48 protein-coding genes (1 of these 48 only partly in view) are annotated in these 57,132 nt (G+C 64.5%); 21 read left to right on the forward strand and 27 right to left on the reverse strand.

The features are described from left to right. From AC1DTQ_RS05395 to arfB, 4 genes are all read right to left on the reverse strand, one after another. A protein-coding gene (locus tag AC1DTQ_RS05395; RefSeq protein WP_477848508.1) for a hypothetical protein crosses the window boundary here: on the reverse strand, positions 1-207 show its 5' portion. The gene continues 171 nt to the left of window position 1, outside the view; the window shows 207 of its 378 coding nt (coding positions 1-207); the start codon lies at positions 205-207; its stop codon lies off the left edge, out of view. Between the two features lie 219 nt (positions 208-426). Next, positions 427-2,589 (reverse strand): peptidyl-dipeptidase Dcp, encoded by a 2,163-nt coding sequence (gene dcp, locus AC1DTQ_RS05400; protein WP_477848509.1) that lies wholly within the window; start codon positions 2,587-2,589, stop codon positions 427-429. Positions 2,590-2,828: 239 nt separating this feature from the next. After that, the gene (locus AC1DTQ_RS05405; protein ID WP_477848510.1) at positions 2,829-3,431 is read right to left on the reverse strand and encodes a lysophospholipid acyltransferase family protein; all 603 of its coding nucleotides are present in this window, start codon (positions 3,429-3,431) and stop codon (positions 2,829-2,831) included. Then, positions 3,428-3,862: an alternative ribosome rescue aminoacyl-tRNA hydrolase ArfB gene (arfB, locus tag AC1DTQ_RS05410; RefSeq protein ID WP_310093328.1), complete on the reverse strand. Its 435-nt coding sequence runs from the start codon at positions 3,860-3,862 to the stop codon at positions 3,428-3,430. Before arfB ends, AC1DTQ_RS05405 begins: the two co-directional genes overlap by 4 nt. Positions 3,863-3,986: 124 nt before the next feature. Here arfB and AC1DTQ_RS05415 point away from each other — a divergent pair, with 124 nt between their 5' ends. Next, complete coding sequence (locus AC1DTQ_RS05415) at positions 3,987-4,562, forward strand: DUF2059 domain-containing protein (protein ID WP_477848511.1); 576 nt, start codon at positions 3,987-3,989, stop codon at positions 4,560-4,562. A 6-nt stretch (positions 4,563-4,568) separates the two neighbouring features. On the opposite strand, the gene ung is transcribed toward AC1DTQ_RS05415, so the two are convergent. From ung to rhlB, 5 genes are all read right to left on the reverse strand, one after another. Continuing rightward, on the reverse strand, positions 4,569-5,279 hold the full coding sequence (gene ung / locus AC1DTQ_RS05420) for a uracil-DNA glycosylase (RefSeq protein ID WP_477848512.1): 711 nt from the start codon (positions 5,277-5,279) through the stop codon (positions 4,569-4,571). 38 nt (positions 5,280-5,317) lie between these two features. Beyond that, a complete protein-coding gene (locus AC1DTQ_RS05425) occupies positions 5,318-6,160 on the reverse strand; it encodes a response regulator (RefSeq protein WP_477848513.1) in 843 nt (280 codons plus the stop codon). A gap of 7 nt (positions 6,161-6,167) precedes the next feature. Continuing rightward, positions 6,168-7,118, reverse strand: a complete 951-nt coding sequence (gene ftsX, locus AC1DTQ_RS05430) for a permease-like cell division protein FtsX (protein ID WP_477848514.1) — start codon at positions 7,116-7,118, stop codon at positions 6,168-6,170. Beyond that, positions 7,115-7,801 (reverse strand): cell division ATP-binding protein FtsE, encoded by a 687-nt coding sequence (gene ftsE / locus AC1DTQ_RS05435; RefSeq protein ID WP_310093316.1) that lies wholly within the window; start codon positions 7,799-7,801, stop codon positions 7,115-7,117. The genes ftsX and ftsE overlap by 4 nt, the downstream gene beginning before the upstream one ends. Positions 7,802-7,964: 163 nt before the next feature. Next, positions 7,965-9,656, reverse strand: coding sequence for an ATP-dependent RNA helicase RhlB (gene rhlB / locus AC1DTQ_RS05440; RefSeq protein ID WP_477848515.1), 1,692 nt, complete (start codon positions 9,654-9,656; stop codon positions 7,965-7,967). 217 nt (positions 9,657-9,873) lie between these two features. Here rhlB and trxA point away from each other — a divergent pair, with 217 nt between their 5' ends. Together trxA and rho are read left to right on the forward strand one after the other, a co-directional pair. Beyond that, complete coding sequence (trxA, locus tag AC1DTQ_RS05445; protein WP_093288782.1) at positions 9,874-10,221, forward strand: thioredoxin TrxA; 348 nt, start codon at positions 9,874-9,876, stop codon at positions 10,219-10,221. 272 nt (positions 10,222-10,493) lie between these two features. After that, entirely contained in the window at positions 10,494-12,272 is a 1,779-nt protein-coding gene (gene rho / locus AC1DTQ_RS05450; protein ID WP_477848516.1) for a transcription termination factor Rho, read from the forward strand. Positions 12,273-12,334: 62 nt separating this feature from the next. Here the strand turns inward: rho and AC1DTQ_RS05455 are convergent, their stop codons facing one another. Then, the gene (locus AC1DTQ_RS05455) at positions 12,335-13,198 is read right to left on the reverse strand and encodes an energy transducer TonB (RefSeq protein WP_477848517.1); all 864 of its coding nucleotides are present in this window, start codon (positions 13,196-13,198) and stop codon (positions 12,335-12,337) included. A gap of 78 nt (positions 13,199-13,276) precedes the next feature. Further along, complete coding sequence (locus tag AC1DTQ_RS05460) at positions 13,277-14,131, reverse strand: hypothetical protein (protein WP_477848518.1); 855 nt, start codon at positions 14,129-14,131, stop codon at positions 13,277-13,279. A 97-nt stretch (positions 14,132-14,228) separates the two neighbouring features. Between AC1DTQ_RS05460 and AC1DTQ_RS05465 the strand changes: the two genes are divergently transcribed. Beyond that, entirely contained in the window at positions 14,229-16,034 is a 1,806-nt protein-coding gene (locus AC1DTQ_RS05465) for a monovalent cation:proton antiporter-2 (CPA2) family protein (protein WP_477848519.1), read from the forward strand. 49 nt (positions 16,035-16,083) lie between these two features. Here the strand turns inward: AC1DTQ_RS05465 and AC1DTQ_RS05470 are convergent, their stop codons facing one another. Beyond that, positions 16,084-19,380, reverse strand: coding sequence for an ankyrin repeat domain-containing protein (locus AC1DTQ_RS05470; RefSeq protein ID WP_477848520.1), 3,297 nt, complete (start codon positions 19,378-19,380; stop codon positions 16,084-16,086). Next, positions 19,373-19,645, reverse strand: coding sequence for a YcgL domain-containing protein (locus AC1DTQ_RS05475; protein WP_477848521.1), 273 nt, complete (start codon positions 19,643-19,645; stop codon positions 19,373-19,375). Before AC1DTQ_RS05475 ends, AC1DTQ_RS05470 begins: the two co-directional genes overlap by 8 nt. A 269-nt stretch (positions 19,646-19,914) precedes the next feature. On the opposite strand from AC1DTQ_RS05475, the gene AC1DTQ_RS05480 reads away from it, so the two are divergent. The 5 genes from AC1DTQ_RS05480 to AC1DTQ_RS05500 are packed head-to-tail and all read left to right on the forward strand — an operon-like array spanning position 19,915 to position 24,698. Beyond that, positions 19,915-21,105: a beta-ketoacyl-[acyl-carrier-protein] synthase family protein gene (locus AC1DTQ_RS05480; protein WP_477849129.1), complete on the forward strand. Its 1,191-nt coding sequence runs from the start codon at positions 19,915-19,917 to the stop codon at positions 21,103-21,105. After that, on the forward strand, positions 21,102-21,914 hold the full coding sequence (locus AC1DTQ_RS05485; RefSeq protein ID WP_477848522.1) for a beta-ketoacyl synthase chain length factor: 813 nt from the start codon (positions 21,102-21,104) through the stop codon (positions 21,912-21,914). Before AC1DTQ_RS05480 ends, AC1DTQ_RS05485 begins: the two co-directional genes overlap by 4 nt. Then, positions 21,907-22,734 carry a glycosyltransferase family 2 protein gene (locus AC1DTQ_RS05490; RefSeq protein WP_477848523.1) on the forward strand — a complete coding sequence of 276 codons (828 nt, stop codon included), beginning with the start codon at positions 21,907-21,909 and terminating at the stop codon, positions 22,732-22,734. Before AC1DTQ_RS05485 ends, AC1DTQ_RS05490 begins: the two co-directional genes overlap by 8 nt. After that, positions 22,731-24,353 carry an NAD(P)/FAD-dependent oxidoreductase gene (locus AC1DTQ_RS05495; protein ID WP_477848524.1) on the forward strand — a complete coding sequence of 541 codons (1,623 nt, stop codon included), beginning with the start codon at positions 22,731-22,733 and terminating at the stop codon, positions 24,351-24,353. Before AC1DTQ_RS05490 ends, AC1DTQ_RS05495 begins: the two co-directional genes overlap by 4 nt. Before the next feature lie 57 nt (positions 24,354-24,410). Then, positions 24,411-24,698: a GIY-YIG nuclease family protein gene (locus AC1DTQ_RS05500; protein ID WP_477848525.1), complete on the forward strand. Its 288-nt coding sequence runs from the start codon at positions 24,411-24,413 to the stop codon at positions 24,696-24,698. 56 nt (positions 24,699-24,754) lie between these two features. On the opposite strand, the gene fabG is transcribed toward AC1DTQ_RS05500, so the two are convergent. The 8 genes from fabG to AC1DTQ_RS05540 all read right to left on the reverse strand — a co-directional run bounded on the left by fabG (position 24,755) and on the right by AC1DTQ_RS05540 (position 31,784). Then, on the reverse strand, positions 24,755-25,486 hold the full coding sequence (gene fabG, locus AC1DTQ_RS05505) for a 3-oxoacyl-ACP reductase FabG (protein ID WP_477848526.1): 732 nt from the start codon (positions 25,484-25,486) through the stop codon (positions 24,755-24,757). 69 nt (positions 25,487-25,555) lie between these two features. Continuing rightward, positions 25,556-25,987 (reverse strand): hotdog family protein, encoded by a 432-nt coding sequence (locus AC1DTQ_RS05510; RefSeq protein ID WP_477848527.1) that lies wholly within the window; start codon positions 25,985-25,987, stop codon positions 25,556-25,558. Continuing rightward, positions 25,974-28,328 carry an MMPL family transporter gene (locus tag AC1DTQ_RS05515; protein WP_477848528.1) on the reverse strand — a complete coding sequence of 785 codons (2,355 nt, stop codon included), beginning with the start codon at positions 28,326-28,328 and terminating at the stop codon, positions 25,974-25,976. The genes AC1DTQ_RS05510 and AC1DTQ_RS05515 overlap by 14 nt, the downstream gene beginning before the upstream one ends. Continuing rightward, positions 28,328-28,966, reverse strand: coding sequence for a LolA-related protein (locus tag AC1DTQ_RS05520; RefSeq protein ID WP_477848529.1), 639 nt, complete (start codon positions 28,964-28,966; stop codon positions 28,328-28,330). Before AC1DTQ_RS05520 ends, AC1DTQ_RS05515 begins: the two co-directional genes overlap by 1 nt. Continuing rightward, on the reverse strand, positions 28,917-29,924 hold the full coding sequence (locus tag AC1DTQ_RS05525) for an LpxL/LpxP family acyltransferase (RefSeq protein WP_477848530.1): 1,008 nt from the start codon (positions 29,922-29,924) through the stop codon (positions 28,917-28,919). Before AC1DTQ_RS05525 ends, AC1DTQ_RS05520 begins: the two co-directional genes overlap by 50 nt. Next, a complete protein-coding gene (locus tag AC1DTQ_RS05530; RefSeq protein ID WP_477848531.1) occupies positions 29,921-30,262 on the reverse strand; it encodes an ApeI family dehydratase in 342 nt (113 codons plus the stop codon). The genes AC1DTQ_RS05525 and AC1DTQ_RS05530 overlap by 4 nt, the downstream gene beginning before the upstream one ends. A 531-nt stretch (positions 30,263-30,793) precedes the next feature. Beyond that, entirely contained in the window at positions 30,794-31,477 is a 684-nt protein-coding gene (locus AC1DTQ_RS05535) for a COG4648 family protein (RefSeq protein ID WP_477849130.1), read from the reverse strand. A gap of 37 nt (positions 31,478-31,514) precedes the next feature. After that, on the reverse strand, positions 31,515-31,784 hold the full coding sequence (locus AC1DTQ_RS05540; RefSeq protein WP_477848532.1) for a phosphopantetheine-binding protein: 270 nt from the start codon (positions 31,782-31,784) through the stop codon (positions 31,515-31,517). Positions 31,785-31,926: 142 nt separating this feature from the next. On the opposite strand from AC1DTQ_RS05540, the gene AC1DTQ_RS05545 reads away from it, so the two are divergent. Together AC1DTQ_RS05545 and AC1DTQ_RS05550 are read left to right on the forward strand one after the other, a co-directional pair. Then, entirely contained in the window at positions 31,927-33,318 is a 1,392-nt protein-coding gene (locus tag AC1DTQ_RS05545) for an NAD(P)/FAD-dependent oxidoreductase (protein ID WP_477848533.1), read from the forward strand. Between the two features lie 8 nt (positions 33,319-33,326). Beyond that, positions 33,327-34,325 (forward strand): chorismate transformation FkbO/Hyg5 family protein, encoded by a 999-nt coding sequence (locus AC1DTQ_RS05550; RefSeq protein WP_477849131.1) that lies wholly within the window; start codon positions 33,327-33,329, stop codon positions 34,323-34,325. Positions 34,326-34,382: 57 nt separating this feature from the next. On the opposite strand, the gene AC1DTQ_RS05555 is transcribed toward AC1DTQ_RS05550, so the two are convergent. Further along, on the reverse strand, positions 34,383-35,735 hold the full coding sequence (locus AC1DTQ_RS05555) for an AMP-binding protein (protein ID WP_477848534.1): 1,353 nt from the start codon (positions 35,733-35,735) through the stop codon (positions 34,383-34,385). Between the two features lie 204 nt (positions 35,736-35,939). Between AC1DTQ_RS05555 and AC1DTQ_RS05560 the strand changes: the two genes are divergently transcribed. From AC1DTQ_RS05560 to hemF, 5 genes are all read left to right on the forward strand, one after another. Further along, the gene (locus tag AC1DTQ_RS05560) at positions 35,940-38,312 is read left to right on the forward strand and encodes a S9 family peptidase (protein WP_477848535.1); all 2,373 of its coding nucleotides are present in this window, start codon (positions 35,940-35,942) and stop codon (positions 38,310-38,312) included. Positions 38,313-38,338: 26 nt separating this feature from the next. Next, positions 38,339-38,917, forward strand: a complete 579-nt coding sequence (locus tag AC1DTQ_RS05565) for a hypothetical protein (protein ID WP_477848536.1) — start codon at positions 38,339-38,341, stop codon at positions 38,915-38,917. Positions 38,918-38,948: 31 nt separating this feature from the next. Then, positions 38,949-39,257: a putative quinol monooxygenase gene (locus tag AC1DTQ_RS05570; RefSeq protein ID WP_477848537.1), complete on the forward strand. Its 309-nt coding sequence runs from the start codon at positions 38,949-38,951 to the stop codon at positions 39,255-39,257. A gap of 92 nt (positions 39,258-39,349) precedes the next feature. Next, complete coding sequence (locus AC1DTQ_RS05575) at positions 39,350-40,915, forward strand: hypothetical protein (protein WP_477848538.1); 1,566 nt, start codon at positions 39,350-39,352, stop codon at positions 40,913-40,915. Positions 40,916-41,199: 284 nt separating this feature from the next. Next, positions 41,200-42,111, forward strand: coding sequence for an oxygen-dependent coproporphyrinogen oxidase (hemF, locus tag AC1DTQ_RS05580; protein ID WP_477848539.1), 912 nt, complete (start codon positions 41,200-41,202; stop codon positions 42,109-42,111). Position 42,112: 1 nt separating this feature from the next. Here hemF and AC1DTQ_RS05585 read toward each other — a convergent pair whose 3' ends face one another. Together AC1DTQ_RS05585 and polA are read right to left on the reverse strand one after the other, a co-directional pair. Beyond that, on the reverse strand, positions 42,113-42,598 hold the full coding sequence (locus AC1DTQ_RS05585) for a DUF421 domain-containing protein (protein WP_477849132.1): 486 nt from the start codon (positions 42,596-42,598) through the stop codon (positions 42,113-42,115). Between the two features lie 390 nt (positions 42,599-42,988). Continuing rightward, the gene (gene polA, locus AC1DTQ_RS05590) at positions 42,989-45,748 is read right to left on the reverse strand and encodes a DNA polymerase I (protein ID WP_477848540.1); all 2,760 of its coding nucleotides are present in this window, start codon (positions 45,746-45,748) and stop codon (positions 42,989-42,991) included. Positions 45,749-45,867: 119 nt separating this feature from the next. On the opposite strand from polA, the gene AC1DTQ_RS05595 reads away from it, so the two are divergent. Then, positions 45,868-46,164 (forward strand): DUF2782 domain-containing protein, encoded by a 297-nt coding sequence (locus AC1DTQ_RS05595; protein ID WP_477849134.1) that lies wholly within the window; start codon positions 45,868-45,870, stop codon positions 46,162-46,164. Positions 46,165-46,296: 132 nt separating this feature from the next. Here AC1DTQ_RS05595 and AC1DTQ_RS05600 read toward each other — a convergent pair whose 3' ends face one another. Continuing rightward, the gene (locus AC1DTQ_RS05600; protein WP_477848541.1) at positions 46,297-47,922 is read right to left on the reverse strand and encodes a hypothetical protein; all 1,626 of its coding nucleotides are present in this window, start codon (positions 47,920-47,922) and stop codon (positions 46,297-46,299) included. 156 nt (positions 47,923-48,078) lie between these two features. On the opposite strand from AC1DTQ_RS05600, the gene AC1DTQ_RS05605 reads away from it, so the two are divergent. Genes AC1DTQ_RS05605 through AC1DTQ_RS05620 form a run of 4 tightly spaced genes read left to right on the forward strand, consistent with a single transcriptional unit; the run spans position 48,079 to position 53,308 of the window. Beyond that, on the forward strand, positions 48,079-49,569 hold the full coding sequence (locus AC1DTQ_RS05605) for a trypsin-like serine peptidase (protein WP_477848542.1): 1,491 nt from the start codon (positions 48,079-48,081) through the stop codon (positions 49,567-49,569). A gap of 10 nt (positions 49,570-49,579) precedes the next feature. Further along, the gene (locus AC1DTQ_RS05610; protein ID WP_477848543.1) at positions 49,580-51,277 is read left to right on the forward strand and encodes a S8 family peptidase; all 1,698 of its coding nucleotides are present in this window, start codon (positions 49,580-49,582) and stop codon (positions 51,275-51,277) included. Between the two features lie 5 nt (positions 51,278-51,282). Beyond that, complete coding sequence (locus AC1DTQ_RS05615) at positions 51,283-51,924, forward strand: hypothetical protein (RefSeq protein WP_477848544.1); 642 nt, start codon at positions 51,283-51,285, stop codon at positions 51,922-51,924. A gap of 4 nt (positions 51,925-51,928) precedes the next feature. Further along, positions 51,929-53,308 (forward strand): matrixin family metalloprotease, encoded by a 1,380-nt coding sequence (locus AC1DTQ_RS05620; protein ID WP_477848545.1) that lies wholly within the window; start codon positions 51,929-51,931, stop codon positions 53,306-53,308. Between the two features lie 71 nt (positions 53,309-53,379). Here the strand turns inward: AC1DTQ_RS05620 and lepB are convergent, their stop codons facing one another. Both lepB and AC1DTQ_RS05630 read right to left on the reverse strand, forming a co-directional pair. Beyond that, complete coding sequence (gene lepB / locus AC1DTQ_RS05625) at positions 53,380-54,009, reverse strand: signal peptidase I (protein WP_477848546.1); 630 nt, start codon at positions 54,007-54,009, stop codon at positions 53,380-53,382. 282 nt (positions 54,010-54,291) lie between these two features. Further along, entirely contained in the window at positions 54,292-57,066 is a 2,775-nt protein-coding gene (locus AC1DTQ_RS05630) for a M16 family metallopeptidase (RefSeq protein WP_477848547.1), read from the reverse strand. Between the last annotated feature and the right edge of the window lie 66 nt (positions 57,067-57,132).

The raw sequence follows: 57,132 nt of genomic DNA on the forward strand, positions 1-57,132 counted from the left end.
CAAGTCGCCGCCTTCTTCCCGCAAGCCCGCGTTGTCGGCTTGGTCGTGGGAGTCCCCCAGCTGCGCATGCTCGACTCTGCCGTGACTGGATTCGTGCAAATCCCCGACCGCGGCGAATACGGGATTGACCAGCACCGCAAACACGAGCAATGCCAGCGCGGGAAGGCGCAGCAGTCGGACAATGCGGTAGTGAGGAATGCGAAGCATCGAGTCCGCATGCTACGGGACGCCTAGCCTGTTAAGCAATTACAGCGTTAGATTTAGACCAAAAATTCAAGGTGGGAGCGGCGTCCCGCCGCGAGCTCTTGATCCATCCGCAAGTCTCAAAACTCGCGGCGGGACGCCGCTCCCAGTGATTCGGGCATAAAAAACGGGATGGCTGCAAAGCCACCCCGCTTCCGAATAACGAGTTTCTTCCGCTGACGCTTACTTCAGCCCGCGATTCTCCAGCAACGGTTCCACACTGGGATCCTTGCCGCGGAAATCGCGGTACAACGTGGCCAGGTCGACCGTGTTGCCGCGGGAAAGGATCTTGTCGCGGAAAATCTGGCCGTTCTCCGCGGTCATGCCGCCGTGCTCCTTGAACCACTCGAACGCGTCGTCGTCCAGCACTTCCGACCAGAAGTAGGCGTAGTAACCGGCCGAATAGCCGCCGCCCCAGATGTGGTCGAAATAGCTGGTGCGGTAGCGCGGTGGCACTTCGGCCAGGTCCACCTTGAACTTCTTCAACGCGTCGACTTCGAACTTGTCCACGTCCTGCAACGGCGCATCCGCCGGTAGCGTGTGCCAAGCCAGATCGAGTAACGCGGCCGACAGGTATTCGGTGGTGCCGTAGCCGCTGTTGAACTTGGAGGCCTTCTTGATCTTGTCGACCAAGGCCTGCGGCATCGGTTCACCAGTTTTGTAATGCTTGGCGTAATTGGCGAACACCTTCGGATCCGAAGCCCAGTGCTCGTTGAACTGCGACGGGAACTCAACGAAATCGCGCGAGGTGCTGGTGCCGGCGATGGACGGATACTTCACTTTCGAGAACATGCCGTGCAGCGCATGGCCGAACTCGTGGAACATGGTGGTGACGTCGTCGAAGCTCAGCAGCGCCGGCTGGCCGGCGGCGGGCTTGGTGAAGTTGCAGACGTTGAAGACCACTGGCTTGGCCCCGGTCAGGCCATCCTGCTCGACGAACACGTCCATCCACGCGCCGCCGGACTTGCTGTCGCGCTTGAAGTAGTCGGTGTAGAACAGCGCCAGCGAACTGCCGTCCTTATCGAAGACTTCGTACACCTTCATGTCCGGGTTGTAGACCGGAAGGTCCTTGCGTTCCTTGAAGGTGATGCCGTACATCTGCGTGGCGGCGTAGAACACGCCGTTGTGCAGCACATTGTCCATTTCGAAGTACGGCTTGATCTGCGATTCGTCCAGGTCGAACTCGGCCTTGCGCACCTGTTCGGCGTAGAAGTCCCAGTCGGATGCGGTCAGCTTGAAGTCTCCGGTCTTTGCATCGGCATGCTGCTGGTCGATCACCGCTTGCATCTTGACGATTTCGCTACGCGCCTTGGCGGTGGCAGCAGGCACGGTATCGGTCAGCAGCTTCAGCGCCTTGTCCGGCGTGATGGCCATCTGGTCGGCCAGGCTGTAGGCGGCGTAGGTATCGAAACCGAGAAGCTTGGCCTTCTGCGCGCGCAGTTGGGCCAGACGCTGGATGATCTTGCGAGTGTCGTTGGCATCGCCGTGCTCAGTGCGCGTTTCCGACGCTTCCAGCACCTTGGCGCGCAGTTCGCGATCCTTCAACGACGCCAGCACCGGCTGCTGGGTGGTGTTCTGCAGGGCCAGCAACCACTTGCCGTCCAGCTTGCGTTCCTTAGCCGCGTCGGCCGCCGAAGCGATGTCGCCTTCGGACAGACCATCCAGCTTGGCCTTGTCGTCCACTTGCACCGCGCCGGCGGCCGCGGCCGCGACCAGCTTGTTGTGGAAGTCGGTGGACAGCGTGGTCTCTTCCACGTTGAGCTTGCGCATGACCACCTTGTCGGCTTCGGACAGCTGTGCACCGGCGCGGACCATTTCCTGGTAATCGCGTTCGACCAGGCGCAGTTGCACGGGGTCGAGCTTGAGCGTGGCACGCGCGTCGTAGACCGCCTTCACGCGCGCGAACAGTTTCGGATCCAGCGCGATTTCATCCTGGTGCGCGGCCAGCTTGGGCGCGATCTCTTCCTGGATCTTCTGCCGCACCGGATTGGTATCGGCCTGGACCAGGCTGAAGAAGATGCGGGCGACGCGGTTGAGCGTCTCGCCAGTGCGCTCCTGTGCCTCGATGGTGTTCTCGAAAGTGGCCGGCTCGGAGTTGTCAGCGATCTTGCGCATCTCGGCCAAGTGCTGCTTCATGCCTTCCTCGAACGCCGGCAGGTAATCGGCATCCTTGATCTTGTCGAACATCGGCGCGCCGAACGGCAGCGTGCTGGCGACCAGCAGCGGATTCTCGGCGGCGGCGGCGGCGGGGGCTGAGGGTTTTTCGGTCACGGCTTCAGGGGTGTTTCCGGTGCAGGCCGCAAGGGCCAGGCTGATGGCGGCGGCAAGAACGAAGTTGCGCGACATGGAACGCTTCCAGGGTCAGGGAACAAGTCGGCTACCCTAGCGCGCCGGCCCTTCCGGCGCATGTGTCGAAAGTGCCGCGCAAAGCCCCGGTTCAGTGGGAGCGGCGACGCGGGAGCGGGTTTGTGGGAGTGTTGTGCGAGCGGCGTCCCGCCGCGAGCTTTTGATTCTTCACTCTGCAAAGCKAAAAAGCTCGCGGCGGGACGCCGCTCCCACAACACCGCTCCCATGGTCATTTAGCGTCAGACGGTGCTTCGGTTCTTGCCTTGCCACGGCCGGTAATACTCGCGGATAAGCGCCATGTCCTGCTGCAGGTTATCGGTGGTCTGGAAGACCCGGTCGATGCCGATGATCTTCTCCGGATAATGGAAATACGCCATGACGATGGGGACATCGGCCGCGCGTGCGATCTTCCAGAAGCCCGTCTTCCACTTCTCCACCCGCTTGCGCGTCCCCTCCGGGGTCAGCGTGAACCAGATGCGGTCGAAGTCGCGGATGATCGCGATCGCCTGCTCCACCGTTCCCTGCGGCGAACTGCGGTTCACCGGTATCGCTCCCAGTCGCCGCAGTAGCGGGCCCAGCGGCCACCAGAACAGCTGCGCCTTGCCCAGCACCCGCACTTCCAGGCCCAGCGCGATTTTCGCCGCCATTCCCCAGTACCCGTCCCAGTTGGACGAATGCGGGGCGACGATCAACACCGCCTTGGCCAAATTAGGAATCGGACCGACGATGCGCCACCCGCCCAGCCTCAGGGCGGTGCGGCCGAGCCAGCGAGTGAACCGATTGGGTTTCACCTGCGGCATCAGCGGCGGGATGGGGGGAATCAGATCCGTCGCATCGCTCAATCGATCACTCCCTTACTCGAACGCCCGCGCTTGATTTCGCCGCGACCGCGCTTGGCGTCCAGGCGACGCGCCTTGGCCGCACGCGAAGGCTTGGTGGCGATGCGCTTCTTCGGTGCGGTCAGGCCGGTGGCGATGAAGGCCGCCAGACGCTCGCGCGCATCCTGGCGGTTGCGGTCCTGGGTGCGGAAACGCTGCGCGTCGATCACCAGCACGCCCTCATCGGTGATGCGGCGGTCGCGTTTGGCCAGCAGCCGTTCGCGCACCGGTTCCGGCAGGGAGGGAGAACCGGCTAAATCGAAGCGCAGTTCCACCGCAGTCGAAACCTTGTTGACGTTCTGCCCGCCCGCGCCGCTGGCGCGCACGAAGCGTTCGACCAGTTCGGTCTCGGGTATCGCCAGCGTGGGCGTGATTTCGAGTGCGTCGCTCCCCATGCGCTAATTGTAGGCATGATGCGGCGCCCTGGCATCCGCAATCGGACGCGTCGGCGTTTAACCGCCCATTTACTTTCCGCTGGGCACTATGTGCGTTCATCCATTCGCCCCAGGAATTCCCGGCATGTCGACCTCACGCTCGCTTTTGGGTCTGCTTTCGCGCCCGCTTCCGCGCCTGATCGTCGTCGCTGCCTGCCTCGCGTTGAGCGCTGCCACTGCGCTGGCCGCTCCGCCGAGCGATGCCGATATCGAGCGCCTGCTCAAAGCTTCGCGCGCGCAAAGCATGCTCAACGCGATCCTGCCGCAAATGGAAGAGATGCAGCGCCAGCAGTTCGAGCAGATCACCAGCGGCAAGGATCTGAGCGCCGAGCAGAAAGCCGAGGTCCAGCGCATCCAGTCGCGCACCAACGAGATAGTGCGCAAGGCCCTGGCCTGGGAGGAGATGCGTCCCCTCTATATCGACGTCTACAAACAGACCTTCAGCGCCGAGGACGTCAGGGCCATGGCCAAGTTCTACGAGAGTCCGGCCGGGAAAAACCTGCTGGACAAGACGCCGTTGCTGATGCAGAACCTGATGGGCGCGATCCAGAAGAAGATCATTCCGATGATGGAGGAGCTACAGACCGAGCTGAAGGAATCGACCAAGGAAACGCCGGCGCCCGAAGTCACTCCGCCCGCGAAGAAGAAGAAAAAGCGGTAGCCGTTCCTATAGTTTCAATTCGGCCTTAGGCGGCAGGCGCCAGTCGATCGCTGTTTTGCCTTTCTGCGCCAGGAATTGGTTAGTGGCCGAGAAGTGCTTGCAGCCCAGGAATCCGCGGTGCGCCGAGAGGGGCGAAGGATGCGGCGCACGCAGCACACGATGGCGCCGCGCATCGATCACCTTGCCCTTGGCCTGCGCATAGCTTCCCCACAACAGGAACACCAGGTCTTCGCGTTCGCTAGCCAGCACTTCGATCGCGCGGTCGGTGAATCCTTCCCAGCCCTTGCCCTGATGCGCGCCGGCGCGTCCTTCTTCGACGGTTAACACCGAATTCAACAGCAGCACGCCCTGCCGCGCCCACGGCAACAGGCAACCGTGGTCCGGCCGCGCAATGCCCAGGTCGCTGTTTATTTCCTTGAAGATGTTGTCCAGCGACGGCGGCACCGGCACGCCAGGCAGCACCGAAAAGCACAGCCCGTGCGCCTGCCCCGCCCCGTGGTAAGGGTCCTGCCCGAGGATCACCACCTTCACTTCCTCGAAGGGCGTGGCGTCGAAAGCCGCGAAGATCTGCGGACCGGGAGGGAAGATGGTCGCGCCCGCCTGTTTCCGCTGGCGGAGAAACTGGGAAAGTTCGCGCATTTCCGGACGCAGCAGCCAGTCGCCGACTTTCGCTTTCCAGGAGGGTTCGAGTTTGATGCGTTCTTCTTCGGTGGTCATGGCGGCTGTGAAGCGATTGAAAAGCGCGTCGCGCGCGATCAGACCAGCGAGCGCGTTTCGTCCATGCCGGCCACGCGCAGTTGGAACAGCACTTTGGTGATCAGCAGGCGTTCTTCGATTGGCTTGAGCACCAGGTCGTTGGCGCCGGCCTGCAGCAGTTCGGACTGGTTGTTGCGGTTGTCGTCGCCGGTCATCACCAGGATGGGCAGGCGACGCTTGCCGTAAGCGAAATCGACGCGAACGCGCTGCACCACGTCGCGGCCGCTGAGTTCGCCCTTCAGGGTCACGTCGGTCAGCACGAGGTCGAAGCGGTGGGTGGAAAGGCCCAGCGATTCGGCAGTGAGCAGGGCGAAGGCGTCTTCGGCCTTGAGCACGTGGACGACTTTGAGATCGTGCCGCTCCAGCATGCGTTTGGTGGTTTCGGCCACCACCCGGCTGTCTTCCACGTACAGCACCGTAGCGCCCACTACCGCCTGCGGTTGCACGTAGCCACGGATGAAAGCGGCGAGCGCCTCATGACCCAGCGCTTTATCGAAGTAGTCGGTGACGTACTCGGTGAAGCGGCGCTCGACCAGGTGCTGTTGGGCGTCGCCGGACACCACGATCACCGGCACGTAAGCCTGGCCGGCAGCTTCGCGCACGGCGCGCGCGATCTCGAGCCCGTCGCCGTCCTTCAGCGCGAGCGAGGTGGTGACCAGATGTACCGCGCCTTCCTCCAATGCCTTGCGCGCTTCGGCGATGCTGGCGCAGCCGATCACTTCCACACCCGGCAGCTCGCGCTTCAGCACGTCGGCGATCATCTTGCGCACCATCTTCGAACCATCGACCACCATCACCCGCGGGGTGTCGCTGATCAGATGTCGAAGCTCCTGCGAATGCATAAAGGGCCTAGGTTTCCGTCGGTCTGGTCTGTCGCAGGAAATGTCCGGTCACCAGCCACGCGCCCAGCCAGCCGATCGCCGTCGCCGCCAGCAGAAAACCCGCCGCGCGCAGGGGATCAAGACCAGTGAGTGCGAAACCGCTCCCGTAACTCTGCGCCAGTGCGTGCAGCGGCGCGCGCAGAGCATACGCTGCCGCGGCCAACAGACCCAAGGCCAGCGCGCCAGCGGACAGGCCGTACCACGCACCGAGGTAGATGAAGGGACGGCGGATGAAGCCGTCGGTGGCCCCCAGCAACTGCAACACGCCGATTTCCTCCCGCCGCGACTGGATGTCCAGACGCACGGTATTGCCCACGACCAGCAGCGCGCCCAGGCCGAACAGCGCCGCCAGCACCCAGGCCAGACGTTCGCCGAAGCCGAGCCAGCCCTGCAGGCGTTGCCGCCAGGCCGCATCGTGCTGCAACAGGCCGGTTTCCGGCAGGTGCTCCAGCGCTGCCACCAGGCTGGCGTCGTCCTCACCGGGCGTCACGATCAGCAGGCTGGGCAGCGGGTTTTCTTCCAGCGCGCCGATCGCATCGCCCAGGCCGCTGCGGGCGCGGAACTCGGCCAGGCCCTGCTCCGGCGTGCGCACTTCCACCTTGGCCACGTCGCCGCGTCCGCGCAATTCCGCCGCTAGCGCTTGCGCACGCGCGACCTCGATCTCGGGCTTGAGGAACAGGTCGATTTCGCGCGACTGTTCCACGCTGCCGGCGAAGTGCCGCAGGTTTTCCAGCGCCAGGCCCAGACCCAGCGGCAAGGCCAGCGCCACCGCCATCACGCCGATGGTCAGCAGCGTGGTCCATGGCCGGCGCAGCACGCGGCCCAGGCTGGCGACGAAACTGTAGAGATGCTGGTCCAGCCAGATCCCGAAGCCCGAACGCGGCCCGGCGGCCATGAGGTTGTCCTTGCCGGCCGTCATTCGGCCAGATCCGCCGGGGAGATGTCGTCCATCAGCTTGCCGTGGTCCAGGATCAGCACGCGCTTCTTCATGCGTTTGATCAACGCCAGGTCGTGGCTGACCACCAGCACGCTGGTGCCGCGTTCGGGCATGGAGGCGAACAAGGACATGATTTCGGCGGCAAGCGTGGGATCGAGGTTGCCGGTGGGCTCGTCGGCGACCAGCAGTCGCGGTTCGGCCACGATGGCGCGCGCGATGCCTACGCGCTGCTGCTCGCCTGCCGAGAGCTGCGAAGGCAAGGCCTTTTCGCGATGGCCCAGACCCATCCGCGCCAGCACCTCACGCACGCGCTTGCCGATGTCGGCGCGGCGGTCGCCGCGCAGGATCAGCGGCAGGGCGACGTTCTCCGCTACGGTACGTTCGGCCAGCAGGCGATGATCCTGATGGACCGCGCCGACTTCGCGACGATGCAACGGAATGCGGCCGCCGCGGACTTTCAGCAGATTGCGCCCGCCGAACACCACGGCCCCACGGCTGGGACGTTCGCTGAGATGGATGAGCTTGAGCAGGGTGCTCTTGCCGGCGCCGGAATGGCCGGTGACGAACAGCATTTCGCCTTGCGCGACTTCGAAGCTGACGTCGGCTAGCGCCTCATGGCCGCCCGGGTATTGCTTGCTGACGTTTTCGAATCGCAGGACGCTCATGCGGGGATTATGCCCTGTTCCCTTCTCACGCCGTAGGTCGGGGTTACATCCCCGACGCGCGTGTTGGTTGGCGTCATGAAGTCTCGCCGCGGACCGGTATTACATCGCTCATACGCGCGTTGGTTGGCGCAATGAAGTCGGGGGTGTAACCCCGACCTACTCATCAGGAGCCGGAAACCAGCGACTTGAGCTTGCGACCCAGCTTGGTCAGGAACGAAGAGTTGTCGACGGACGTTGCGGCCTTGGCTGCCAATGCAGGCTGCGACTGCTGCGTTGCCGAGTTTGCGACCGCTCCTTCGAGGGGTACGCCGTGACGACGACGACGACGCTTGCGCGGCGGACGCGTGGCGTCGGTCGCGCCGGCGGGTCCAGTGCCTGCGGCGACGGCCGGAGTCGAAGCCGCGGCAACAGGTGCCGAAGCGGCGAGATTCTCGCTGCGCGGGAGACGCGGCGGACGCGGACCGCGGTCGGAAGTAGCGCCGGTCGAACCGCTGCGCGGACGCGAAGGACCGCTGCCGCTGCGGCTCGAACCGCCGCCGCCAGTGCGACCGCCGCCACGGCGCTGCTCATCGGCGATGCGTTGTTCGCGCGCTTCCTTGAAGATCGTGCCGATGCTTTCGCCGGCGTCCTCATCCACTTCGTCGCCCGGTTGCGGCGCCGCCCGCGGCGCGCGTGGGATGGCGGTCAGCAGTTCGGCGGTCACCGCCTCGACCGGCAGTTTCTGTTCGATGTAGGCCTCGATGTCCGGCAGGCTCTGCGCGTAGATCTCGCAAGCGAAGCTGATCGCGTCGCCTTCGGCACCTAAGCGCGCGGTGCGGCCGATGCGGTGCACGTAGTCTTCCGCATCGAACGGCAGATCGTAGTTGTAGACGTGCGACACGCCGTCGATATGCAAACCGCGCGCGGCTACGTCGGTGGCCACCAGGATCTCGAGCTGGCCCTTCTGGAAGCGGTTGAGCAACGACTCGCGCTTCTTCTGGGGCACATCGCCCGACAGCACGCCCACGCGGTAGCCTGCTTTTTCCAGCGAACGCGCTACGCGCTCCACCCACACCTTGGTGTTGACGAAGATCATCGTGCGCGCGCCTTCGCTGCGCGACAGCAGGCCGATCAGCAACGGGACCTTTTCTTCGTTGGCCGGGAAATAGACTTTCTGGCGAACCTTGGCGGCGGTGATGAATTCGGTTTCCACCACTAGCTTCTGCGGCTCGTTCATATGTTCGTACGCAAGCTCCAGCACTCGGTGGCTGAGCGTGGCCGAGAACAGCAGCGTCTGCCGCGTGGTGCGCTCGGGCATCTTGCGCAGCAGGAAGCGGATGTCCTTGATGAAGCCCAGGTCGAACATGCGGTCGGCTTCGTCCAGCACGCAAATCTCGCAGGCATGCAGCGAAACCACTTTGCTTTGCTTCACGTAATCGATCAGGCGACCCGGCGTGGCGATGATGACGTCCACGCCCTGGGTCAGCAGTTCGCGCTGCTTGTCGTAATCCACGCCGCCGTAGATCAGGGCGAAACGCAGGCCCAGGTCGGCACCGAACTTCACCGCGTCCTTGTGGATCTGGATGGCCAGTTCGCGGGTCGGCGCGAGGATCAGCGCGCGCGGATCTTCCAGCTTGCGGTCGGCCAGCGCCGGACGCGTGAGCAGACGGTTCATGACCGTGACCAGAAAGGCCAAGGTCTTGCCGGTACCGGTCTGGGCCTGGCCGGCGACGTCGCCGCCCGGCAACGCCACGGGAAGCGTCATCGCCTGGATCGGCGTGGTGCGCGAGAATCCGGCGGCTTCCAGCCCGGCGAGCAAGGCCGGATGCAGGTCGAACGAGGAAAAGGTGATGTCGGTTAACGGCTTGTCGCTCATACTTTCTTCTTTGGATGTTTCACGCGCATTGCGCAGGTCGATGCGCTTGCATCGTCGTCACCGGCGTCGCACACTGCGTTCCATGCCGGTGTACGCGAATCCAGGCCTAAGCCCTTGAACGGAATCGCGGAACGCCCCAGTTTACAGCAATGCGGAGGCCGGCATTTCGGCCCACAACCGGGCCCCGCCCTCCGCGGACCCCGCAGGAGACCCCAAAGTGAGCGATAAGGTGACACACGTCGGCGATGCCGATTTCGAGACGGCCGTGCTGCAGTCCGACGAACCGGTACTGGTGGATTTCTGGGCCGAGTGGTGTGGCCCCTGCAAGATGATCGCTCCGGTGCTGGACGAACTGGCCCAGACCTACGAGGGCAAGCTGAAGGTGGTCAAGCTCAACGTGGACGAAAACCGTGCCACCGCCATCAAGTACCACGTGCGCAACATCCCGCTGCTGCTGCTGTTCAAGGACGGCCAGGTCCAGGCCACCCAGGTCGGCGCCGTGGGCAAGGGCCAGCTGACCCAGATGATAGAAAAGGGTATCGGTTCGACCGCTTCGGCGGCCTGATCCCCAGTAGTTCTTGTAGAGCCGAGCTTGCTCGGCTCGACTTGGAGCCGGAGAGAGCCATTAAGCAGGCTCAGTTCTACAGGCGGAACCTCGTAACTGAACGGCTTTCCGGCGCAGCGCTTGCCGCCGTCGCTTCCCGGTGCTAGTTTCAGCACTATCCGGCGCGGGGTCTGCGCCGCACCCTTCTGACGCACTCGTCCCAGGGCATCCACTCTCCCACCCATCCCGCCCGCATTCGCTGGCGCTCGCAACCATAGCGAGGAATCGCACCTTTGTCCGATAACACCCCTGAAGCCGGCGATGCCGGCGCTCCTGCCGAGAAGCGTGCGCGCAAGCCACGTGTCGTCAAGGCCGCTCCCCAATCCGAAGCGCCTGCAGCCCCGGCTCCCCTCTCCGCACCAACCCCCAGCGCTCCGCCGCCGGCTCCGGCCGCGCCCGCCGCGCCCGCCGCGCCGCGACACGAATCCCAGCAGCAACCCGCTGTCGCCCCTAATCCTCCTGCCGCTGCGCAGCCCCAATCCTATGGCGGCGAATCGCAGGACGGCGGCCAGTCCGGTCAGCAAGGCAACCCGCAAGGTGGCCAGCAGCAGGACGGCGAGCCGCGCGACAACAACCGCTTCCAGAACAACAATGGCGGCGGTGGCGGCGGTAACAACCGTCGCGACCGTTTCCGCAACCGTCGCGACCGCGACCAGCGTCCGCGCAACGACGGCATGCCTGCCGACAACGGCGCCAACGAGGCCTTCGTGCCGCGCGGCCCCGCCCCGGGCGTCCCCGAAGGCTTCCCGCAGTATTCGCTGAGCGACCTTAAGCGCATGCCGGCGCAGAAGCTGCTGGACATCGCCGAACAGCTGAGCATCCACGAAGGCGTGGCCCGCGCGCGCAAGCAGGACGTGATCTTCGCGTTGCTGAAAGTGCTGACCCGCCATGGCGAAGGCGTCGCCGCCGACGGCGTGCTGGAAATCCTGCCGGACGGCTTCGGTTTCCTGCGTGCGGCCGAGGCCAGCTACCTGGCCGGCCCGGACGACACCTATATCTCGCCCAGCCAGATCCGCCGCTTCAACTTGCGCACCGGCGACCATCTCAGCGGCCGCATCCGTTTCCCCAAAGACGGCGAACGCTATTTCGCGCTGTCGGTGGTGGACACCATCAACGGCGAACCGATCGAGGCCAGCAAGGGCAAGGTGCTGTTCGAGAACCTGACCGCGCTGTTCCCGCGCCGCCGCTTCACCCTGGAACGCGGCAACGGTTCCAGCGAAGACATCTCCGGCCGCATCATGGATCTGATGGCGCCGCAGGGCAAAGGCCAGCGCGCGCTGATCGTGTCGCCGCCCAAGGCCGGTAAGACCATCTTGATGCAGCAGATCGCCACCGCGATCACCACCAACCATCCCGACGTGCACATGATCGTGCTGCTGATCGACGAGCGTCCGGAAGAAGTCACCGAGATGCAGCGCACGGTGCGCGGCGAAGTGATCAGCTCGACCTTCGACGAACCGGCCGCGCGCCACGTGCAGGTCGCCGAAATGGTGATCGAACGGGCCAAGCGCCTGGTCGAGCACAAGAAGGACGTGGTGATTTTGCTCGACTCCATCACCCGCCTGGCCCGCGCCTACAACAACGTGGTGCCCAGCTCCGGCAAGGTGCTCAGCGGCGGCGTGGACGCTAACGCCCTGCACCGCCCGAAGCGTTTCTTCGGCGCGGCGCGTAATGTGGAAGAAGGCGGTTCGCTGACGATCATCGCGACGGCTCTGGTAGAGACGGGCAGCAAGATGGACGAGGTGATCTACGAAGAGTTCAAGGGTACTGGCAACAGCGAAGTGCATCTGAACCGCCGTATCGCCGAGAAGCGCGTGTACCCGGCCATCGACATCAACCGTTCCGGCACCCGCCGCGAGGATCTGTTGATCGAACCGGAACTGCTGCAGAAGATCTGGATCCTGCGCAAGCTGCTGCACCCGATGGACGAGATCACGGCGATGGAATTCCTGCTGGACAAGATGAAGAACACCAAGTCCAACGACGAGTTCTTCAGTTCGATGAAGCGCTGAGCCTGCGCTTCATGCATCAAGAAAAAGCCCCGCGACGCGGGGCTTTTTCGTACCGCCGTCACTCAACCCGGTTGCAAAGGCGTCAGCAGCCGCAGGCTGTTGCGTGCGTCGTACAAACCGCCCGCGATCATCGCATCGGGGCTCTGGGTAGTATCCGATCCCGTATCCCAAGGCGCACGCAGGGTTGGGCCAGGCACATAGGAATCCCATTGGCCGTAGCCGGGCCGCTGGTAGCCGTAGAACTGGAAGTCGACCGGCACGCGCACCACCCAGAGGTCTTGTTTGGCGTTCTCGCCCGTGGCAGGAAGCTGGAACGTCCACTTCTTGGCCGCGTTCAATGCGGACTTGGCCAGTATGCCGCGCATCTGCTTCATCTGATTGTCGCTGCCGACAATCTGCAGATTGACCTGCTCGGCAAACAACTCCTGCACCGAGCCCTCGCGCCCGATCTTCAGCACCACATAGACGGTTCCGCGCGCGCCCATGCGCGCTGCGTTCTCTGGATAGACTGGTGGTTTCATCGCGATCGGTTTGATCGAATCGGGCTGCTGCACGTACTCTTCCGGAGTGGTGGCTTCTGCGCCGAAATAGCTGCTGCGGATGCTGATCTCGTAGCGCTCGGCGTCGATCTTCTTGGCGACGATGCGCAGGCTCATGCGCGCCTTGGCCTTTCGCGCCACGCCGTCGACCAACACCGGCGCGAAACGCCACGACGCACCGCCCTGCTCTATCAGCGAGACCACGCCTTCGGGAAGCTTGTCCTTCTCGTCTAGCTCGAGCTTGGTCGTGCTGCCGTCGGCTGCAATCGACACCCAGCCGGTCACCAGCATGCTGGACTCGATCGTCTTGCGCACGGCGCCCGGGCCGGCCGCATGGCTGGCAAATGTGACCAGAAGTCCCAACAGCAATGCCATTGTCCGATTCATTACGCCTTTCCTTGCGAAGTTGTCCGGTGAGCAGCGTATCTGCTTGGAAGGCAGTTTCCAATCCGTGACAGCGCCGGGTCAATCCACCGCATCCAGCTCAGCTTCCTCGAACCGCCATCCCGAATCGGTGCGCTTCATCAACACCCTGCCCGTCCGCATGATGTCGTCGCGATCTTCGCCCTTCACCCACAGCACCGCCTGATCGCCATTCAGCCGGCCGCGAGCGATTGCCGCGACCACGGGTTGCTCGTCGCGCAGGGACTTGAGGGTTTCCTTCGCCGAAGTCGGATCGTCTTGCGGGAACCGATAAGCGCCCGATTCACCGGCAAGCTCGCGCAGGACGTCGAAATCGCCCTGCGCCAAAGCGGTTAGGTAGACCTGATAAGCCTTGCCAGGTTCGTCGCCACCTACGGGCAATGCGGTGCCGGGTGGTGGAGTGATGCCGACATCGAAGGTCAGGTCGAACTGGTAGGTCTCCTCAAAAAACTCCTCAGCCTCCGGCAGCTTGAAGTTGCCGGCGATACGCTGAGGGGTTTGCGCGACGAGCACGAGTTCGCCATGGCCGCCGCTGCTGAAGTTGCGGGTGGGGCCGCGATGAGCGAAATCGATTCCGCACTCCTTGCCATCGGCGGTTACGCATAATTTCACGTAGCTGCCGGACGCTTCGTCCGAGGCCTGCTCGCGCACGCCGTCGTCGGGATCGAACGCTGCGGCGACCGGCAAGGCATCGAATGGCGAGGCGCTGAGGTAGATCCAAGTTTCGGTTTCAGCCGGCGAAGCCTCGCTGTCGGCCCGTACCGCGACGGCATGGCGCGGTTCTATGCGTTGTTCGCCCAGCCGGAAGTAGCCGGAGGCAGTATCGGCCGCCATGGCCGCATGCGGCATCCACGACACGGACGCGAATAGGGAGGTCGTCAGGAAAATCCGCTTCATCGTCATCGCGTCGACCCGGTCGTTCGTTATCCAAAGCGTACGCGGATCGGACCGGCGAACGGTCAACGACGCATAATGCCGGCACGGAGGTGCGCGCATGCATGGTGGTGGTCTAGAACTGGCGTTGGTTTTCCTGCTGGCCGCGGTGCTGGCGGTGCCCCTATTCAAGAAATTCGGGCTGGGCGCGGTGCTGGCCTACCTGGTGACCGGCGTGGTGCTGGGGCCGGACGGCTTCAGCGTGGTGGACGACACCGAACGCATCCTCAGCGCGGCCGAGATCGGCGTGGTGATGCTGCTGTTCGTCATCGGCCTTGAATTGTCGCCATCGCGGTTGCGGGTGATGCGCAAGCCGGTGTTCGGCGCCGGCAGCCTGCAAGTCACGCTCACCGCGCTGGCGCTGGGCGGCGTGGTCCTGGCGACGAATCTGCACTGGAAGGCCGCACTGGTGATCGGCCTGGGTCTGGCCTTGTCGTCCACCGCGGTGGGTCTGCAATTGCTGGGCGAGCGCAAGGAACTGGCCAGCGAATACGGTCGCCTGGGCTTTGCCATTCTGTTGTTTCAGGACTTGGTGGCGATTCCGCTGCTAGCAATGATTCCCCTGCTGGGCAGCACTGAGCACGCCAGCGTCAACTGGCTGAGTGTGGCCAAAGCGGTGGGCGCGATCGCGCTGGTGGTGTTGGGCGGACGGGTGCTGTTGCGGAATGTGTTCCGGGTGGTGGCACGCACGCGCATGCCAGAGGTGTTTACCGCTAGCGCGCTGCTGGTGGTGCTGGGTATTGCTTGGTTCATGCAACTGGCCGGATTGAGCGCGGGCTTGGGTGCGTTCTTGGCCGGCGTGCTGCTGGCCGATTCGGAATTCCGTCATGAACTGGAGGCGCAGATCCGTCCCTTCCAGGGCCTGCTGTTGGGCCTGTTCTTCATTGCCGTGGGCATGGGCATCGACCTGGACCGGGTGATCGCCGAACCGCAGGTGATCGCCGGTGGGGTGGTGGTGCTGTTGTTGGTGAAGTTCGCGATCTTGTTCCTGGTCGGCTTGCACCCGGGTGGGTTGATCAAACGCGATGCGCTGATGTTGGGCAGCGTGTTGTGGTTGGGCGGTGAATTCGCCTTCGTCGTATTCAGCGACGCCGCCCGGGTGGGACTGCTCAGCGCAGCCGACCACGACCGTCTGGTCGCGATCGTGGGCGTATCGATGGCGTTGACGCCGTTGCTGCTGATCGGCATGACGCGGCTGCTGGCCAGCTTTCCGGAGCGGCCGGCGGCGCGGGAGTTCGATGCGATTCCCGACGACCATCCCGAGGTGCTGATTGCCGGCATGGGCCGCTTCGGCCAGATCGTGGCGCGGTTGCTGGTGGCCCAACGCATTCCGTTCGTGGCGTTGGAACATAGCGCCGAGCAGGTCGACACCTTGCGCCGCTTCGGCAACCGCCTGTACTACGGCGACCCGACCCGGCCCGAACTGCTGCGGTCGGCCGGAGCGCAACAGGTCAAGATATTTGTAATCGCGGTGGACGATCCCGACACCAGCGTGCGCGTCACCCGCCTGATCCGGCGCATGTATCCGCAGGCGAAAGTGTTCGCGCGCGCGCGCGATCGACTGCACGCATGGCGATTGATGGACCTGGGCGCGGAAGTGTTCCGCGAGACCTTCAGCTCCAGCCTGGAAATGGGCGAACAGGTGTTGGTGTCCTTGGGCTTATCGGCGAAAGTGGCCAACGACCACACCCGCCGCTTCCGCGAGCACGACGAAAAGCTGCTGCGCGAACAGCACCTGGTGTACGACGATGAAACGGCGCTGTTGCAAACCGCACGTGGGGCGCGCGCCGATCTGGAAAAACTGTTCGAGGCCGATCAGAGCGATAGCGATTCGATGGAGGGGATCAAGGCGCCGAAACAGATTTGATACGAAGGTAGTTGCCTGCTTCCCTTCTCCCGGTGGGAGAAGGAAGCCATTAGCGCGGTTCGCGCAGGAAACGCGCCATCGATGCCCCGGAAACCGCGGGCGAGAATTCGGCGGCCACATCGACGAAACCGCGCATCACTGCGATCTCGCGCGGCGTGCGGTTCAGCGAATCGCGCAAGTCGGGATCGGCGCCGGTGCGCAGCAGGCGCTGGACCACGCGCAGCAGCCCGTGCAGGGCCGCCAGATGAAGCGGGCCGAAGCCGCGTGGATCCTGCACGTCAAGCGAGACTTCTTCATCCAGCAAGCGTTCCAGCGCGGCCAGCACTACTTCCTCGTCGCAGGCGGTGCCGGGCTCGGCGCGCGCGCCCAGCAACAGCAGCAGCGGCGTGACCGCACCGGCGGCGATCTGTTCCGGCTCCGCACCGGCCAGCAGCAAGGTATCGAACAACGCGACCAGACGCGGCTTGTCGCGCGCGATGAACCCGAACAGGGCAGCGCAATGCAGTGGCGCTAGCCCCTGCGCGTCGCTGGCATGCACGTTGGCGCCAGCGGTGAGCAGTCGCGCGGCGATATCCGGCAGGCCGAGCGCAGAAGCGAGCATCAGCACGGTGACTCCGCCCGGCAGGCGGTGTTCGATCTGGGCACCGGCAGCGAGCAGGTCGTTGACGATATCGGCCTGCCGCATGCTCACCGCGGCCGATAGCGGAGTGGCGCCAGTGTTGGCCGCATGCTGCGGATCGGCGCCGTGGCCGATCAGCAAATCGACGGTGGCGCGATGACCGCCGCCCGCCGCGCGCAACAGAGCGGTACAGCCCTGCGCGTCGGGCGAATCGACCGCGAAACCCAGATCCAGCAGGCGGCGTACCGCATCCGCATCGCCCGCCATCGCCGCGGCGGGAAGGTCCGAGGCACGCAGTGCGCGCTTGGGCAGGGACCAGCCGCGCCAGTCCAGCCAATCGGCCAAGTCGCGACGGCCGCTGGCGAGCGCCACCCCGAGAGGAGTCTGGCCATCGGCGGCGCGCGCTTCGGGCGAGGCGCCCTTGGCGATCAGTTGCTTCAACACCGCTTCCCGACCCAGCGCGGTGGCCAGATGCAGGGCGGACATGCCATGGCCGTCGCGCGCTTCTCGGTCCAGCCCCAGGTCGAGCAGGCGATCGAGCAGACGCGTCCAACCCAGGCGTACCGCCAGCGACAGCGGCGGATCGCCGTTGCGCGAGGGAGCGAACGGATCGGCGCCGCGTTCCAGCAATTCCAGCGCGAACGCTTCGGCGCCGCGCATCGAAGGATTCCCCTGCAGGCAAGCCGATAGGAATCGCGACAAGCCGCCAGTGCCGGCGGGCGACAGACCGCGCTGCAGCAGTAGCCGCAGCAGCGGCAGCGCTTCGGGCCCGCGGCCCAGCAGCGCGAATACCGGCACATCGCCCTGGCTGTCGCGCGCTTCGCCATCGGCGCCCTGCCGCAGCAACCAGCCGACGCGCGCGGGCGAGGCGACGATGCCCGGATCGTGCAGCAGCGTGCCCAGTTCCTGCGCGGAGCAGAGCTTGGCTAGCGCTTCCAGGCCGTCGTGCCGGTCGGCCTGCAGGCCATCACGAACCAAGCCCAAGGGCGCTCGATCGGGAGGCGCCTGGTCTTCCTCGCTCTCGGCCACCGCAGAGGGCAAGGCATAGGCGGGATCCAGCGCGGACACGATAGCCCAACGCCCGGCCTCGGCTGCCAGATCGACCGCACGCCTGCCGTGTTGGTCGGCATGGTCCGGATCGACGCCCAGCTCGAGCAAACGCCGCACCAGCCCGGCGGGCACGGATTCGCCGGTGCAGGCCAGCATCAAGGCGTTGCGGCCTTCGCCGTCGTCGTCGCTGGCAAGCGCACCCGCTTCGGCCAACGCGTCCAGCGCGGACAGATGACCGCCGCGCGCCGCCTCCAGCCACGGCGTACGGCCGGCTTCGTCGCGACCCTGCACATCCGCGCCTGCACCGAGCAATGCGGCGACGATCTCGATGTGGCCGGCGAAGGCCGCTTCATGCAGCGCACTGCGGCCGCGGCCATCGCGCGTGTCTACCTTGGCTTTGTGCTTGAGCAGCAGCAGCACGCCGGCCGGATCGTCTTCTTCGGTGGCTGCAGCGGCCAGCAAGACCGGCTGTCCCCCCTGCGGTTCGGGTTTGGCGCCGCGTTCGAGCAGGAATTTGGCCAGGCGCCAATTGCCGGAAACGCAGGCCACCGCCAGCGGGGTCAAGCCTTCGTCGTTCAGCGCATCGATTTCCGCCGCCGCGTCGCGGAGCAAGGCAGCCACGCCGGGATCGGAACTGCGCGCAGCGTGGTGCAGCGGCGTGTTGCCTTCGCTGTCGGCCGCGCGCGGATCCGCGCCGTTGGCTAGCAGGGTCGTCACCGCATCGGGTCTGCCGTGCCAGCTGTCGCGCGTGGCGGCCAGCAAGGGCGTCATCCCTGCCTGCGCCTGATTCAGGTCGATGCCGCGACCGATCAGCGCGCGCAACAGACGCAGGTCGGGCAGCACCGCCGCCAGGGTCGCGAGGCTGCGCTGGTCGCGCGGATCGGAAGACGCGGCGCGCGGATTGGCTCCGGCATCCAGTAGCTCCAGCGCGCGTTCCACCCGCCCCGCGCGCGCGGCGGCGAACAGCGCCACATCCAGGTCTTCTTCCATCACCACCGGTACGGCGGCAGGCGCGGTGCTTGCATTGGCCGCAACCGACGTCATCACCAGCACCGGCAGGGTCCTGGCTGCGGCGGCGCGTTGCAAGGCCCAATGCAGAACCGGCAGCAACAGCGCGTAGGCTGCGGCAAGACTCACGCGCAATTGCGGCGGCACCAGCCCCGGCCAGGCCAGCGCTCCACCAAAGCCGATGGCCACGGCAACCAGGGCCGCTACGCCCAGCCCATGCCAAGCATGGATATCCCGCTCCGACAGGCCGCGCCAATGGTCGGCAAGCGAACCTCCCTCGCGTTCCAGCAGGTGCCACATCGGCCAGGTCCGCCACAGTCCGATCAGCAACGCGCCCACCACGGCACTCAAGCCCAGCGCGGCAGGCAGGCTGCCACTCTGCCGCAACGCGCTCAGCGGCCATGCCACCAGCAACGCGGACGCGATGAAACCCACTGCCCACAAAGACAGCAGCGCTAGCGCCTCGCCACGCCAGGCCGCGCCGGAGGGGCGGGCGCGGGTTTGCCGCTGCCACGACACCGCCAGCGCCAGCACCGGCTGCGCCAACAACGCGCCCAGTGCGGCGAAGGCGCCGCCAGCACCGGTAAGCCCGGTGAGCGCGGCCAGCAGCATGCCTAGCGCCAGGGCGATTCCGGGCGCGGCACGGACCAGGGATACTTTCCTAACCATCCGAGCGACCGGTATTGCCGTTCTGCAGATCGAATATCTGCGGCGGGAACTGGATATGGAAGCCGCGCGAGGCCAGATTCTGGCGAACGGTCTCGGTGTTTTCCCGCGCCAGCTTGCGCTCTGGCGTCAGCGCCACTTCCAGCACGAACGCCAGCTCGCCCAACGGCGCACGCAGGGAATCCGGTATGCGTTCGAAATCGTCGCGTGCGGCAAGGTAAACAAAAGTGTCTGCCTTGCGCTGGCTCTTGTAGACGTAGGCTTGCATCCGCGCGTGACGCGTCCTGCGTTTGGGGGTGGATGGATTGTGGAGGAAACGCAGGCATAGCGAAACCCGCAGCGCCGCGCGCGCAAGCGCTGGACGAGCTAAAACTAGGGCAATCCAAGCCGTGGATGAACGCCCGGCGCGATGGGTCTCACAACACTGAATCCGCTGCGCGCCATTAAGGCAGCGCAAATTTCCCGCTCGGCCCACTGGCTATACTTCCGCCACGCCAGTCTACGGAATACCGCGTGCAGCCATCGTCGTCGTCACTCATGCCCGCCCTGGCGATCCGCGCCTACACCGCCACTACTGCCTTGGGCCGCGGCCGCGACGCACTGACCGAAGCATTGCGCAGCCGCCGCAGCGGACTGCGCCGCAACGATTTCGGCAACGAAGAACGCTTGGATTGCTGGATCGGCCGCGTGGACGGACTGGAACAGTCGTCGCTGCCGTCCGCCCTGTCGGGTTGGGAGTGCCGCAATAACCGGCTGGCCTGGATGTCGCTGCAGCAGGACGGGCTGCAAGAAGCCGTCGCCGGTGCGATCGCACGCCACGGCGCCGACCGCGTGGCGGTGGTGATGGGAACCTCTACCTCCAGCATCGGCGCTACCGAAGAGGCCTATACGCGGCTGTCGGGCGAGGCCCACCGCTTTCCAGCCGACCTGGCCCGGCCGATAGTGCACACACCGCATTCGCTCGGCGATTTCGTGCGCCATGCCACCGGCTTGCAGGGTCCGTGCGTCACCGTCGCCACCGCCTGTTCGTCGAGCGCCAAAGTGTTTGCCCAGGCCGCGCGCCTGATTCAGGCGGGCTTGGCCGATGCGGCACTGGTCGGCGGCGTGGATACCTTGTGCGGCAGCGTTCTGTTCGGCTTCAACGCCTTGCAACTGGTCTCGCCGGAGCCGTGCCGGCCTTTCGATGCGAACCGCGTCGGCCTCTCGCTGGGCGAAGCGGGCGGTTTCGCGGTGCTGGAACGCTTGGCCGATGGCGAAACCGGAGGCCTGCAACTGCGCGGCTACGGCGAATCCAGCGACGCCCACCACATGTCCGCGCCGCATCCCGAAGGACTGGGCGCGCGACTGGCGATGCGCGATGCGCTGGCGCGCGCCGGCATCGACGCCAGCGAGGTGGGTTATCTCAACCTGCACGGTACCGCCACGCCGGCGAACGATTCGATCGAGGCGCAAGCGGTCGCCAGCATGTTCCCGGACAGCCTGCATGCTGGTTCGACCAAGGGCTGGACCGGACACACACTGGGCGCAGCCGGCATCGTCGAGTCGGTGATCGCGCTGCTGGCGCTGGAAAACGGGTTGCTGCCCGGCACGCTCAATAGCGCCACGCCCGATCCGGCTTGCGGCCCGCAGATCCGCTTCGACAACGCCCAGCGCGACATCGGCTTCGCCATGAACAATTCGTTCGGCTTCGGCGGCAACAACGCCTCCTTGGTGTTCGGTCGCGCATGACGTCGCCTGTTCTTTCGGCCGGCATCGCCGGCGTCGGTTTCTGGACCCGCGGCCTGCCGTCGTGGGCGGCAGCGTGCGTCTATCTGGCCGACGGCCCACCCTCCAACGGCATGCCGCCCGCCGATGCGCCGGCCAAACCCTCGGCCCAGTTGCTGGCGCCCAACGAGCGACGGCGCGCGCCCGACACCGTCGCTGTGGCGTTGGAAGTCGCGTTGGCCGCCTGCACCGCTGCCGGCCGCGATCCCGCCTCGCTGTCCTCGGTGTTCGCCTCCACCCATGGCGACCTGGCGATTACCGACTACATGTGCGAAACCCTGGCCAGCGAACCGCGCACCATCTCGCCCACCCGCTTCCACAACTCGGTGCACAACGCGGCGGCCGGCTATTGGACCATCGGCGCCGGCGCCATGGCCCCGGCCACCGCCATCAGCGCTTACGACGCCAGCTTCGCCCAGGGACTACTGGAGGCGCTGGCGCAACTGGCTACCGGTACCGATGCGGTACTGCTGATCGGATACGACGGCGCCGCGACGGGTCCGTTGAGCCTGATCTCCCGCAGCGAGGGTTTGCTGGGCGGCGCTCTGCTGCTGGTCGCCGATCCGCAGCCGGGCATGCCGCGTTTGCGCGCAAGCATTCAGGAAGCGGCGGACAGTGCAGTCGACAACGACGGTGCGCTTTCGCGCTTGGCCGCCGGCAATGCCATGCAGCCGATGCTGCCTCTGTTCGAGGCGCTGGGCCTGTTGCGTCCACACGCGGCGATAACGGCCGGATCGGGGAAGATTCTAGGGATGGAGATCGCTTATGACTGAGTCGAAACGACTCGAACGCAACCAGGTAGCGGTGCTGATCCCGGCGTTGAACGAATCGCTGCGTATCCGCGAAGTGGTGGAAGGCGCGCTGGCGCAGTGCCCGCATGTGATCGTGGTCGACGACGGTTCCACCGACGGCACCGGCGACTGCATCGCGGATCTGCCGGTGATCGTGCTGCGTCACGACGAACGCAAGGGCAAAGGCGAGTCCCTGCGCGATGGCTTCCGCGAAGCGCGACGGCGCGGCTTCAAAGGCGTGCTGACCATGGATGGCGACGGCCAGCATTCGGCCAGCGACCTGCCGCGCCTGCTAGAGGCGGCCAATCGCCATCCCGGCTGCATCGTGATCGGCGCGCGCCTGCGCAAGCGCGCCTCGCAGCCGACCTACCGCCGACTGGCCAACCAGTTCGGCGACTGGGGCATCGCCTGGGGTACCGGCTATCAGATCGCCGACAGCCAGAGCGGCCAGCGCTTCTATCCGGCCGAAGTGATGGCGTTGGACGATATCCCGGGCGAGGATTTCGTGTTCGAAGCCCAAATCGTGATTTCAGCCGCCCGCACCCTGGGCACGCGCTGCATCTCCGTGCCGATCGAATCGCGCTATCGTTGTGCCGGCGGCGATGAACAGTTCCGCGCCAGTCATTTCCGGCCGCTGCGGGATCTTTACCGCATCACCAGCCACATAGTGCTGCAAGCGCTGCGCTACGGCGGACTTGTCGCGGTCTACCGCAGCATCCAGGCCCACCCGCCGATCATCGACGACCCCAGCGGGGAATTCGGTGACCCGCCTGTTCCTTCCGAGATCAGGAAAACCGCATGAACAACGCAGCCGCCACCGATGTCGTGATTCTAGGTGGCGGGCTGGCGGGGTTGAGCTTGGCGATACAGTTGAAGCAGCGCGAACCGCAGATCGGCGTCATCGTGCTGGAGCGGCGCGCGCACCCGGTCCGCGAAGCCGCGTTCAAGGTCGGCGAGTCGACGGTGGAAATCGGCGCGCATTATTTCTCCAGCGTGCTCGGCTTCCGCGAACACTTGGAAACCGAACAGATCCGCAAGTTCGGTTTCCGCTTCTTTTTTTCCGAAGGCCGCAACGATATCGATCGCTGCACCGAGCTGGGCGTCAGCGAATTGTTGCCGGCGCCGTCGTGGCAACTGGATCGCGGCCGCTTCGAGAATTTCCTAGGCGAACAGGCGCGCGCGTTAGGCGTGGATTTCCGCGACGAAGCGCTGGTGCGCGGAATCGAGCTCGACGAAAAGGACCAACCGCATGCGGTGACCTTCGAGCATGCGGGTGCGAGCACCACCCTGGCCGCGCGCTGGGTAGTGGATGCGGCCGGACGCGCGGGGCTGATCAAACGCAAGCGCGAACTTGCGCAGCCCAACGACCACAACGCTAATGCGGTGTGGTGGCGGGTGGACGGCTTTGTCGATCCCAACCAATGGTCCGACGACCCGCAGTGGCTGGCGCGCTGCACTCCGCCGGATCGCTGGCGCTCGACCAACCACATGTGCGGACCCGGCTACTGGTTCTGGCTGATTCCGCTGGCGTCGGGCGCGCATTCGCTGGGCATCGTCTGCGACGCGAAGATGCATCCGCTGGAAACCATGAACACCTTCGACAAGGCCATGGCCTGGCTGCACGAGCATCAGCCGCAGGTGGCCCGTTCGTTGGAAAAGCCCGAGCACCGGCTGCAGGATTTCCTGTTTCTGCGCCACTTTTCCTATGGCTGCAAGCAGGTGTTCAGCGGCGACCGCTGGGCGCTGACCGGCGAGGCGGGGTTGTTCCTGGATCCGTTCTATTCGCCGGGCAGCGACTTCATCGCCATGAGCAATACCTTCATCTGCGACCTGATCGGTAAGGACCGCGCCGGGCAACAATTCGCGCCCTATGCGGAGATCTACCAGCAGATGTACTTCTCGTTCTACGAGAACACGCTGACTCTGTACCAAGACCAGTACCCGCTGTTCGGCGACGCGCAGGTGATGCCGGTCAAGGTGATCTGGGACTACACCTACTACTGGGCGCTGCTGGCGCCGTTGTTCTTCGGTCATCGACTTACCGATATTTCGCTGATCGGGAAACTACGGCCGCAATTCCTGCGTGGCCGTCAGTTGAACCTGGCGGTGCAAGCGCTGTTGCGCGAATGGGGCGAACGCAATACCGCGCCGCTGACGCCGGACGGCCGCTTCCTCAACCAGTACGACGTGGACTGGTTCCACGAGATGAACCGCGCGCTGCTGGATGAGCTGGACCAGGCAGGCTTCATGCGACGCATCGGGGACAACGTGGCGCGGATGGAGTGGTTGGCGCGGGAGATACTCGGGCGGGCGAGAGCTGAGCATCCGGAGATCGACAGTCACGGATTTGATGACTTGCTCTCGCAAAGAGATAACGACTCACCATCACTCTCCTCAGCCTGGTACGCCGACGCGGCTTAAAAATTTGGGTCGTCATCCCGGCGAAAGCCGGGACCCAACTTTCAGACAAGGATGTCTATGAAGCAACCCTGCGTTTACATGATGGCGAGCGGACGGAATGGCACGCTTTACGTCGGTGTCACTGCAAATCTCATCGCTCGCGTTTCCCAACACCGTGCGGGAGCTATCGAAGGTTTCACTAAGCAGTACGGCGTAAACCTGCTGGTATGGTTCGAGCTCCATGAAACCATGGCGCAAGCGATCGCCCGCGAGAAGCTGATAAAGAACTGGAAGCGTGCGTGGAAAATCGGCCTGATCCAGGCTGACAATCCTTACTGGCTGGATCTGTATCCTGGGATCGTTTAGTTGGGTCCCGGCATTCGCCGGGATGACGACCTGAGAAAAATGGATATCACACGGGTTCAACCCATCCCGCCATTGACCCCGATCACCTGCCCATTTATGTAGCCCGCGTCGGCGCCGCACAAGAAGGCGACCAGTGCTGCCACTTCCTCCGGCTTTCCCGCGCGTCCCGCAGGAACGATCTGCTTGATCGATTCGGCCGAAAATAGCTCCGAAGTCAGGTTGCCTTCGATCACCCCCGGCGCCACCACGTTGACGGTGATATTGCGCGCGGCCATCTCGCGCGCCAGGGATTTCGATGCGCCATGCAATGCGGCCTTGGCCGCGGCGTAATTGGTCTGGCCGCGGTTGCCCAGCACCGCGGCGACCGAGGACACGCTGACGATGCGCCCCCAGCGCGTGCGCGCCATCGGCAGCAGCAGCGGCTGGGTGACGTGGAAGAAACCGTGCAGCGAAACGTCGATGACCCGTTTCCACTGCGCTTCGGACATGCCGGCCATGGGCGCGTCGTCGTGGATGCCGGCGTTGTTGACGATCACTTGGATAGGACCACCCCCGAGCAGCGTTTCGATGGCCGCGCGCGTCCCCTCGCCATCGGCGACATCGAAGGCAACCGCTTCGGCGCTTCCACCGGCTGCGCGGATCTCCGCGACCACTTCCTCGGCGCGCGCATGATTGGTGTTGGCGTGGACGATGACATGCAGGCCGTCCACCGCGAGCCGTTTGCTGATGGCGCTGCCGAGATCGCCGCTGCCGCCGGTGACCAGCGCACGCTTTCTTTCTTGATTCATCGGGTTGTCCGCAAGGATCCAGTGCGGCGATTGTGCATCACTCGCCCGCCTTCTCGCAGGAGCCGCGACCTACGCATCCCGCAGCATGACCGCCGCGCGGCCCTCGGCAACAAGATCGCCGGCATGGTGGATGCGGAATGCATACTGCTGACTACCCTCGCCTTCTGCCAGCACCTCGGCTTCGCATTCCAGCGCGCCGGGCAGCGCGTCGATATAGGAAACATGCAGCTGCACGCCGCGCAGCGCGACCAGCAGCCCGGGGCTCGCGTCGCCGCCGTGCGCACGCGCACGCAAGCCGCCATGCACGGCCATGGCCTGAGCGCCGTATTCGCACAGATGGACGGCACGCAGCCTGTCTTGGGAACGCAACGGATGCGTGGTCCTGCGATGGTTGTCGGCGCGCAGGGCGATCCGCCGCGCATCCCATTCCAGCACTTCGTCCCACAGGCACATGCTGCCTTTGTGCGGGATCATCGCTTCGATCTGCTCACGCGACAGCATCGGACGCCTCCACTACCGGTTGCCGCGATATCAGCAGCGCCAGCACGAAATTGGCGAACACGCCGATGGCTACCGTGCTGCCGATCGCGCGCAGCACCGGGATGGAGGACAGCGCCAGCAGGCTGAACACCAGCAGCGTCATCAGGCTGCACACGATCAATGCGTGCAGCGTGCGCAGCTGGTCGGCGCGGTCGTCGCCGGCATGGTCGAAGAACAAGGCGTAGTCCAGACCCAGGCCGGCGGCCAGGATCAGCGCGACCAGGTGGAACAGATTCAATTCGACGCCCACGCCACGCAGCACCGCCAGGATCAGCAGGGTCGTCAACGCCATTGGCAACAGCACCCGCAGCACGCGGCGCGGCTGGCGCAGCGCGATCCACACTGTGGCGGTAAGCAATAACGCGGCGACGGCGAGTGCTGCCAGCACGCGACTGCGGTAAGCGGCCACCAGCGATTCGGAAGCTTCCTTCAGGTCCAGCAATTGCGCGCCATTGGCCATAGCCACTTTCGCGACCGCAGCGGGATCCTGCAGACCGTTCAACGACACCAGGGCGGTGGCATGATCGCCTCCGGGCAGCAGCAATCCAGCGACGCTCGCCGCCAGCGGCGTGCCCTGCAGGTCGACCCGGGTGAGTGCCGGCGCGCGCTTGGCAGCTTCGACGTCAGCGAGGAAGGGATCGAAGGCATCGCTGTTGAAGGGCGAATCTTCCAGCACCGCTGCCAACATCGCTTGCAGGCGATCGCGCGCCGGCAATGCCTGCTGGCGCGCACGCTGCGTCTGCGCGCTGGGCAGGTAGCGCGCGGCTAAGTCGTAACCGGCCAGCGCGCGCGTGGCGACCAGACGATCCAGCGCGGGCCGTAAACGTTCCGAGGCCTGCAGGACCTGGTCTTCGTTTTTTCCTGCGAGCGTGAGCACGTAGCGCACATCCGGCGCGCCCAGTTCATCGCGCAGCACCGCGTCGCTGGCCAGCGCATCCGCAGGCACCGGAGTGAGCTTGGAGAGGTCGTTCTGCCAGAACCGGCCAGGCGCGAGCGCGATGATACCGAGCGCGACCACAGCTACCAACACCAGCGACCCCTTCGGACGCGGCAAGCGCGCGATGCCCCGCCACATCTTCGCCAGCGCGTGCGAATCAGCGAAGTCGCGCGGCGCCGGATCTATCAAGGCCGGCAGCAAGAAGCGCGTGCTGATCGCCGCGGCGCCCAATCCGGCGATGGTGAATACCGCCAACTGCTTCAAGCCATCCACACCGGAGAACAGAAAGGTGACGTAGGCAATGCAGGTGGAGGCCACCCCGGTCGCCAGCGTCGGCCATAACGAGCGTGCGTTGGCCCAGGGGGACATGCCCGGGCGCTGATGGCTGAAAAGGTGAATCGGATAGTCCTGCACCACGCCGATCAGGGTGAAGCCGAAGGCGACGGTGATACCGTGCACGCCGTCGAACAGCAATACCACTGCGCCCAGCCCAGCCAGCCCGGCGGTGGCCAGCGGCAATGCGCCGAGGATCGGCATCTTCCAACTGCGGTACGCAAAGCCAAGCAGCAAGATCAGTCCAATCGTATCGACCATGCCGATCCACTGCGCTTCGGCGGCGGTGCGTCCGCCGATCTCGACCGAGAACGCGCCGGGGCCGGTCAGCACCAACTTGCTGCGCGTGCCGGCAGCGATCTTGTTGAAGTCCGAATGGATGGCGTCGACCGCCGCCTGCTGGCCGGTGGGATCGAAACCCGCCGCTCGCGTCTGCGCCACCAGCAGGGCCTTGTCTCCGGCGCGATCGAACCAGACGTCATTCGAACGTTGCGGTGCGTTGGCCGGTTGCCAGCGCTCGGCCAGTTTCAGCGTTTCCAGTGTCGGATCGGAAGGCAGCAGCGGTTCGATCAACGACGCGGCCGGCGAGCCGAGGTCCTGCACGCGCGCATCGAGTTCCTCACGTAACAACGCTTCATCGAGCGGTCGCGCATCGAAAGTGTCGGTCAGAAGATAACGATACGGACGCAGCCGTTCCGGAATCGCATCCAGGCTGGCATCGCCGCCGTTAGCGACCAGCGCGAACTCCGGACGCGCCGCCAAGGCGCTGCGCAGCGCCTGCGATTGCGCGGCGAGGGTCGGCGCATCGGTTCCGGAGATCGACATCAGCAGCAGACGCGAACCCGGGCCTTCACCCAACTCGTCGATCAGCAGCTTCTGCGCCGGCGTCTCGGCCGCCGGCATGAACTTGCGCAGGTCGCCGCTAAGTTGCAGCCGCTGGGTAATGGCCCATGCGGCCAGCGCCAGCACCGCCAGCCACAGTAGGGCCAGCACGATGCGGCTGCGCGCCGACAGCGGACGCTCCGATAGCATCAGCGCGCGGCGCCCGCGCGGCACAACGCGACCAACGCATCGGCGGAGCTTGCTTTGGCGGCGTCGTTAGCGGCGCCCGCGAGCAGCGTGCGTTGCAGATCACCTTTGAGCGGGCGGGTTTCGATGCAGCGCAACTCAGCGCCGCGCCCGTACAGGGTGATGTCGCGCACGCTGCCTTTCATTTGCGCGTCGAGCGGCGCGAGCACCAGCGTCCATTGCTGGCGCGTGCCTTGCGGCGTGAGTCGATAGTGTTTCTCGAGCGAGGCGCGGTCGCCCGACAGCAATGCACCGAAGCTGGCCTGCAAGCCCGCCAGTTCCGGCACCCGCGAAAGCGAGAATTTGCGCGGCGCCTTGCCGGCACGGGCGATCGTCGCCTCGCCGTTACGCAGCGTGGTGGTTTCCGCATACGGCGAGCGCACCGCGCGCACCAGCGTGTCTGGGTCGGGGCGCCGATATTCGCCCTCGATACGCAGCGGCGCTTTCAGCATGGCCGAACCGCGCAGCTCCACGAAGGCGGTGCGCATCGGCGCGGGCCGCGCCAGCTTCTGCAAGATCCAGCCGGCATCGACCGGTATAGCCGCGCCGGCCTCAGGGGCTGCGGCGCACGGCAACACGGCGCTGCACAGCAGCATCAGCATCGGCATGATCGATCGCCACGATGCGCGGCGCGTCGGCCGGAGATGGCGTGCTGCCTTCATCTTCGTTGCCCCAGAAGTCATAGAAATTGAACCAGTTATAGGGTGCGGCACGGGCGTGATGCTCCAGCCTGGAGGCGTAACGCTGGATGAGCGAGAGTACGGCCTGGGCGCGCTGTTGCCGCGGCACGGCGATGCTGTCGCTGAAACTCTCGAACGCCAGGTGGTAGCGACGGCCATCCAGATACAGGCCGAAAGCCAGCACCACTGGCACTTTCAACGCGGAGGCGATCAGCCAGGGCGCGGTCGGAAAGGGGGCATCGCGACCCAGGAACTGCGCGTTCAAGGCAGGCTCGCCGGGGCGCGCACGATCCACCAGCAGCGCGACCAGCGCGCCTTCGTCGGTGGCCTGCTTGATCGCCATGGCGATCGACGGGCCATCCTGGCCGGCATCGATCACCCCAGCGGCGATCTCCGGATTCAGTGCATCCAACAGCTGGGTCATCGCCGGGTTGTGCGCCCGGTCCAGCACCACGCGGATCTTGTAGTCGGGGCGCTGCTGCGCCAGCACCCGCATCACTTCGAAGCTGCCCAGATGCGAGCCGAACAACAGCACGCCCTGGCGGCGGTCCAGCACCTCGTGCAGCTCCGGCAGTCCGGTGATGCGCACATCGAAACCGCTTAAGCGACCGCCGAGCAGGAACACGCGGTCCAGGATGGTCGCGGCGAAGGTATGGATATGCCTGGCCACGGACCACAGTCCCACCCTGCGACCCAGCACGCGGGTCAGATAGGTACGCGAGGCGCGCCGCTCCGGGCCGCGTATCAGCAGGAAATAAAGGGTGATGGGATACAGGAAAGCGCGGGCGACGCTACGCCCGCCGTGGCGCGCAATGCCGCGGATGAGCCAGATGGCGAAACGGCCGCCGCCTTCCGGACGCTGTTTCCAGTTCGCGCTCATGCGGCGTCCCACGCTTCGGCCACGATCTCGCCGCTGGCCAGCAACTCACGCTCGCGCAATACCCTGAAACGCCAGCGCGGCGCTTCGCCCAGCAACTCCACCGACGCAGCTTCATCGGGCAACAACGGTTTGAGGAACTTGACCTGCGGCAGGCGCAGTGACGGCAGCGGGCCGTGATCGGCCTCGATGGCCTCGATCACCTGATCCAAAAGCACGACGCCTGGAACGATCGGCCGGCCCGGAAAATGCCCCGGCAAGCTCGGATGATCCGCTGGAATGATGAACCGCATACCGCATTTTCTCGACTGTCCCCTGCACACAAGGATACCGGAGGGCATGCTGAACGCGGCGGGTCTAGCTGGGGCGACGCTTTAGAAGGCTTTGGCTTTGTTCCCTCAGTCCCGTGAGGCGCGGCAAGCAGGTCGGGATAAACCCCGAAGGGGCGGCGCACATGGATGTGCGCCGTTTCCGGAGGCACAGGAGGCGCCTTACGGAAATTCCCGGCCGGCTTGCGGACCCCACGGCTTCATCGTGGGGCGCGACGTTAGAGCCTGCCCCGTACTTGATACGGGGGCGGCTTTCTTTTGGTTACTTTTCTTTGCCGTTCAAAAGAAAAGTGACTCGCGCAACGCGCGAACGCTTTGCTTTGATTGCTTTGATCGGATGGACTGCGCCAAGAGCGCCCCCATCCGCCTTCGGCACCTTCCCCCGTAAACGGAGGAAGGGTTTCGTTTGAGAAGGTGCGCAGCGCGAAACGCTCTTTCTTTCGAAGCAAAAAGTAAAGATCAAGGCAAGATCAAGAGCACCCCTCCTCAATCCTCCCCTGCGCTGCGCGCAAGGGAGGAGGCAAGAGCCGAAGCCGGGTGCACTCAGCGCATCAATTCATTCCAGAACCGCGGTCCCAACCGCGCCATCTGCTGGAGGAACTGGCCAACATTGCGATAGGGCCGATGCGGAAAACGCCGCTTGCGCAGCCAGTACTCCACAGTGAAGAACCCCCCGACGATGCCGTAGTTCAGCACATTGGCGAACAGCGACCATTGTTCGTCGGTGACCGAGAGGGCCGGCGTATGGCCGAACTGGTGCAGCACGCCGCTAGGCACCGCGCACAACGCCAGCAACAGATTCAGCAGCGCCAGCACCGTCAGCATCGCCGCCCAGGCCACCGTCAGCTGACGGGTGTAGACGTACAACTCCGGAGTCATCGGCATTGACGCCTGCGCATATAGACCTTCCACGATGCGCGTGATGAGAGGCACCCGGCCGCCGTACAAAGTGCGTCCGAACAGCCACGCTACCAGAGTGATGAACACCACCGGCGGCGCCAGCAGCGGCATCAGCGCATAGCGCGACTGCGAGACCCACCACAGCCCCAGCAAGCACAGGCCCAGCAGAGACAACGCCCACGGGCGGCGCTTGAGCAACGGCTCCAGCAACAGCAGCAACACGATGTCGGCCAGGGCCAGCGCCGCCCAGCTGCCGTCGCCACGGGCGCTGGCCAGATGGGCGAGTATCGGATAGGCCAGGGCCAACAACACCCGCAACCCCATCAACAGGCCTCCGGAAATCTCCGGAGCGACGGGTGCGGGGTCAGACGACCTTATTGGCTTCGACATGCGCCGACAGTGCACGCAGCGACGCGAAGATGCGACGGTTCTCGTCGCTGTCCGAACGCAGTTGGAAACCGTATTTCTTGCTGATCGCCAGCGCCAGCTCGAGCGCATCGATCGAATCCAGGCCTAGACCGGTATTGAACAGCGGCGCCTCCGGATCGATCGCGCCGGCCTCGATATCCTCCAGGTTCAGGCTTTCGACCAGCAGATCGGCGAGTTCGCGTTCGGCGGCGGTTTGCGTGGGCATCCAGTGACTTCCGTGAGTAACAGGGGCGACACGATCCGGCATCCGTGCCCGCTTGGCAACCGGTGGCGGCGATGGCTAGCCGCAAGGCCCGAGTTATCATGCTCGCCTGTTCTCTACGAACGACGTATATGGTTCAGCCAGGATGACCCAAGCCGACCCTGCAAGCGCACAGCCCCGCCCGGAACCACTGGCCGCGGCATCGTCGGCCTCGGTCCCTGCAGCCGTCGATGTCCTGGTGATCGGCGGCGGGCCGGCCGGCACCACCGCCGCGACCGTGCTCGCCCGCAAGGGCTGGCGAGTGGTTTTGCTGGAAAAAGGCGTGCACCCGCGTTTCCATATCGGCGAATCGCTGTTGCCCATGAACCTGCCGATCCTGCAGCGCCTGGGCGTGCTGGAGCGGGTGAAGGAAATCGGCGTATTCAAGCCGGGGGCCGATTTCCCTCTGCAGGACAACGCCAACAGCATCAATGTGTTCAGGTTCGACCGCGCGCTCAACCCGGTTTTCCCGCACGCCTACCAAGTCAAACGCGAGGAATTCGACCACCTGCTGTTCCAGAACGCGCTGGACAACGGGGTGGACGCGCGCATGCAGGTGACGGTCGAAAAGGTGGAGTTCGGTGCCGATGGCCGTCCGGCCACGGTGCAAGCGCGCACGGTCGAAGGCGAAACGCTGGCGTTCGCGCCGCGGTACCTGGTCGATGCCAGTGGCCGCGACACTTTCATGGGCGGCAAGCTGAAACTGAAAAAGAAGAATGCGCTGCATCAGTCGGCAGCCATCTTCAGCCACTTCCGCGGCGTGACCCGCCGCGAGGGCGCCGATGCGGGCAACATCACCGTCGAACGTTTCCCCTATGGCTGGATGTGGCTCATCCCGCTGCGCGGCGACGTGATGAGCGTGGGCGCGGTGTGTTTCCCCGAATACCTGAAACAGCGCCGCGGCGACAACGAGTCCTTCCTGATGCAGACGCTGGAGGCGACTCCGTCGGTGTGGTCGCGCATGCAGCAGGCCGAGCGCATAGCGCCCGTTCACGTCACCGGCAACTACTCCTACACCTGCACGCAGATGACCGGGCCGGGCTGGGTGATGGTGGGCGACGCCTATGCCTTCATTGATCCGGTGTTTTCCTCGGGCGTCTACCTGGGCATGAACAGCGGCGAACACGCCGCCAGCGTGGTTGATGGCGCGTTGCGCGATCCGGCCAGCGAAGCGGCGTTGCAACGGGCCATGGAAAAACGCCTGAAGCGGGGCCTGAAGCACTTCTCGTGGTTCATCTACCGCTTCACCACGCCGGTGATGCAGCGCCTGTTCGCCAACCCGCGCAACGATTTCCAGATCGAACAAGCGGTGATCTCGATGCTGGCCGGCGACGTGTTCGACAACCGCCCCGTGCTGCGGCGACTGCGCTTGTTCCGCCTGATCTACGCCTTCAACGCGCTGCAACTGGCGCCACGTGCGTTCCAGGGTTGGCTGCGGCGCAAGCGGCAGGTGCGCGAAAGTTTCGGCGGGGACACCCTGCAGGAAGGCAATCCGTGAGCCGGCCGATGACCTCGATGCCTGCCGCGACCCCGCATCACGCACGGCTGGAAGTGGACTATGTGGCCGCCGATTCGCCCGCCGACTTGCTGGCGGGCGATGACGTGCTCGCGGTACTGGGTTTCGGCAACGACGCGCCGTACAGCGACGATCCGCGCTACCTACGCGTACCGCTACAGCCGCACGGCGCCGCGCCGTTCGAGGTGTGGCGCGCCAACGCCCCGGTCACTTGCGGCCACGACGGCGACATCGCCTGGTCCACCGACGGACAGCTGCTGTTCGGCGCGATCGAGATCGACGAGAGCGTAATCGGCATCGAGGCCGCGGCCGATATCGCTTACGCGCAACTGATCGATTTCGTGCGCCGCAGCGATACTCCGCAACTGCTACGCATCTGGAATTACCTGGATGCCATTACCTTGGGCGATGGCGATGCGGAACGTTATCGCCAGTTCTGCGTCGGTCGCGCGCGCGGCATGGGCGACTTCGACGCCTCGCGCCTGCCCGCCGCCACCGCCATCGGCCGCTGCGACGACGACCGCACCATCCAGATCTACTGGCTGGCCGCGCGCGAAGCCGGCACTCCAGTAGAGAATCCGCGCCAGGTCAGCGCTTATCGCTATCCGCGCCAGTACGGCCGGCAATCGCCCAGTTTCGCCCGCGCCATGCTGCCGCCGCCGGGCGGGACGATGCCGCTGCTGCTGTCGGGTACGGCCAGCGTGGTCGGGCACGCTTCGCAGCACGTGGGCGAACTGCTGGCGCAGATCGAGGAGACCTTCGCCAACTTCGACGCATTGCTGAGCGCGGCACGCTTGCGCGCGCCGTCACTGCCGGCGCAATTCGGATCCGGCACGCGGTTGAAGGTGTACGTGCGCGACCGCGCCGACCTGCCAGTGGTGGCCCAGGCGCTCGACCAGCGTTTCGGCGACCGAGTGCCGCGGCTGCTGCTGCATGCGGCGATCTGCCGGCGCGAACTCAGCATGGAAATCGACGGCGTACACGGGTAGGTCGGGGCTACGCCCCCGACGCAGAGAATCCGGACATGCGTGCGTCGGGGGTGTCGTCTATGGCCCCAGCATCCGCAACAACTCCGCGCGCGGTAGTTTGCCGGTTTCGCTGCGCGGCAGCGCCGGCACCCGCTTCAACGGCCGCGGCAGAAACACCGGATCGATGCTCTCACGCAACGCCGCCAGAATCGCGGCCTCCTCCAGCTCGGGAGCGACGACCAGCGCGGCCACGCGCGCCACGCCACGGTCGCCGGTGGCGTCCAGTTGCAGCATCACCCCGTCGACCACGCCGGGAATGGCGAGCAGGCGCCGGGTCAGGTCGCCCAGCGAGGCCCGCTTGCCGGCGATTTCCAGTAGGTCGGCCTGGCGGCCCCGCAGATGGAAACGGCCGTCGCTCTCCAGTTCCACCAGATCGGCCAGCGCCACCGGCAACGGCAAATGAGCGGCGTAGATCAGAGTGCCGTCGGGCTTGGGGTGCAGGTGCACGCCGGGCAACGGGGTCCACGCGGCCTCGCGAGCGGTACGGCGGCGCGCGATGACGCAGGTTTCGGTGGAACCGAAGACTTCACGCACCTCGCAGCGGAAGCGCGCCTCGGCCGCCGCCGCCAGCTCCTGCGAAAGCGGCGCGGTGGCCGAAACGATTCCGCACAACGGCGGCAACTCCACGCCGGATTCGACTAGCGCCCGCAGATGCACGGGCGTGGTGGCCAGCAATCGCGGCTCTGGCGTTTCCGCTAGCACGCGCGACACGTCATCGGGGAAGAAGGGGCGCCCGGTATGCAACCCGGCCGGGCCCAGCAACGGCAACAGCACCGACAGCTCCATGCCGTACATATGTTGCGGCGGCACGGTGGCCACCACATAGGGCATCGCATGTCCCTGCCACAGGCTTTCCAATGCGGCGCGGTTCTGTCCGGTGCTGGCGCGGAAGGCCGACCAGGTCTTGGGATTGGGCCTGGGCTCGCCGGTACTGCCGGAAGTGAAACCGATGGCCACGACCGCAGCCTCATCGATCATCGGAATGCCGCCCTGCAATTCCGGCAGCACCGCAGGCAATATCCAGTGTCCCGGGGGCACCGCCGCCAGCAAGCCGTCGCCCACGCTGTAGCTTTCCGGATACTGCGCCAGCACGTCGGTCACCACTTCCGGCGCGCGCGAGGGCGGCATCAGGGTGACCTGCCCGCGCAGCGCGACCGCACAAAAGGCCACCAGAAAACGGTAGCGGTCTTCGCACAGATTCACCGCATGGCGTCCGGCCGGCAGGATCGCCGCGACCCCGCGCACTTGGGCCATGAACGTCTCCAGATCCATACGCTGCCGGCCGTCCAGGGCCACGGTGCGATCCCCGTTGCCCACGACCAGCGGTTGCCGCGCGGCCGATCCGATAGGTGTTTTGACGACTGCCGACATGGTGCTGCGATCTCCCTGGTGACGGTACGGGCTTCCCTGGATGCGGTTCGCCTTGTTGCATGCGCATCGATCAACGACTGGCAGATTGTGTCGGAAATCACGGTCTTAAGGAATTGCGCCCCGACCGGGACATGACCACTGGCCGGGTCGTTCGCGCTAAGGCGACTGGTAACCTTGCGGATTCGCGTATGCCACGGAAACCCTATGCGCCCCCGCCTGAACGCCCTGCTGCTCGCCTTTCCCCTCGCCTTCGCCGGCATCGCCGCCGCGCAGGACGCCCCGTCCCTGACCATCGAACAGGTTATGGCCGACCCCGACTGGATCGGACCGCCCGTCGAGGCCGCCTGGTGGGCATGGGATGGCAAGCATGTGCAGTACCAGCTCAAGCGCCAAGGCAGCCCCATCCGCGATACGTTCCAGCAATCCATCACTGGCAGCGCCGCGCAGCGCGTAGGCGATGGCGAACGCGGCACCCTAGATGCGGACAAACCCGTCTACGACTCGCAGCGCCAGCGCATGGCGTTCGTGCGCAACGGCGACGTGTTCGTGCGCGACCTGCGCAGCGGCGCACTGACCCAGCTGACGCGCAGCAACGATGACGACGCGCAACCGCAGTTCGCAGCCGATGGTGGAGTGATCTGGCGCGTGGCCAATCAGTGGTATCGGTGGAACCAGAGCGAAGGCGTGAGCCAAGCGGCCATCGTCAAGGCTGAAAAGGATCCCAACACCAAACCCAAGCCGGATGCGCTGCGGGAACAGCAGTTGCGCACCATCGAGACCCTGGCCCGCGACAAGGCCCAACGCGATGCCCTGCAAGCGCAAAACGAAAGCTGGCGCAAAGCCGACCCCAGTCGCGCACCGGCGCCGGTCTATCTGGGCGACGAAGTGCAGATCATGCAAAGCGCGCTGTCGCCCGATGCCCGCTGGCTGCTGGTGGTAACACAGAAGAAAGGCGCCGATGCCGGCCAGGCCGGCAAACTGCCGCGCTATGTGACCGAATCGGGTTATGAGGAATTCCAGGAGGTGCGCACTCGCGTGGGCCGCAACGCGCCGCTGCCGCAGGCGCTGTGGTTGGTGGATCTGGCGAACGCGAGCGCGCGTGAACTGAAGTTCGATGCCTTGCCTGGCATCGCCGACGATCCGCTGGCGGCATTGCGCAAAACCGCAGGCAAGGACCCGTTAAAAGGCAACCGCGACGTGCAGGTGGCGACCAGCGGCGACAACGGCGACGGCGCCACCCTTCGCTGGAGTGCCGATGGCCGCAATGTCGCGGTGATGGTGCGCGCCATCGACAACAAGGATCGCTGGATCGCCAGCGTGGACTTGAGCGGCGGCAAGCTGCAGCCGCGCCACCGTCTGACCGAGACCGCCTGGATCAATTGGGGTTTCAACGATTTCGGCTGGCTCGACGACAACCGCACCTTGTGGTTCCTGTCCGAGCAGTCGGGCTATTCGCATCTGTACACGCAGCGCGACGCCGATAAACCTAAACAGCTCACCTCGGGCCAATGGGAAGTTTCATCGCCGGTTCCGGCCACCGAGGGCGGCTTCTTTTTCCTGTGCAACCGCAAGACGCCCGGCGCCTACGAGATCTGCCGCGTCGACGGTGGCAAGGTGCGCGAGCTAACCGCGCTCGGCGGAGTCGAGGATTTCACCCTCTCCCCGGACGGATCGAAACTGCTGCTGCATCGCTCCGGCAGCTATCTGCCGTCGCAACTCGCCGTTGTCGACAGCAAGGGCGGCGATGCGGAAACCCTGACCGATACGCGCACCCCCGCGTTCAAATCGCGCGCATGGATCGAACCTGAGTTCGTGCAGGTACCTTCGCAGCACGGCGCCGGCAGGGTGTGGGCGAAGTACTACGGACCGGCGACATTGGATCCGGGAAAACGCTACCCGATCGTGATGTTCGTGCATGGCGCCGGCTACCTGCAGAACGTACACGAACGCTACCCTGCCTATTTCCGCGAGCAGATGTTCCACAACCTGCTGGTACAGCGTGGCTACATCGTTCTCGATATGGACTACCGCGGCAGCGAAGGCTACGGCCGCGATTGGCGCACCGCGATCTACCGCAACATGGGACATCCGGAACTCGACGACTACCTCGACGGCCTGGACTGGCTGGTGGCCAGCAAGCAGGGCGACCGCGACCGCGCCGGCATCTACGGCGGCTCCTACGGCGGCTTCATGACCTTCATGGCGCTATTCCGCGAACCCGGCAAGTTCAAGGCCGGCGCGGCCCTGCGTCCGGTGGTGGACTGGACCCAGTACAACCACGAATACACCAGCAACATCCTCAACACGCCCGACCTGGACCCCGAGGCCTACCGCAAATCCTCGCCCATCGAATACGCGGCCGGCCTGCAGGATCACTTGCTCATCGCCCACGGCATGATCGACGACAACGTGTTCTTCCGCGATTCGGTGGTGCTCACCCAGAAACTCATCGAACTGCACAAGGACAATTGGGAAATCGCGCCCTACCCGCTGGAACGCCACAGCTTCACCCGTGCCGATTCCTGGCTGGACGAATACAAACGCGTGCTCACGTTGTTCGAGGAAACTTTGAAGTGAGTCCGTCTGAAGTGAGTCCGTCTGAAATGAACCTACCGCCGCCCATTCCCGAATCCACGCGTCCCAGCAACAGCTTCGTAACCGTGCTGGCCTGGATCTCGATCGCACTGGCATTGCTTGGCGTGCTCTATGGCCTAGTGCAGACGGTGATGGGACTGGTGATGCCGCAGGACTATTACCTGCGCATGCTCAATCCGTACGGCGGCGAGCTTCCGCAGTTGCCGCCGCTGATGCATTGGATCTACACGCACACCCTGCTGATGGGCCTGCTGATGATGGTGCTATCGGCGATCTTCCTATGGGTGTCCTGGGGCGTACTGAAACGGAAGGAATGGGGCAGGATCGGGTTCATCGCGATACTGGTACTCGGCGCGCTGTGGCAGTTCGTCTGCGTGCTGGCCCTCCCGCAATTCATCGAAGGTATGCTGGCCATCCAGGCCGGGGCGCTTCCGCAGGGTCAGACCCTGCCGCCCGAGTTCGAGGCCTTCATGACCGCCGCCACGCTGATGGGCGGATTGGTGGCCCTGGTGTTTGCCGCCCTGCACGCCTGGATCATCTGGAAACTATGCACGCCGGCGGTGCGGGCTGAATTCGATCGCCGGTAACTGCGCCTGCGCGACCCCAATAGGAGCTTCAATGACCTCTCTCGCACTCATCATCAAGCACAAGACCCAACCCGGAAAACGGGACGAGGTCAGGAAAGTTTGGGAACGGCATATGGCACCGGCCGTTTCCGCCAATCCCGGCCATCTCGCCTACTTCTATTGCTTCGACAATGCCGATCCGGATGCGATCTTGGCCTTCCAACAGTACGCCAGCGCTGAAGCGGCTGGCGAATTCCTGAAGACGGACAGCTACGCTGCCTATTTGAAGGAAGTCGAGCCGCTGCTGTCCGGTCCGCCGCAAGTCACGACGCTGACCCCGATGTGGTCGAAAGACGTCTGACGCTTCATTAGGGTCCGACCCTAATCGACAAGCTGGCGCCTGGCGATCATGGATAATGTCGTGCTGTCCCCTCGTTAGTTACGGAGTGCTCCATGCCAAACGGAATTGGAAGGCTCGGCCTGCTGGTCGCGCTATTGTTCGTCGCCGACGCTGCTCATGCCGCGGCGCTCGCCTGCGGTGTTTACCAGGATCAGAACAACGAGAACTCCCGGCTAGTGATAGAGAGCGGCGCGCAGGCGCGACAACTATCGGCCGGCAGCGCGCCGCGCCGTTTCGAATACCGCCATGCCGGCGCCGAATTACAGATGGCGGACCTGGAAGCGGGCTATGTCTCCAAGTACAAGGTCGACGCCGGCAACCGGATTAGCGACGATCTCGGTTTCCACGAATATGTGCTGTCCGAATCCGCGGCCTGCGCACCCTTGCCGCAACCGGCCGCTGCCGGCACCTGCCGCGCCGATCTGCCGCAGTGCCTGGACAACGCCTACAGCGCTGACGAGGCTACCTTGCATCGATGGTGCGAGAGGGAGACCCTGCCCTTCGCCTGCGACAAATTGATAGACCTATATCAGACGCAGGCCAAGGCGGCCGGGCCGGCCGAACCGGAGATCGAAAAGCCGCCCGTCTGCCAGGAAGGCACGCCGACTTTCTCGGAGGAAGGATGCGTGGCCGCGGCCAAGGAAATCCTGAGTGAACAGCTCGCCAAGAGCTTGGTCGGAGCGCTCGGCTCGATGTACGCCGATGCCGTGGCGTTGCCTGCCCCGCGTCTGGATCAGAGCATCGCCATGTGCAGCCGTACCGGCTCGGCAGAAGTCTGCAACAACGCCGCCGGAAAGCTATGGACCGCCGGCCGCTACCTGCAGGCACGCAGCGCCTTGCAGACCGCATGCAGCGAAGGCGGCGACCCCGATGCCTGCAAGAAGGTCGAACCCCTGCTGGGCATGAGCGACCAGGATCAACACTTGGCACCGGCCACGCAGCTGCCGTGCGGCGACTACGCGGCCGCTACCGGCCTGATGTCGGAGCTGAAGTTCGGCGACCGCGGCATGGTCGAAGCCGGGATGGGCGGCCGCATGCGCGTGCGGCTGGAGAATGGTTTGGTGCGCGTGCGCCACGACAAGGGCGGCGATTTCGTGTTCCGCGTGCTCGACGCGCAACGCGTGCTGGGCATCGACAGTTGGAACGAGTTCGCCCTGTACCAACGCCAGGGAGGCGCCGACCGCTGCAGCGCGCCGGTGGCCTATGTCGAAAAGCCGCTGGAGCAGGACTGTCCGGGGATCCTGCAAGAAGGCGGCGCCAAGGCCTGTTGCGATGCAGGCAAGCTGCAGGGCTGCAACGCTTTGGGCAACCAGCGTGCGTTGCAGGGCGACTGGACCGGCGCCAAAGTCTATTACCAGCAGATCTGCGCGCAGGGCGTGCGCACCGGCTGCGAGAACCTGACCCAGGTGTACGCCAATGCCGGCGACGAATCGGTGATCGATTCGCTGGACCAGCTGTGCGGAGCGGATTCCAAACATGTCGCCTGCGATGTGCGCGAAACCAGTAACTGGGAAATGCTGGGCATGGCCCACGCGTTGCAGGAGTTGGGGAATTCGATGGAAGCGGAGCTGCCCGCTGAAGACGACAGCGGCAACGAGAACAATCCACACAAGGATTGACGCCAAGGGATACCTGATTCGAAAGGCGCCCACATATACCCCCTTTGCAAAAGGGGGTCGCCCGGCTTCGCCGGGCGGGGGGATTTGCTCTTGATCTTGATCTTATTCTCGCAAGCAAAAGCAAATCCCCCTCAATCCCCCTTTTGACCAGCCATTCGGCTGTTGAAAAGCGCTGCAAAGGGGGAGGTCATTCCAGTTTCATTTTCTTAATTCTTACGAGATTGATTCTTAGCGGGTTGATTCCGATCAAAGCAGCCGTATCCACCCACGGCTAGAATGCGCGCATGAACGATATCGACGACGTCCGCGACTACCTGACCGGCCTGCAGGACCGTATCTGCGGCGCGATAGAAACCGCCGACGGCGGCGCTTGCTTCGTGGAAGACAACTGGACTCGCGCCGAAGGCGGTGGCGGACGCACGCGCATTCTGCGTGAGGGCACGGTGTTCGAGCAGGCGGGAGTGGGGTTTTCGGATGTTTCCGGAACCCAACTTCCGCCTTCCGCCAGCGCTGCCCGCCCGGAACTCGCTGGCGCATCCTGGCGCGCTGTCGGCGTGTCGCTCGTGTTCCATCCCCACAATCCCTACCTGCCCACCACCCACGCCAACGTGCGCCACTTCCGCGCCCAGCGCGATGGCGAAACAGTGGCCTGGTGGTTCGGCGGCGGTTTCGACCTGACCCCGTTCTATCCGTTCGACGAGGACGTGCTGCATTGGCACCGCACCGCGCGCACGCTGTGCGAACCATTCGGCGGCGCCGAGCGCTACAACGCGCATAAGCGATGGTGCGACGACTACTTCTTCCTCAAGCACCGCAACGAGACGCGCGGTGTCGGCGGTTTGTTCTTCGACGATCTCGGCAGCGATTTCGAACGCGACTTCGCCTACCAGCGCGCAGTCGGCGACGGCTTCCTGGACGCCTATCTGCCCATCGTCGAACGTCGCAAGGACACGCCCTATGGCGAACGCGAACGCGAATTCCAGCTGTACCGGCGCGGGCGCTATGTGGAGTTCAACCTGGTCTACGACCGCGGCACCCTGTTCGGCCTGCAGAGCGGCGGCCGCAGCGAAAGCATTCTGATGAGCCTGCCGCCGCGCGTGCGCTGGGAATACGGGTTCACGCCGGAGGACGGCAGTCCGGAATCACGCTTGGCCGACTACCTGCGCCCCCGGGACTGGCTGACCGAGCTCGGTTGACCTAATCCGTCCGGTTTTTCGTCACGATAGTGATGTGGCCATTGGTCTCCAGCACCGCCGATTGAATGTCGTCGATGCCGATGCAGCCGGCCTCGCGCAGCGCGCGGTCGAAATCCGCGCGGCTGATCAGTTCCTTGCGCAACACCTCTTTGTAGACCTTGCCTTCGCGCGCCAGCAGCACCGGCGAGCCTTCGATCAGCGATTCCACTTTCGCACTGCGTGCCGATACCAGCCCCACCGTCCAGTTGAGTGCGATCAGGGTCACTGCCAGCAGCAGCCCCCCGCCGACGGAGGTGTCCTGCCCCAACAACGCGTTCTGCACCGCATTGCCCAGCAGCACCACCAGCAGCATGTCGAACGGAGTGAACTGGCCCATAGTGCGCTTGCCCGAAGCGCGAATCATCACCAGCAGCACGAAGTACACGATGCACGCCCGCAATACGAAGGCCCACCAGGGCATGGCCAGGTCGAACATCTCTTCAAACATGTGCGGCATGGTCCGATTCCGATACGAAGATGGGCGCACAGTAGCGCAGAGCACCGCATGATCCGCAGTTTGTTTTGCCGCAAATAAAAAGCCCCACCGACCAGGGGGGGGTCAGCGGGGCCAGGGAACTAGGCCTGGGGAGGGGCCTTCGTTCCGGAGATCACTCCAGGGGATGGGAGAGATCCAGTGACAGACCTTGCATCTGTCACGGGCTATATGACCAGACCGGGCATGGATAGTTCGTGAAGATTCCGGTTAAAAAACCGTAAGGTTTAAGGCAGATTCAGTTTATTGAACTTGCCAGTATTGAATTAGAAACGCAAGCCTTCGCACAGATATGAGCCGTAACTAGCCGCTTTGTCACAGGTTTGGGCTGGAATGGCCCTTGCCTCAGTGCGCTTCATCCCAGTTATCGCCCACGCCACTGTCGACCACCAGCGGAACGGAAAGATTGGCGGCGCCCGCCATTCTCCCGGTGACCTCGTGGAGCAAGGTCTCGACGAAATCCTGTTCAGCTTCGAACACCAGTTCGTCGTGCACCTGCAGGATCATCAGCGCACGTGAAGCATGATCGACCAGCCACGCATCCACCGCGATCATGGCGCGTTTGATGATGTCGGCCGCGGTGCCCTGCATCGGCGCGTTGATCGCCGCACGCTCTGCGCCGGCGCGCTGGCCCTGCGTTCCCTTGTTGATGTAATCCAGATAGAGGCGGCGGCCGAACACGGTTTCCACATAGCCCTGCTCGCGCGCCTGCTGGCGCGTGCGTTCCATGTAGTCGCGCACACCCGGATAACGGCTGAAGTACAAGGCGATGTAGTCCTGCGCTTCGCCACGGCCGATGCCCAGCTGGCGCGCCAGCCCGAATGCGCTCATGCCGTACATCAGGCCGAAGTTGATCGCCTTGGCGGCGCGGCGCTCGTTGCCGGTGACTTCTTCGAGTTTGCGGCCGAAGACTTCCGCCGCGGTGGCCTTGTGCACGTCGACCCCGGATTCGAACGCGCGCACCAGGCCGGGATCTTCGGACAGGTGCGCCATGATCCTCAGCTCGATCTGCGAATAGTCGCAGGCGATCAGTTTGCGCCCGGGCGGCGCCACGAACGCGCGGCGGATGCGACGGCCGTCGTCGGTGCGGATCGGAATGTTCTGCAGGTTGGGATCGGACGAAGAAAGGCGGCCGGTCGCCGCGCCGGCCTGGTGATAGCTGGTATGCACGCGACCGGTTCCGGGGTTGACCATGTCCGGCAGCTTGTCGGTGTAGGTGCTACGCAGTTTCGCCAGGCCGCGATATTCCAGGATGACGCGCGGCAGTTCGTGCTGGTCGGCGATGGCCTCCAGCGCTTCCTCGTTGGTGGAAGGCTGGCCGGTCGGCGTCTTCAGCACCGCCGGTAGTTTCAGTTCGTCGAACAGCAAGGCCTGCAGCTGCTTGGGCGAGTCCAGATTGAAAGTGCGTCCGGCCAGTTCGGTCGCTTTCTGCTGCGCGATGAGCATGCGCTTGGACAGATCGGCGGACTGGCGGCGTAGTTCGTCGGCGTCGATCATCACCCCGTTGGCTTCGATGCGTTCCAGCACCGGCACCAGCGGCATCTCGATTTCGCGGTAGACGCTTTGCAGACCGGGTTCGGCGGCCAGCTTGGACGACAGCGCCCGGTGCAGGCGCAGGGTGACGTCGGCGTCCTCGGCCGCGTAGCGCGTGGCGTCGTCCAACGCGACCTGCGAGAACAGGATCTGCTTGGCGCCTTTGCCCGCGACTTGTTCGTACTTGATGGTGTCGTAGCCCAGATAACGCTTGGCCAGGCTGTCCATATCGTGGCGGCTGCTGCCCGAGTTCAACACGAAGCTTTCCAGCATGGTGTCGTCGGCATAACCCGCCACTATCACACCGTGGCGACGCAGTACGTGCAGGTCGTATTTTCCATGCTGGCCGAGTTTCTTCTTGCCGGCGTTCGCGAACAGGGGCGCAAGCGCGGTGAGCGTCTTCGCCCGGTCGAGCTGCGCTGGCACGCCGGGATATTCGTGCGCCAGCGGAAGATAGACGGCCTTGCCGGGTTCGACCGAGAAGCTCAGTCCGACCAGATTAGCCTGCATCGGATCCAGACTATCGGTTTCGCTGTCGAAGGCGAACTCGTCGGCTTGCTGCAGCGCGCCCATCAGCGCGCCGAGTTGTTCCTCGGTCAGCACCGCTTCGTATTCGCCCTGCACCGACAGCGCGGGGTCCAGCGCAGTCGTTTCCATGCTCGCCGCCGCCACGAAGCCGTTGCCGCGCGCGCGGCCGGGTTCCTTTTCCGCGACCGGTCCGGCAACGTCGCCGCCCAACTCCTTCAGCGCCTGATTGAATCCGTAACGCTGGTACAGCTGCCGCAGCGAATCGGTGTCGCGTTCGCGCATGCCCAGGCTTTGCGCATTGCCGTCCAGAGCGACGTCGGTCTTGATAGTGACCAGCGCGCGATTCAGCGGCAGGCGTTCCAACGCGGCGCGCAGGTTGTCGCCGATCTTGCCTTTAATGTCGGCGGCGTGGGCCATCACCCCCTCCAGGGTGCCGTATTCGGCCAGCCATTTGGCTGCGGTCTTGGGACCGCACTTCTCCACGCCCGGCACGTTGTCCACGGCATCGCCCATCAGCGCGAGCAGGTCGACGATCTGCCCGGGTTTCACTCCGAATTTATCGAACACGGTTTCGTCCGAATCCATCCGGCTGCCGCTCATGGTGTTGACCAGCGCCAGCCCGGGCCGCACGAGTTGCGCGAAATCCTTGTCGCCGGTGGAAATAGTCACATCGATGCCATCAGCGTTGGCTTGCAGGGCCAAGGTGCCGATCACGTCATCGGCTTCTACGCCGTCGATGCGCAGGATGGGCATGCCCAAGGCCTGCACGATCTCGCACATCGGCAGCACCTGCGCACGCAGGTCGTCCGGCATCGCGGCGCGATTGGCCTTGTATAGCGGATATAGGTCGTCGCGGAAGGTTTTGCCGGGCGCATCGACCACGAAGGCGACGTATTCAGGATTCTCCTTCAACGTCGCACGCAGCATGTTGACTACGCCGAACAGCGCACCGGTGGGCTCGCCGGCGGCATTGGTCAGCGGCGGAAGCGCGTGGAAGGCGCGATAGAGGTAACTGGAACCGTCGATCAGTACGAGTCTGGGCATGCGGCAATTCTAACCCTGTGCTTCCACATCGCGCCTCTGCTGCTCTCACGCACGCTTAGCGGTGCCGGCGCATAATCCCAGACCCCGGTACGGCAGCGAGATTTCCCATGAACCCCCTCATCAAAGGCCTGTTTGGCGCATCCTTGCTGGCGCTTGCCGGTTGCGCCTCCATGAGCGCACAGAACGATCAGGATATGAACCTGGCCGACGCGCAGGTCGCGGTGCGCACCGAACCCAATGGCGACGTCATCGAGGAATACCGCGTCGCTAACCAGTTGCGCATGGTCAAGGTCACGCCATCGCGCGGTGCGCCCTATTACCTGATGGACGAGAACGGCGACGGCCGCTTGGACCACAGCAAGGGCGCGGGCGAGAAAGACATCTCGCCGGTGTATTGGAAGCTCTACGGATGGTAAGCGGCGTGCCTGCTGCCTCTTGCAGCTCTTTTCCCGCGGGTCCGATGGTTTAGATTGGTTCGAGCCGACCCCACTCCGTGGGTCGGCTCAATTCGGACGTTAATGGCAATCCGCTATTCGCATCGATCCCGCTCAGGGATCGCGCGTCACCTCGTACTGCTCGATATCGGTCTGCTGCAACCGCGAAGCCTGGGGCGAAAGGGCGACCAGAGCCGACGGCGGCGGCGCATTCTCATTCCAGGTGCAGGGGTTGAAGGTCGGTCCGCCGGTTGCGGTGGGCAATGCGCGCGCAACCGTAGCCGAGAGCTGCAGCGAATAGTCCGCGGCCGTGATCGTCACGCCGGGCGAAGCCGTTTCGCAGATCTGGCCCGAGGCCTGGTGGCGTCCGAATGCAGTGGTGCCGCGCAAATTGCGGAACCAGTCCGCGCGGAAAGGCGGTTGCGCGCACGCGCCCGTAGGCAGCATGGGCGCGAACGACGGCGCTTGCGCGGTACTGTGGCAGCTCATGCAGGCTGAAGCAGGATTGTCCACCGGTCCATTGAGGCGGCCATCAACGCCCAGGTGCGCGAGGGCGTAGGCCGGCGCCGCGGGATTGATCCAGGATTCTGTGATCGGCGCACCCTCGGGATCGTTGCCCCACATCAGCCCGACCGGCGTCATCTTCTTCCACGGCGACGCGCCGGGCTGCGAAGCATCGTAGGCGTAAGTGGCGAAGTACCAGCCGGTGTCGCTCGCTCGCTTGTCCTTGACCGCAATATCGATCTGCATCAGCCGTACCGGCACCGGCGTTCCGCCCGGATTGGGCAGAATGTCGACCTTGAGCGATCCGGCCAGCAAATCCTGGGGAAACGCGCTCGGTGCTGCCGCGCTGTACAGCAGCTTGAACACGAAGCTGCCTTCGGTGAACTTCATGCTGCTGAGCTTGGGCTGGTCGACGCCGGGTGTGGCCGTCTTCCATAGACGCTGGAAAACGCGGCCGCCGCGTGCGTCGTAGTAAGCGACGGCGTAGTTCTGGAAGGCGACGGTATTGCCACCGAGTTCGCCGACGCGGACGCTGCGCTCCAAGGTCATGCCGTGCGCGGCTTCGCGCGTGCCGGGCGAGTTGGTAGGTCCGTAGAACATGCGCGGCGCGGGATACCACTTCTGGTTGCGTTGCGCCGCGCTCACCGTGCCGCCCGCGGGATCGCGATAGTCGGCATCGGCGGTGAGCTGCGGGGTCAGACCGCGCGCGATCGCGCTGCTGAACGCGTAGTTGCGCAGCGCCATCGCGTAAGCCAGCCTTTCGTCGGGATCGCGCGGATCGAAAGCGAGCCACGGACGCGACCCGCTAGGCACGCCGGTGGAAGCCTGTTCGAGCAGATTCGGCTGGAACCAAGGTCCTGCATAGGTGCCGGATAGCGTGGTCTTTGGCACGATGAAATCGGCGAACTTGCCGCGGCATTGCGCGACAAAGGTTCCGCTTGCCAAGGGTCTTCCGGTGCCGGTGACCGAGAGACAGCGGGTGCCGGGCGCGCAGCCAATGGCCGCAGGCAGCAAAGCGGCGGACATCGAGGCCGCGCCTGCATCGCCGGTCAGTGCAGAAGGTTCCTGCGAACGCACGCGTGCGTCTTGTGTGCAGGTGGCCAATGCGAAAGGCATCAGTAATGAAAGCGAGAGTCGGGTGATGCGGATATCCATGGGTCGATCTCCATTCTTGTCGCTGTGCTTGCGCGCACGGCGTTGCGTCGGCTTCATCGCGCCGCGGCGCGCCCGCCTCACGCCGTTAATTCCTCCCAACGCAGCATCGCAACTTGGCCGGACATTGCGATGCGATGGCCCGAACTCGCGCGCAACGGCGTTGATACTGATACGCAGCGTATTGCGCGACGTAAATAATTCACATCGCACGATCTTTCCCCCGGGAGATCCCACGCAATGACTCATCCTGGTTTCGGCACCAGTCTTGCCCTGTTCCTATGTTGCATGTCGCCGCTGGTGGCCTTGGCCCAGGATGCGCCACGCGAGCAACGCATCAGCACCAGCGAGCTGCGCGAGCAGGTGCGACGTCGGCCGCAGGGCGTCGTGGTGCCGGTGGAAATCACCAAGCAAGGCGGCAAGGTGGTGTTGCAGACGGCCGATTCGGCGGTGGTGGTTTCCAATGCCGATGCGGTCGCGCAACAGGTGCGACAAATGCCGGTGCAGGCGGCTGTGATCGATGGCCCCGGAGATTCGGTGCAACTGCAGAACGTGCAACTGCAGGCCACCAAACGCTGGAACGATCTCGCGCCGGCGCAGCGCGCCAAGTACCGAAACGTCGATGTCGCGCAGCGACGCATGAGCAGCATCGCGGAAACCGCGTTGGGCGCCGATGCGACCGAGGCCGACCTGCTGAAGCTCAAGCGCAGCGCGGAAAACACCGAGCGGCAGCTCGTGCAGGCCTACAAAACGCTGGACGATAGCCAGCGTATGGAGCAGCGCGAGCTGGTGGAGCAGCATGCGGAAGTCCGCCGCCTCAACAAATCGTTGTACGGGCTGGATCACGACGACCGCTATCCGCCGCAGACCTACCAACGTATCTACGCCAACTCGCGCGGCGCTTTCGCGCTCAGGGCGCGGCAAGAGGAGAAACCGCGCTGCAGTGCGGTGCTGATCGGCGAGAAACTGGCCTTGACCAACAACCATTGCATCATCGAGGAAACCCCGGAGGAGTTCGAGGCCGTTTTCGACTACGAAGACGATCTGGACGGCAACCATCTGGCCAAGCAGGTCTTTCCCGTGACTGCGATCCGGTTGAGCGATGAGGACGAACGCGGCAATCTGGATTTCGTGCTGCTCGAACTCGGCGCCAACGCCGATGGTGTACTGCCAGGCGTCGCTTATCCCCCGCAATGCCTGTCGCTGGCGCAGGTGAAACGCGACGATCCGCTGTACGTCATCGGCTATCCGCTGGGCGAACCGCGCACAGTGCACGACAACAGCTTCGTGTACTTCCCGTTCCGGGTCACTCCGGACGAGTACATCACCATGAAGCTGCTGGTCAGCGCGGAATTCGATTCCGTCGAGGCCGAGGACCAGTCCTACCGCGAAGGCAAGCTCAAAGAATTCGTCGACAGCTACCAGCTGCGCGAAGGCGACGGTCCGTCCTACTACGAATACATCAGCGTGCGTTTCGACAAACAGCCGACCATCGGCGCCGATAGCGATACCTATCGCGGCAATTCCGGCTCGCCGGTCTACCACCGGCGCTCGCATGCGGTGATCGGATTGCTGTTCGACGGGCAGGAAGATCTTTCCGAACCGTGGGCCGCCGGTTGGCGCGCGCACGAAGCGGTGCTGCCCATCATCAAGGTGGTCGAACGGCTCGATCTTGCCGCGCCTGCCTGGCGCAACGATCCGCGCGTCTGCGTACTGCCTTCCACTCTTTGAGGACGACCCAATGCGTTATCTGTTCGTGTGCCTGCTTTTATTCGCCCTAACGGGATGCAAGCCCGATAACGCTCCCACGGCGAGCACGCCGCCCCGCGATGCGCCCGCCGTGCCGGCGCCGGCCGGGGCTCCTGCCTACACACAGGGTTATGTCGTGGAGCTCGCACCCGCGCAAACGCCAGCCGATCTGCGCGCAGCGGCCGATGACGTCTTCGCCAGCGTGGTCAGCATCGAACCCTTGTTCCCCGACGTGCCTGCCGACGACGATCCCGAAGGACTGTCGCGCATCCACCGCGTACGCGTGTCCGATCCACCCCTGGGCAACCCTTGGGATTCTGCGAATGCGCTGCGGGAGCGCGGCGGCTTCTCGCAAGTGGAGCCGGACAGCGAAGACACGCTGGTCGAGGCGCAGAAGCGCGCTGCGGTAGCGGCGTGCTTCGGCGACGAAGGCGTCGCTGCTCCGCAGAATTCAGCCTGGTCACTGGATAAGGACCACATGGCCGTCGAGGCCGCACGCAAGCTGACGCCGCCGAGTGGCGGCAAGCAGTTGGGCGAAGGCGTGCGCATCTGCCATCCGGACAGCGGCTGGACCGACCACGTCGACCTGGATTCGGGGCGCATCGACCGCAGCTTCACCCTCAACCTGATGGAAGGCGGCAACGACGCGCGCGATCCGCTCGGCTATTCCGGCAATCCAGGCCACGGCACCAAGACCGGAAGCGTGTTGATCAGCGATGGCGGTTTCGATACCAACGGCAGCACTACTGCGCCCGGCCGCATCGACGGTCTGGCGCCCAAGGCGACGCTGGTGCCCATCCGCACCTTCAATAGCGTGATCCGCGTATTGGACTCCAACACCGCGCGTGCGGTGCGCCATGCGACCAAGGCGCAGTGCGACGTGATCTCGATGAGCCTGGGCGGTCGCGCGTTCTTCGGCCTGGAACGCGCCATCAACGATGCCGTGCGCCGCGACATCATCGTGGTCAACGCGGCCGGCAACTGCATCGGCATGGTGGTGGCGCCGGCCAGCTACGACAACGCCATCGCGGTGGGCGCCACCAACGTCGACAACAAGCCATGGAAGGGCTCGTCGAAGGGGCGTGCGGTGGATATCTCCGCGCCGGGCGAGGATGTCTATGTCGCCGACGCGGTGGCCGGTGCGACCGGAATCGAGTCCAGTCCCGGCAACGGCACCTCCTTCGCCACCGCGGCTGTCGCGGGCGCGGCCGCCAGCTGGATCGCCTTCCACGGACGCGAGCGCATCAAGGCCGCACAAGGAAGCCTGACCCGACGCGATCTCTTCGTACAGGCGATGCAGGCCAGTGCTCGCGTGCCGCCGGGATGGGACGCCAATCGCTACGGCAAGGGCATCCTCAATCTCGACCGTTTGCTGCGCCAGCCGCTTGGCTCGCCGCGTACGCAACTGCGTGCGCCACCGAAGGACGACACCGTCAGCCTGCTGTCGCGCACGTTGGATCGCGATCCGGCCGATCTGCGTGCGGGGCTGCAACGCATGCTCGGGCGGCCCGCGGACCTGGACGCCGAACTGGAGCGTTTCGGCCCGGAACTGCTGGACCTGGCGATGCGCGACCCCGAAGCGTTCCAGCGCGCGCTGGAGGCACCGCGTCCAGGCGAACTGCAGGCGCCCAATGCGGTGAAGCCGAAAGCTTCGCGCGCGCTGAGCGCGCGCATGCCAGGGACGCCATGAAGGCAATGCGCATTCCCTTCGTTGCGCCGGGCACGGCATTGATGGCGCTGCTGACTTTCGTTTGCGCGTGCACGGCCTGTAGCGCCTCTGCGCCTCCCCCTGGCGATGCCGGCAACCCGCCTTCGGAGCCCGTACCGGCCACCCCGTCCGCCGACGCGCCATCGGCGGCAGCGGGACCCGATACGCCTGTCGCCGAAACGACCGCACCGGCGACTCCTGCGACGGAACCGACGGCTACGCCCGCACCAGCCATCGAGACCCCGCCGCTTTCACCTAAACCAAGGCCCACCACCATCAGCAAGCCCTCCGTGAAACCGACACCATCGCCGGCCCTGCCCGCCACTGACGTCAAAGAAGCGGTGCCCACTCACATCACCATCAACGCTCTTTCGCGCGGCAAGGGCGTTTCCGCCGAAACCCGCGAAGCATTCAAGAAAATCCGCGCGCTGCTGGAACAGCAGCAAGCGACCGCCGCCGTCATCGCCCTGCAGTACCAGCGCATCGGCCTCGAAGGCGAATCACGGCTTTGCGTCGAATTCCGCAATGCCAGCGACGCGCAGGCCGCACTGATTGAGATCCACAAGATCTCGGCCGATGTCGATCTGCTCAACGTCGTCGAAGCACCCTGCCCCTCAAACAAGGAATAGAACCATGAACCCATCCACTTCCTCTCCTGCGCGTCCCTTGCTGATGCTGGCCTTGGCATTGGCGCTTGCCGCTTGCAAGCAAGACACTTCGCCTGCAACGAGCACTGCGCCCCCGGTCGAGCCTGCGCCGGCACCGGCCGAAAGCGACATCAAACCCGCCACGAGCGCGGTCGAAGCGACCGACGAGAACATCGCCACTGCCGAGAAATCCATTGCGGATGCAGCCGATGCCGCGCGCAAGAAATGGGTCGGCAAGACCTTCGAGGAGTTCGAGGCCTCGGTCTACAAGGAGCCGGGCGAAGGCGGCAAGTACATCGTCAACGGCGACATCGCCATTCCAGACCGGAAGCTCCTGCAGGAATTTTTCGAAAAGATGCAGAAGGAAGCCGACGGCGTGGCCAATGGCAAACTGACTGTCGCGCTGGCCGCCGCCAAAGGCGCAGCCGGCGGCGTCGACATCTGGACCAGCGAGAAGAAGAAGCAGCTGACCTACTGCGTCAGCAATGCTTTCGGTACGCATAAAGCCGCGGTCATCGCCGATATGGAAGCGGCGTCCAGAAGCTGGGAAGAAGCGGCGAAGGTGGATTTCATCCATGTCCCGGCCCAGGACGGCGGCTGCAACGCGAGCAATCCGAACGTGCTGTTCGATGTGCGGCCCGTGGACGTGGATGGCGAATACCTGGCGCGCGCTTTCTTCCCCAGCGACCAGCGCAACGACCGCAATGTGCTGATCGACAATTCCTCCTTCGACCTTGCGCCTGGCGAACCGCTGCAGTTGGTCGGCATCTTGCGCCATGAACTGGGACATACGTTGGGCCTGCGTCACGAACACACGCGTCCCGAGGCCGGCACCTGTTTTGAGGACGATCAATTCGAGCCGCTGACTGCTTACGACAAGTTCTCGGTCATGCACTATCCGCAGTGCAACGGCGGCGGCGACTGGTCGCTGGTGCTGACCGGGCTGGACAAGGCAGGGTCGGCCTGCCTGTATGGAAAGGGGAGCAACAATCCGGAAAACCTGACGCAGTGCATTTACCATGCACCGGACGCGCCTGCGACAGGCGCGGTGGAGACCAAGATGTTCGACAACCAGTCCGTGGCCAAGGGCGCAAAAAAACAGTACGGTCCCTTTGCGGTCAAACCCGGCTCTATCGCCAAAGTGAAGATGCAAGGCGCTGGCAGCAACGCGGGCGATCCGGACTTGTATGTGCGCTATGTCGGCCCGCCCGATACCTCGAGCTGGATTTGCCGCCCCTATCTGAGCCACGCCAACGAAACCTGCGAACTGGAAGTGCCGGCCAACCGCAACAAGATCTACGTGATGGTGCGGGGCTACGCGGCAGGCAACTACAAGCTGGAAGTCGCCTACACCAAACCGGACTGACGATATGTTCGGGGTTCCGACCCCGTTGCCGCATTGAGGCCGTGCGGCAACGGCGAAGGCCGGTTACCTGATCAAAGCCTGCGCCAGACGAAGCCTTCTCCGCGGCGGTGATAGACGGCGACCGCGCGTCCGTACAGTTCATTCACCGGCACCAGCCCGAAGAAGCGCCCATCGAGGCTGTTGCCACGCGCATCGCCCAGCATCAGCACCTGACCCTCGGGGACAATGAGCCCATGGATGTCCGGTCCGCCGCCATGCGATAGGTTGAGCGTGGCGCGATGGTTGCGGAAGAGCTCGATATCTTTTCCGTCGATCGTTTCCAGCGACACGCCATTGATGCTTAGCCTGCCATCGACCAGTTCTACTTCGTCCCCCGCCACCGCGGCCACGCGCTTGATCAGCCGGGTGCCGTCCTGCGGCGAATCGAACACCGCGATGTCGCCGCGTTCGGGCCTCCCGGTAGCGATGAGCTGCACGTCGGTGAACGGCAAGCGCACGCCATAGGCCCGCATGTCGACCGCCACGCGATCGCCGATCTCCAACGTGTGCTCCATCGATCCGGAGGGCACGTAGTAATGATTGGCGAACGAGTCCCGCGCCGCCGCCAGCAACAACAGCATTAGTGCGATCTGCGGCAATTCGCTGCGCATCCAGCGCCGCATCTTTCCAGGCGGGGTCGAGGATTCGGGTTGGGTCTGCATGCGGATGCTCCGGTAGATTCCACCGGGAGTAACTCATGCTGACGTCCAGTCCGCATATGCCAAGGGTCATGCGCCGGATAGACCGCGGATCGTCTGCGGGCTCAAGCAAGTCCGAACAAGGAATCCTCTTCTAGCGCGTTCGAATCAAAGCATCACTTCGATCTCGCGGATTTCATCCGCCTGTGGAAGATCATTCCCAGACCAGTACCGTTCCAGGCTGGTGCGCACCCTCGTTTGGATTCTGTCCAAGCGAGGACCAGCACCCGCTCATATCGATTCGGCTTATTTTCCTGCAGGGGCCTGCGTTTGCGACGCGCCGCCGAAATCACCGGCGGCATAAACGCTTAACGCCTCCGGCTTCAAGTGCTTGCGGATCGCTTCGTTCACCTGTTCCAGCGTCAAGGCTTGGTACTTGGCGTCCAGATCCGCGGTGAATTGCATGGTGCGGCCGTAGTACAGCTGGTCGGTGAGCATGCCGGAAACGCTGGCGTCTTCCGCACGGCCCTGCTGGCGCATGGTCAGTATTCCGGAAACCGCATCCTTCAGCTCATCGTGAGTGACGCCGTCTGTAACCAGCCTCGTCAGCTCCTCGCGAATCGCGGCCTCCACTTTATCCATATTTTCCGGAGCAGCAATGGCTTGGATCGCAAGGTAACCACTATCGTCTTTGCCTTCGCGGCTGTCGTCGCCATGGATATCGCTGGCCACACCATAGCTCAAGCCCTCCTTCTGACGGATACGGTCACCGAGGCGAGACTTCATTGCGCCGCCGCCGAAGATATTGTTGGCCACCTGCATGGCCGGATAGTCGGGATCGGTGACCTTCAGCGATAGATTGCTGCGCGCCAGCAGCACCGCATTGGGTTTGTCCGGTGTTTCGAAACGTTCGTGCGCTGCCGCGACGGACGTGTAGCGGGTGTCGATAGGCGCGTACGCCCGGGGCGACTTCCAACCCGTGAACAGCGCTTCCAATTGTTGCTTGACCGCGGCGGGGTCGAAGTCACCGACGATGGCGATTTCACCATCATTGGTACCGTAGAAATCGCGATGGAAGGCGCGCAGATCCTCTACCTTCAGCCCTTTCACCGCGGCCAGCGACTCATCCAAAGTCTTGGCGTGCAGAGGGTGTCCGGCCGGCCATGGATCGAAATGCCGGGTCAACGCCAAGCCGGCTACATTGGCCGGCTCTTTGCGTGAGGCTTCCAGGCCAGTGATCGCTTGCAAACGCAGCTGCTCGAATTCGCTTTCCGGGAACACCGGATTTCGAACCACATCGGCAGCCAGTGCCAGCGCCTCGGCCAGCTGTGCCTTGCGTGTATTGAGCTTCAGCGTCGCCGCCTGCGCATCGCCGCCGATGTCTGCCTTGGTCTTCAAGGCTTCAAAGCGTTGGTCGATCTGCTGACGGTTGTGCTCTTTGCTGCCGCGCATCAGCATGGCGCCGGTGAAGCCGGCCGCGTCGACTCGGCCGGTGACGGACTTTTCATCGCCGAAACGGAACTTCGCATCCACCATTACGGTTTCACCGCGGGTCTGCTTCGGCAGCAACGACACTTTCAAACCATTTCCCAGCGTGAACGTCTGCGTGCGTGCCTGCAGGTTCTGCGGAGTCGGATCGAAATTTTCGCCGGCAGCCACCGCAGCGCGGCCCACGTAGCCTTCCACCACCTTGACCGCCTCCGGCGCTGCGGCCACTTCGACCCGCTGAGCATTGTCGGTGGGCACGAAGCGGCCCAGTGTGCGGTTGCTGGATTTCAGGTAGGCGGTGGCCACGCGGTTTACATCGGCGGCAGTCACCTTCTCAATCGCGTCGCGACTGGTGAATAGCAGGCGCCAGTCGCCGGCGGTTTGGAATTCGGATAGGCCCATGCCCACCGCGTTGACGTCTGTAAAGTACAACTCATAAGCATTGGCGATGCGCTGCTTGGCTTCATCGACTTCCTGCTGAGTAACCGGGCGCGTGCCCAGATCCTCCACCTGCGCCAGAAGTTCGGCTTCGGCCTTGGCCGAATCGCCGTCCTTGGGCAACACTGCGATCACGCTGAGCAGCCCGGGTTCGCGCATCGATTCGTCACCAGCGCCGACACCAGCCGCGGCCTTGGTTTCCACCAACGCTTTGTGCAGACGCCCGCTTGGAGTATTGCCCAACACGTCCGCCAGTACTTTGAGCGGCGCACTGTCGGCCTGAGTCAAGGCAGGGATGTGGTAAGCGGCGGCGACTACACGGAGGTCGCCGCTGCGACGTACGGTGATTTCGCGCTCACCGTCCTGGGCCGGCTCGACGGTGTAGAAACGCGGCAAGGTGCGCACTGGCTTGCGCAGCTTGCCGAAGCGACTGCTCACCAGGGCGAGCGTCTTGGCCGGGTCTATGCGGCCGGCGACGATCAGCACCGCATTGTCGGGCTGGTACCACTGGCGATAGAACGCCTGCAGCTTGTCGATCGGCACGCCTTCCACGTCCGAGCGTGCGCCGATGGTGGAATTACCGTAGTTGTGCCAGAGGAAGGCGGTGGAGCGGATACGCTGGAACAAAACCGCAGCGGGAGCGTTTTCGTTCTTCTCCAGTTCGTTGCGCACCACCGTCATCTCGGTGTCCAAATCCTTCCGGGCCACATTGGAGTTGACCATGCGGTCCGCTTCCATGCCCAGCACCCAGGTTAGGGTATCGTCGTTGGCCGGAAACGAGGTGAAATAATTGGTGCGATCCAGAGAGGTGGCGGCATTGAAATCGATGCCGCGCTTCTTCATCTCGCCGCTGATGTCAGACTGCGTGGGCGTACCTTTGAACAGCAAATGCTCCAGCAAATGGGCCATGCCGGTTTCGCCGTAGTTCTCGTGCGCCGAGCCAACACCGTAAACCAGGTTCACGGTGACCGTAGGCTTGGTGGCATCGGGGAACAGCAATACCTTCATGCCATTGGACAGGTTGTACTGACTGATGCCCTCGATGCTGGGGCCGGCGCTGACGCCCTTAGGCAGAGGCACCTCGGCGGAGGCGAAAAGCGGATGTCCAAAGGCCAGGGCCAGGGCCAGCGGAAAGACGTAGCGATTCCTTTTCATTAGTACTCTCTCTGTTAAGAAGGTGCGCAGAAAACATCTTCAGCTTCCCTGCGTTTGGACCGTTGG

It is taken from the genome of Pseudoxanthomonas sp. P4_B2 (assembly GCF_056402315.1).

Excerpts from the sequence above, each read along its gene's own strand:
- hemF (WP_477848539.1), top strand. The coding sequence starts at position 41,200 with ATGAACGATATCGACGACGTCCGCGACTACCTGACCGGCCTGCAGGAC.
- AC1DTQ_RS05495 (WP_477848524.1), top strand. The coding sequence starts at position 22,731 with ATGAACAACGCAGCCGCCACCGATGTCGTGATTCTAGGTGGCGGGCTG.
- AC1DTQ_RS05455 (WP_477848517.1), bottom strand. The coding sequence starts at position 13,198 with ATGAATCGGACAATGGCATTGCTGTTGGGACTTCTGGTCACATTTGCC.
- AC1DTQ_RS05530 (WP_477848531.1), bottom strand. The coding sequence starts at position 30,262 with ATGCCCTCCGGTATCCTTGTGTGCAGGGGACAGTCGAGAAAATGCGGT.
- AC1DTQ_RS05415 (WP_477848511.1), top strand. The coding sequence starts at position 3,987 with ATGTCGACCTCACGCTCGCTTTTGGGTCTGCTTTCGCGCCCGCTTCCG.
- AC1DTQ_RS05550 (WP_477849131.1), top strand. The coding sequence starts at position 33,327 with ATGACCTCGATGCCTGCCGCGACCCCGCATCACGCACGGCTGGAAGTG.
- ung (WP_477848512.1), bottom strand. The coding sequence starts at position 5,279 with ATGACCACCGAAGAAGAACGCATCAAACTCGAACCCTCCTGGAAAGCG.
- AC1DTQ_RS05475 (WP_477848521.1), bottom strand. The coding sequence starts at position 19,645 with ATGCAAGCCTACGTCTACAAGAGCCAGCGCAAGGCAGACACTTTTGTT.
- rhlB (WP_477848515.1), bottom strand. The coding sequence starts at position 9,656 with ATGAGCGACAAGCCGTTAACCGACATCACCTTTTCCTCGTTCGACCTG.
- AC1DTQ_RS05540 (WP_477848532.1), bottom strand. The coding sequence starts at position 31,784 with ATGCCCACGCAAACCGCCGCCGAACGCGAACTCGCCGATCTGCTGGTC.
- AC1DTQ_RS05620 (WP_477848545.1), top strand. The coding sequence starts at position 51,929 with ATGAACCCATCCACTTCCTCTCCTGCGCGTCCCTTGCTGATGCTGGCC.
- AC1DTQ_RS05605 (WP_477848542.1), top strand. The coding sequence starts at position 48,079 with ATGACTCATCCTGGTTTCGGCACCAGTCTTGCCCTGTTCCTATGTTGC.
- AC1DTQ_RS05555 (WP_477848534.1), bottom strand. The coding sequence starts at position 35,735 with ATGTCGGCAGTCGTCAAAACACCTATCGGATCGGCCGCGCGGCAACCG.
- AC1DTQ_RS05565 (WP_477848536.1), top strand. The coding sequence starts at position 38,339 with ATGAACCTACCGCCGCCCATTCCCGAATCCACGCGTCCCAGCAACAGC.
- AC1DTQ_RS05585 (WP_477849132.1), bottom strand. The coding sequence starts at position 42,598 with ATGTTTGAAGAGATGTTCGACCTGGCCATGCCCTGGTGGGCCTTCGTA.
- AC1DTQ_RS05560 (WP_477848535.1), top strand. The coding sequence starts at position 35,940 with ATGCGCCCCCGCCTGAACGCCCTGCTGCTCGCCTTTCCCCTCGCCTTC.
- fabG (WP_477848526.1), bottom strand. The coding sequence starts at position 25,486 with ATGAATCAAGAAAGAAAGCGTGCGCTGGTCACCGGCGGCAGCGGCGAT.
- AC1DTQ_RS05465 (WP_477848519.1), top strand. The coding sequence starts at position 14,229 with ATGCATGGTGGTGGTCTAGAACTGGCGTTGGTTTTCCTGCTGGCCGCG.
- AC1DTQ_RS05510 (WP_477848527.1), bottom strand. The coding sequence starts at position 25,987 with ATGCTGTCGCGTGAGCAGATCGAAGCGATGATCCCGCACAAAGGCAGC.
- arfB (WP_310093328.1), bottom strand. The coding sequence starts at position 3,862 with ATGGGGAGCGACGCACTCGAAATCACGCCCACGCTGGCGATACCCGAG.
- ftsE (WP_310093316.1), bottom strand. The coding sequence starts at position 7,801 with ATGAGCGTCCTGCGATTCGAAAACGTCAGCAAGCAATACCCGGGCGGC.
- AC1DTQ_RS05490 (WP_477848523.1), top strand. The coding sequence starts at position 21,907 with ATGACTGAGTCGAAACGACTCGAACGCAACCAGGTAGCGGTGCTGATC.
- AC1DTQ_RS05425 (WP_477848513.1), bottom strand. The coding sequence starts at position 6,160 with ATGCATTCGCAGGAGCTTCGACATCTGATCAGCGACACCCCGCGGGTG.
- AC1DTQ_RS05470 (WP_477848520.1), bottom strand. The coding sequence starts at position 19,380 with ATGGTTAGGAAAGTATCCCTGGTCCGTGCCGCGCCCGGAATCGCCCTG.
- lepB (WP_477848546.1), bottom strand. The coding sequence starts at position 54,009 with ATGCAGACCCAACCCGAATCCTCGACCCCGCCTGGAAAGATGCGGCGC.
- AC1DTQ_RS05520 (WP_477848529.1), bottom strand. The coding sequence starts at position 28,966 with ATGCTGATGCTGCTGTGCAGCGCCGTGTTGCCGTGCGCCGCAGCCCCT.
- AC1DTQ_RS05610 (WP_477848543.1), top strand. The coding sequence starts at position 49,580 with ATGCGTTATCTGTTCGTGTGCCTGCTTTTATTCGCCCTAACGGGATGC.
- AC1DTQ_RS05575 (WP_477848538.1), top strand. The coding sequence starts at position 39,350 with ATGCCAAACGGAATTGGAAGGCTCGGCCTGCTGGTCGCGCTATTGTTC.
- AC1DTQ_RS05500 (WP_477848525.1), top strand. The coding sequence starts at position 24,411 with ATGAAGCAACCCTGCGTTTACATGATGGCGAGCGGACGGAATGGCACG.
- AC1DTQ_RS05515 (WP_477848528.1), bottom strand. The coding sequence starts at position 28,328 with ATGCTATCGGAGCGTCCGCTGTCGGCGCGCAGCCGCATCGTGCTGGCC.
- AC1DTQ_RS05545 (WP_477848533.1), top strand. The coding sequence starts at position 31,927 with ATGACCCAAGCCGACCCTGCAAGCGCACAGCCCCGCCCGGAACCACTG.
- dcp (WP_477848509.1), bottom strand. The coding sequence starts at position 2,589 with ATGTCGCGCAACTTCGTTCTTGCCGCCGCCATCAGCCTGGCCCTTGCG.
- AC1DTQ_RS05615 (WP_477848544.1), top strand. The coding sequence starts at position 51,283 with ATGCGCATTCCCTTCGTTGCGCCGGGCACGGCATTGATGGCGCTGCTG.
- ftsX (WP_477848514.1), bottom strand. The coding sequence starts at position 7,118 with ATGACGGCCGGCAAGGACAACCTCATGGCCGCCGGGCCGCGTTCGGGC.
- AC1DTQ_RS05480 (WP_477849129.1), top strand. The coding sequence starts at position 19,915 with ATGCCCGCCCTGGCGATCCGCGCCTACACCGCCACTACTGCCTTGGGC.
- AC1DTQ_RS05630 (WP_477848547.1), bottom strand. The coding sequence starts at position 57,066 with ATGAAAAGGAATCGCTACGTCTTTCCGCTGGCCCTGGCCCTGGCCTTT.
- polA (WP_477848540.1), bottom strand. The coding sequence starts at position 45,748 with ATGCCCAGACTCGTACTGATCGACGGTTCCAGTTACCTCTATCGCGCC.
- AC1DTQ_RS05485 (WP_477848522.1), top strand. The coding sequence starts at position 21,102 with ATGACGTCGCCTGTTCTTTCGGCCGGCATCGCCGGCGTCGGTTTCTGG.
- AC1DTQ_RS05570 (WP_477848537.1), top strand. The coding sequence starts at position 38,949 with ATGACCTCTCTCGCACTCATCATCAAGCACAAGACCCAACCCGGAAAA.
- AC1DTQ_RS05525 (WP_477848530.1), bottom strand. The coding sequence starts at position 29,924 with ATGAGCGCGAACTGGAAACAGCGTCCGGAAGGCGGCGGCCGTTTCGCC.
- AC1DTQ_RS05460 (WP_477848518.1), bottom strand. The coding sequence starts at position 14,131 with ATGAAGCGGATTTTCCTGACGACCTCCCTATTCGCGTCCGTGTCGTGG.